The sequence below is a fragment of the Streptomyces sp. So13.3 genome (assembly GCF_005860785.2).
GTDB classification, from domain to species: Bacteria; Actinomycetota; Actinomycetes; order Streptomycetales; family Streptomycetaceae; genus Actinacidiphila; species Actinacidiphila fildesensis.
Map to the genome: position 1 here is coordinate 6,649,235 of NZ_CP048835.1, position 57,671 is coordinate 6,706,905.

Here is a 57,671-nt window from a genome sequence, read left to right on the forward strand (position 1 = left end):
CCGGAGGCCGATGTGGTGGTGCTCAGCACCCCGCTGACCGAGGCGACCAGAGGGCTGGTGGGAGCGGAGTTCCTGTCCCGGATGAAGGACGGCGCACTCCTGGTGAACGTCGCGCGCGGGCCCGTGGTCGACACCAAGGCGCTGCTCGCCGAACTGGAGTCCGGACGACTGCGTGCGGCACTCGATGTCACGGACCCCGAACCGCTGCCCGCCGGACACCCGCTGTGGCACGCTCCGGGCCTTCTCATCAGCCCGCACGTCGGCGGCAGCACCTCCGCGTTCCTCCCGAGGGCCAAGCGGCTGCTGCGCGCACAGTTGTTCCGTTTCGCCACAGGGGAGCCGCTGAGCAACCTGGTCACCACCACCTGACGTCGCAGGTGGAGGGCGTGCGGCACCCGGTGACTGCACTGCGTGGTGGTGATCTCCCTTGCGGTTACGCTGTGTAGAGGAACTATGTCCCTGAGTGACGAGTCTGGTGTATCGTCCCGACCGGGGGACGCGTCACGGATGCCCATGGGTTGACGGCGGCGCGCGAAAGGTCAGCAAGCGAGGGGGGCGACGGGTGATGCACGGCCAATGGCGAGACGACCTGACGCGGTGCAGCGGCGCACCGCGACAGCGATACGGGACCACACGGTGAGCTCGACCGGGGCGGTGATCGCTCAGCCACCCGCCCACACCGGCCGGGCGGCGCTCGTGCCGCAACTCCTGGTCGCCGTGCTCTGCGGAGGCTACGCGACCGGCGCCGCGGTGGGCTGGGGATCGGCCTGGATCGCCGACATCATGGGCGACTTCGGGCTCGCCGCCGCCGCGGCCGCGGCCAGTGTCTCCTCGTTCGTCTACGCCCGGACCCTCGCCGGCCGCCAGCGGCCCACCTGGTTCCTGTTCGCCGGCTCGTCCGCGATGGTGGCGCTCGGCAACGGCACCTGGGGCTGGTACGAGGTGGTGCTGGACGGCACGCTGCCGAAGACCTCGATCGCCGACTTCTTCTTCCTGCTCTTCGCCCCGCCGGCGATCATCGGTCTGCTGATGCTCGCCAAGCGCCCGGTCACCCGGGCCGGCTGGGTGTGCCTGGCGCTGGACGCCTGGCTCGTCGGCGGCTCGCTGCTCACCCTGGCCTGGAGCCTCGCGCTCGCCAACGACGCGAGCCTGAACGGGCTCAGCGCCGCCCAGGCCGCGCTGCGGCTCGCCTACCCGCTGCTCGACATCGCGCTCGCCAGCATGGTGCTGGCGCTGCACTTCCGGCGCTCCCCGGCCAACCGCGTCGCGGTCAACACCGCGATCGCCGCCCTCGCGCTGACCGTGCTGTGCGACGCGCTGTTCCGCTCCCCGCTCTGGCGCGAGCACTACCAGTCCGGCCACATCCTGGACGCCGGGTGGTTCGCCGGCAGCATGCTCCTCGCCTACGCCCCCTGGGCGGGCCGGCGGGACGCCGCCCGGCTGGAGCCGCGCTCCCGCGCGCACTCCAGCCGCAAGGTCGCCGGCTCGCTGGCCGCCCTCGTCCCGTACCTCGCGGCGGGCGTCTGCACCCTCGGCATCCTGTACAACGTGATCAGCGGCCGGAAGACCGACCATGTGGTGCTCTTCACCGGCTGCACCGTCGTCCTCGCGCTCGTCGTCCGCCAGGGCATCATGCTGCTCGACAACATCTCCCTCACCCAGGAACTGGCCCAGAAGGAGAACCACTTCCGGTCCCTGGTGCAGGGCTCCAGTGACGTCATCATGATCGCCGCGCCCACCGGCGTGCTGCGCTACGTGAGTCCGGCGGCCCGGGGCGTGTACGGGCGGGACGCCGAGGACATGGTGGGCACCGAGCTCGCCTCGCACATCCATCCCGAGGACCTGGGGCGGGTGGTGCACGAGGTCCGCAGGTTTCTCGCCGCCTCGCCCGCCGCGGAGCCCGCTACGCGCATCGAATGCCGGATCCGCGCCGGCCGCGGCCGGGACGGCGGCGGCTGGCTCAACGTCGAGTCCAGCGTCAACCGCTACCAGGGCGGGCTGATCTTCAACAGCCGCGATGTGACCGAACGGGTGCGATTGCAGGCCCAGCTCCAGCACAACGCCTCGCACGACCCGCTCACCGATCTGCCCAACCGGGCCCTGTTCACCGAGCGGGTGAGCCGGGCCCTCGGCGGCCGGCGCAGCGGCGACGGCGAGGCGGCGGTGCTCTTCGTCGACCTCGACGGTTTCAAGGCGGTCAACGATACGGTCGGCCACCAGGCCGGCGACGAGCTTCTCGTCCAGGCGGCCCGGCGGCTCCAGGAGTCGGTCCGGTCCGGGGACACGGCGGCACGATTGGGCGGCGATGAATTCGCCGCCCTCATCTGTGGCGGGAGCGCCGACCGGCAGCTCCGGGAGTACCAGATCCACGAGATCGCCGACCGGCTGCGCTCCGCGCTCTCCGAGCCGTACCGCGTGGAGTCCGGCGAGGTGCGGGTCGCGGCCAGCATCGGGGTCGCCTTCGCCGAGCCGGGGATCACGCCCAGCGAGCTCATGCGCAACGCGGACCTGGCGATGTACCGCGCGAAACAGGCGGGCAAGGGCCGGGTCGAGATGTACGCGCCCCAGATGCAGGCCGACGTGGTGCGCCGCGCCGAGCTGGCCACCCGGCTGCGCAACGCCCTGCACGACGGGGAGTTCACCCTGCTGCACCAGCCCGTCGTCGAGCTGCGGACCGGCCGGGTGGCGGCCGTCGAGGCGCAGGCCCGCTGGCGCTCCGCGCAGGGCATCCTCTTCACCCCCGCCGAGTTCCTGCGGGTGGCGGAGGACACCGACCGCACCGCGGAGCTGAGCCGCTGGCTGCTGCAGGAGGCGGTCGAGCAGGCCGCGCTGCGGCACGGCTCGGGCCATGCCGTGCCGGTGGCCGTCCGGATGTCCGTCCGCCGGCTGATGCACCGGGACCTGCCGCTCGGCAACATCGAGACGCTGCTGAGCCGCCATGAGCTGCCCGCCGGCGGACTGGTGCTGGAACTGACCGACAACGACCCGCGGATCTCCCTGGAGGAGCTGGAGCGCAGGCTCTCGGCGCTGCGCCGGCTCGGCGTGCAGATCGCGCTGGGCGGCTTCGGCACCGGATACGCCGCGATGACCGCGCTGCGCACCCTCCCGGTGGACCTGCTCAAGATCGACCGCAGCTTCGTGGAAGGAATCGTCGAGTCCGCCCGGCTGCACAAGATCACCGCGGGCATGCTGCGGATCGCCGAGGACCTGGGCATCCGCACCGTGGCGGACGGGGTGGACCGGCCCGAGCAGGTGATCGCGTTGCGCGCCATGGGCTGTACGCACGGCCAGGGCATGGCCTTCTCCGGTCCGCTCGACGAACACCGGCTGAGGGGCTCGCTGGCCCGTGGCGGCTACCCGGTACCTCATGGTTCCATCGCCCTGACCGGCGGCCCACTGCCCGTGCGGCACACCGGAAGCACCGGAACGGGTGATCCCCTTCGCTCAAATGCTGAGACGCCCGTCCCACCCGCTTGACACTCCGAGGGGTCCAGGGGGAGGGTCGTGTCCATGCGCACCCGAATTCTCGTACTTGGAAAGCGCGTCGGCTGACCGAGGCCCACCATCGCCTTGGAAAACGCACCGACGCGCTCCCCTCGCTTGCCTGACGGCACGAGGGGTTTTTTGTTGCCTGGCACCCAGAAGAAACTCATCTTCGAGAGAAGAGAACGCAGATGACCGAGCAGGCCACCGGGGCCCCCCATCCGCAGCAGCGGGCCCGCAGCGGGGGACAGCAGCCCACCACTCCCGAGCGCATGACGGGCGCGCAGTCCCTCATTCGTTCGCTCGAGGCGGTCGGCGCCGACACCGTATTCGGTATCCCTGGCGGTGCGATCCTGCCGGCCTACGACCCGCTGATGGACTCCGTCAAGGTCCGCCACATCCTGGTCCGCCACGAGCAGGGGGCCGGCCACGCCGCCACCGGCTACGCGCAGGCCACCGGCCGGGTCGGCGTGTGCATGGCCACCTCGGGTCCGGGCGCCACCAACCTCGTCACGCCGATCGCCGACGCCCACATGGACTCCGTCCCGCTGGTCGCGATCACCGGCCAGGTCGCCTCCAAGGCGATCGGCACCGACGCCTTCCAGGAGGCGGACATCTGCGGCATCACGATGCCGATCACCAAGCACAACTTCCTGGTGACCAAGGCCGAGGACATCCCGCGGACGATCGCCGAGGCGTTCCACATCGCCTCCACCGGCCGTCCGGGCCCGGTCCTCGTCGACATCGCCAAGGACGCGCTGCAGAACCAGACGACCTTCTCCTGGCCGCCGCAGATGGACCTGCCGGGCTACCGCCCGGTGACCAAGCCGCACGCCAAGCAGATCCGTGAGGCCGCCCGGCTGATCAACGAGGCCAAGCGTCCGGTGCTGTACGTCGGCGGCGGCGTCATGAAGGCCCGCGCCACCGCAGAGCTGCGGATCCTGGCCGAACTGACCGGCGCCCCGGTCGTCACCACGCTGATGGCGCTCGGCTCGTTCCCCGACAGCCACCCGCAGCACGTCGGCATGCCCGGCATGCACGGTGACGTCACCGCGGTCACCGCGCTGCAGAAGTCCGACCTGCTGATCGCGCTCGGCGCCCGCTTCGACGACCGGGTCACCGGCCGGCTCGACACCTTCGCCCCGTTCGCGAAGATCGTGCACGCCGACATCGACCCCGCCGAGATCGGCAAGAACCGCGCCGCGGACGTGCCGATCGTCGGCGACGCCCGCGAGGTCCTCGCCGACCTGATCGTCGCGGTCCAGGCGGACCACGAGGCCGGCCACAAGGGCGACTACGCCGACTGGTGGAAGGACCTCAACCGCTGGCGTGACACCTACCCGCTGGGCTACGACACCCCGGACGACGGCAGCCTCTCCCCGCAGCAGGTCATCGAGCGGATCGGCCAGCTGGCCCCCGAGGGCACCCTGTTCGCGGCTGGCGTCGGCCAGCACCAGATGTGGGCCGCGCAGTTCATCAAGTACGAGAAGCCCAACACGTGGTTCAACTCCGGCGGCGCCGGGACCATGGGGTACGCGGTGCCCGCGGCGATGGGCGCCAAGGCCGGCGTCCCCGGCGCGACCGTCTGGGCGGTCGACGGTGACGGCTGCTTCCAGATGACCAACCAGGAGCTGGTCACCTGCGCGCTCAACAACATCCCGATCAAGGTCGCCATCATCAACAACGGCGCCCTGGGCATGGTCCGCCAGTGGCAGAACCTCTTCTACGGCGAGCGGTTCTCCAACACCGTGCTGCACGCCGGTGAGACCAACTCCGACAGCGGCTCGACGGTCGGCGTCGGCTCGACGGTGAACCGCGGCACCCGCGTCCCGGACTTCGTCAAGCTGTCCGAGGCGATGGGCTGCGTGGGTCTGCGCTGCGAGAGCCCGGACGAGCTGGACGCGGTCATCGCCAAGGCCAACTCGATCAACGACCGCCCGGTGGTCGTGGACTTCATCGTCCACGAGGACGCCATGGTGTGGCCGATGGTCGCGGCCGGTACCTCCAACGACGAGATCCTGGCCGCCCGCGATGTCCGCCCGGACTTCAGCGACGGCCAGGAAGACTGAGGCGCAGGACCGAGAGAAGGAACGAAGCGACATGTCCAAGCACACGCTCTCCGTCCTGGTGGAGAACAAGCCCGGCGTCCTCGCCAGGATCACCGCGCTGTTCTCCCGCCGCGGCTTCAATATCGACTCCCTCGCGGTGGGCACCACGGAGCACCCCGAGATCTCCCGCATCACGATCGTCGTCAACGTGATCGACGAGCTGCCGCTGGAGCAGGTCACCAAGCAGCTCAACAAGCTGGTCAACGTTCTGAAGATCGTAGAACTGGAGCCCGCAGGAGCCGTTCAGCGTGAACTCGTTCTGGTGAAGGTGCGGGCCGACAACGAGTCCCGTTCCAAGATCGTCGAGATCGTCCAGCTGTTCCGCGCCAAGACCGTTGACGTCTCTCCCGAGGCCGTCACGATCGAGGCCACCGGCGGCGCCGACAAGCTCGAAGCGATGCTCAAGATGCTGGAACCCTTCGGCATCAAGGAGCTGGTGCAGTCCGGCACCATCGCCATAGGGCGTGGCGCCCGGTCCATCACCGACCGCTCGCTGCGGGCCCTCGACCGCTCCGCGTAGTGACAGCGCACCGCGTGGCCGCTCCGGCGGCGACGCGGTACCGCATAGCGAGACCGACAAGCTTTCTTCCGCCCACCGGACGTACTGTGTGGGCAATCCACCAGAACCAAGGAGATATCCCAAGTGGCTGCCGAGCTGTTCTACGACGACGACGCCGACCTCTCCATCATCCAGGGCCGCAAGGTCGCGGTCATCGGATACGGCAGCCAGGGCCACGCCCACGCGCTGTCGCTGCGTGACTCCGGCGTCGACGTGCGCGTCGGCCTGCACGAGGGTTCCAAGTCCAAGGTCAAGGCCGAGGAGCAGGGCCTGCGCGTCGTCTCCGTCGCCGAGGCGGCCGCCGAGGCCGACGTGATCATGATCCTGGTCCCGGACCCGCTCCAGGGCAAGGTCTACGAGGAGTCCATCAAGGACAACCTCAAGGACGGCGACGCGCTCTTCTTCGGTCACGGCCTCAACATCCGCTACGGCTTCATCAAGCCGCCGGCCAATGTCGACGTCGCCCTGGTCGCCCCGAAGGGCCCGGGCCACCTGGTCCGCCGCCAGTACGAAGAGGGCCGCGGTGTCCCGTGCATCGCGGGTGTCGAGCAGGACGCGACGGGGAAGGCGTTCGCGCTCGCCCTCTCGTACGCGAAGGGCATCGGCGGCACCCGCGCCGGCGTCATCAAGACCACCTTCACCGAGGAGACCGAGACCGACCTCTTCGGTGAGCAGGCGGTCCTCTGCGGCGGCGCCTCCGCGCTCGTCAAGGCGGGCTTCGAGACCCTCGTCGAGGCCGGCTACCAGCCCGAGATCGCGTACTTCGAGTGCCTCCACGAGCTCAAGCTGATCGTGGACCTCATGTACGAGGGCGGCCTGGAGAAGATGCGCTGGTCGGTCTCCGAGACCGCCGAGTGGGGCGACTACATCACCGGCCCCCGCATCATCAACGACCAGACCAAGGTCGAGATGAAGAAGGTCCTCGCCGAGATCCAGGACGGCACCTTCGCCAAGAACTGGATGGCCGAGTACGAGGCCGGTCTGCCGAAGTACAACGAGTACAAGAAGGCCGACCAGGACCACCTGCTGGAGACCACCGGCAAGAAGCTCCGCAAGCTCATGAGCTGGGTCGACGACGAGGCGTGAGCCTCATCGGGTGCGGGGCGGTCGCAGTGGCCGCCCCGTACCTTGTCCACGGCGTACAGCCACGTGCGGGTGATCCTTCCACCAAGGCACAAGTCGCGCTCGGCGGCGCCGATACACTGCAACTACAAAGCGCGTCAGGCTCACAGCGTCGTGCGTCTTCCACGCGGCATGCCATCCCCTCCCTCCCTGGAGCGTCCGCGGGACCGGCCGCCCACGAAGGACAAGTGAGGACCACGTGAGCCAGAAGCCTGTCGTACTCATCGCCGAAGAGCTGTCGCCTGCCACTGTCGACGCACTGGGGCCGGATTTCGACATCCGGCACTGCAACGGCGCCGACCGGGGTGAGTTGCTCTCCGCGATCAAGGATGCCGACGCCATCCTGGTCCGCAGCGCCACCAAGGTGGATGCGGAAGCCATCGCCGCCGCGCCCAAGCTGCGAGTCGTCGCCCGCGCGGGCGTCGGTCTGGACAATGTCGACGTGTCCGCCGCCACCAAGGCCGGCGTGATGGTCGTCAACGCCCCGACCTCGAACATCGTCACCGCCGCCGAGCTGGCCTGCGGCCTGCTCATCGCCACCGCCCGTAACATCGCGCCGGCCAACTCGGCGCTGAAGAACGGCGAGTGGAAGCGGAACAAGTACACCGGCGTGGAGCTGGCCGAGAAGACCCTCGGCGTCGTCGGCCTCGGCCGCATCGGCGCGCTGGTCGCCCAGCGCATGTCCGCGTTCGGCATGAAGATCGTGGCCTACGACCCCTACATCCAGCCCGCTCGCGCGGCCCAGATGGGTGTCAAGATCCTCAGCCTGGACGAGCTGCTGGAGGTCTCCGACTTCATCACCGTCCACCTGCCGAAGACCCCCGAGACCCTCGGCCTGATCGGTGACGAGGCCCTGCACAAGGTCAAGCCGTCGGTCCGGATCGTGAACGCCGCGCGTGGCGGGATCGTGGACGAGGAGGCGCTCGCCTCGGCCCTGAAGGAGGGCCGCGTCGCGGGTGCCGGCCTGGACGTCTACGCGAAGGAGCCGTGCACCGACTCCCCGCTCTTCCAGTTCGACAACGTGGTGGCCACCCCGCACCTGGGCGCCTCCACCGACGAGGCGCAGGAGAAGGCCGGCATCGCCGTCGCCAAGTCCGTCCGCCTCGCGCTCGCCGGTGAGCTCGTACCGGACGCGGTCAACGTCCAGGGCGGCGTCATCGCCGAGGACGTACGTCCGGGCCTGCCGCTCGCCGAGAAGCTCGGCCGGATCTTCACCGCGCTGGCCGGCGAGGTCGCCGCCCGCCTCGATGTCGAGGTCCGCGGTGAGATCACCCAGCACGACGTGAAGGTGCTCGAACTCTCCGCGCTCAAGGGCGTCTTCGAGGACGTCGTCGCCGAGACCGTCTCCTACGTCAACGCGCCGCTGTTCGCCCAGGAGCGCGGTGTCGAGGTCCGGCTGACCACGTCGAGCGAGTCGCCCGACCACCGCAACATGGTCACGGTGCGCGGCACTCTGACGGACGGCACGGAGGTGTCGGTCTCCGGCACGCTGGCCGGTCCGAAGAACATCCAGAAGATCGTCGCCGTCGGTGACGAGGACGTGGACCTGGTCCTCGCCGACCACATGGCCTTCCTCCGCTACACCGACCGCCCCGGCGTCGTCGGCACGGTCGGCCGCATCCTCGGTGAGGCCGGCGTCAACATCGCGGGCATGCAGGTCGCCCGCGCGGCCGTCGGCGGCGAGGCCCTCGTGGCCCTGACCGTCGACTCCTGCATCCCGCCGGCCGCCCTGGCCGAGATCGCCGAGGAGATCGGCGCCACGTCGGCCCGCGCGGTGGACCTCACGGACTGACCGCAGGTCACCGACCGACCGAGGTCACGACGTCAGCGACGAAGCCGCCCTTCACTCGTATGAGGGGCGGCTTCGTCATTCCCTCCCGCTACGCTGAACGCTGCGGACAGAATCCCGTCGATGGGAGGAATCATGACTGCCGAACCGCTTCCGGCCTGGGCTTTCCCGCCCCCGGGCGGGTTCACCGCGGACGACCTCGACCGTATCCCCGATCTCCCGCCGCACACAGAGCTGATCGACGGGAGCCTTGTCTTCGTGAGTCCGCAGAAGTATTTCCACATGCTGGCCGTGGATCTGTTGAGCACTTTCCTGCGACAGGCGGCCCCGGAGAAGTTCCGTGTACTGCGCGAGATGACCATTACCGTGAGCAGGAGCAATCGCCCTGAACCCGATATCTCGATCGTCCGGGCCGAGGCCGTGTCGGAATCGGCGAATGAAACCGGTTATCAGGCCTCGGACGTCGTTCTCGCCGTCGAAGTCGTCTCGCCCGAATCCGAGGACCGGGACCGCAAGCGCAAGCCCCAGCTCTACGCGGAAGCGGGTATCCCGCACTTCTGGCGGGTGGAGAAGGGTGAGGGCCGGCAGCCGGTCGTCTACGTCTACGAGCTCGACACGATGACCCATACCTATGTTCCGTCGGGCATCCACCACGAGCGGCTCAAGGTTCCCGTCCCCTTCACCATCGATATCGACCTCACCGAGATCGACCGTCTCTAGGCTTCCCGCAAGACGGCACATCCGGCCGATCACAGCCGCGCGGCCTTCAGCGCCATGTGGAGCAGCAGCCGGTCCTCGCCCTCGTCCAGGTCGAGGCCGGTGAGCTGCTCGATGCGGGAGAGGCGGTAGTAGAGGGTCTGCCGGTGGATGGCGAGGGCGGCGGCCGTGCGGCCCGCCTGGCCCGCGCAGTCCAGGTAGACCTCGGCGGTGCGGGCCAGCTCGCGGTGGGACGGCTCCAGCAGCGGGCGTACGGCGGGGTCGGCGGAGGAGCCGCCGGGGAGCGCCGAGAGCATGCGGTACGGGCCGAGGCCCGCCCAGTCGGCGACCGGCGCGAGCCGGGGCTGGGCCCGTGCCGCGCGGGCCGCACCGGTCGCCTGCCGCCATGCCTCGGACAGTCCGTCCAGCCCGCGGGCCGGCTCGCCGATACCCGCCACCGCGCCGGGCGAGCTCGAGGTCTCCAGCAGCCGGGCGGCGGCGGTGCGGGCGGGGGGGAGAGGTGCTGGACGGAGCGGAGCCGGACGAGCACGGCGAGCGGGTCGGCGGCCGGGACCGGGCCCGGGGTGGGCGGCCCGTGGGCCGGGACCCGGCAGAGGGCTGCGGCGCCCGGGATCGAGCGGATCCCCGGCAGTTCCGCCGAACCGTCGTCCGCGCCGTCGGCGGTATCCGGCCCGGCGCTGCTGTCCAGAGTGGGCGGGGCCGTCCAGCCAAGAACGCACACCAGCGCGTGCACCTCGTCCGCGTCCGGGCCGAGCGCCGCGCTCAGCGCGTCCCGCGCGGCCTCGCGCCGCTGGCCGGGGCCCGCCGTCAGTGCCGCACGCAGTTCACGGCCGACATCGGCGCCCGCCCGGGACTCGGCGGCCAGCCGGTCGCCGATCCGGTCGCAGACCTCCATCGCGGCGACGAGCCGCGGATCGGGATCCGGTCCGGCGTCCGAATCGTCGAGCAGCCACACATAGCCGTGCACGATGCCCCGATGGCGCACCGGCAGGCAGATCCGGCCCCGGACGACGCCTGCGTCAGGCGCGGCGGGGATGCGCACCGGGCCGGTGGCGCGGGCGATGCCGAAGCGTTCGAACCAGGACCGGACCTCGGCCGTCGAGCGCCGGGTCAGGATCGACCGGGTGCGGACGGGGTCCATCGCACCGTCGTCGCTGTCGTGCGCGCCGAAGGCGATCAGCCGGAAATCCCGGTCCTCCAGGGTCGCGGGCGCGCCGACGAGAGCGGACACCTCGTCGACCAGTTCCTCGTAGTCACCTCGCACCCCGCCATTGTCTCTTACATCTGTATGAGGGATGCCGCACGGATGCGTGACAGGTGTCGATGGTTCACGGGGTAGGTGAACCCTAGATTTCGCGGTGTCGCTGCCTGTTCATGCTCTGATCCTGAAGGAGCCCCCGTGCTCGGTCCCGTGTTGCTCGCCGCCTCGCGCAGCGACCGCATGCGTCGCATCGTCGCCGCCGCGCCGATCACCCGTCCCGTGGTGAACCGTTTCGTCGCCGGCGACGAACTGCATCCCGCCATGGACAACGTCCGCGAGCTCACCGCCTCCGGCCTGGAGGTCACCCTCGACCACCTGGGCGAGGACGTCACGGACGAGGCCACCGCGCACGCGACCCGCGACGCGTACCTGAGCCTGCTGCGGGCGCTGGAGACCGAGGGCCTCGGCACCCGCGCCGAGGTCTCCGTGAAGCTGTCCGCGTTCGGGCAGGCGCTGCCGGACGGCGGCCACGACATCGCGCTGGAGAACGTCCGCGAGGTCGCGGAGCTCGCCACCGCGATCGGCACCACGGTCACCCTCGACATGGAGGACCACACCACGGTCGACTCCACCCTGGGGATCCTCGCCGAGCTGCGCAAGGAACACCCCGACACCGGCGCCGTCATCCAGTCGTACCTGTTCCGCACCGAGGACGACGCCAGGAAGCTGGCCGTCGCCGGCTCGCGCGTGCGTCTGGTGAAGGGCGCCTACAAGGAGCCCGCGAGCGTCGCGTTCCAGTCCAAGGCCGAGGTCGACAAGGCGTATGTGCGAGTCCTGAAGATCCTCATGGCCGGTGACGGCTACCCGATGATCGGCTCGCACGACCCGCGCATGATCGCCATCGCCCAGGAGCTGGCCGCGCGCTACGACCGCAAGCCCGGCAGCTACGAGTTCCAGATGCTCTACGGCATCCGCACCGCCGAGCAGCGCCGCCTCGCGCACGACGGCGAGCGCATGCGCATCTACGTGCCTTACGGCGCAGACTGGTACGGATACTTCATGCGCCGCCTCGCGGAGCGTCCGGCCAACCTCGCCTTCTTCCTCCGTTCCTTCCTCCCCAGCCGCTGAGCCCACCCGTCACCCGCCGCCACCCTTCCAACGAGCGCTGCGCGCGCCCCCTTCACTCTCAACCTCGCTGAGTAACCCTCATCCCCGCTGCGAAACCCTCACCCCAAAGGAGCGCACCTCGATGGATGCTGTGACCCAGGTCCCCACGCCGGTGAACGAGCCGATCCACTCCTACGCCCCGGGATCCCCCGAGCGCGCCCGGCTCGAAGCGAAGCTGAAGGAGCTGGCCGGCAATCCGATCGACCTGCCGATGACCATCGGCGGCGAGCAGCGGATGGGCGGCGGCGAGCGCTTCGACGTCGTGCAGCCGCACAATCACAGCGCCCGCATCGGCACCTACGCCAACGCCACCGCCAAGGACGCGCAGGACGCCGTCGACGCCGCCCTCGCCGCCGCCCCGGCCTGGCGCGCGCTCTCCTTCGACGACCGCGCCGCGATCATCCTGCGCGCCGCCGACCTGCTGTCGGGCCCGTGGCGCGAGACGCTCGCCGCCTCGACGATGCTCGGCCAGTCGAAGACCGCCCAGCAGGCCGAGATCGACTGTCCGTGCGAGCTCGTCGACTTCTGGCGCTTCAATGTCTCCTTCGCCCGGCAGATCCTCGCCGAGCAGCCGATCAGCAGCGCCGGCGTGTGGAACCGCAGCGACCACCGGCCGCTGGAAGGCTTCGTCTACGCGATCACGCCGTTCAACTTCACGGCCATCGCGGGCAACCTGCCGACCGCCCCCGCCCTGATGGGCAACACCGTCGTGTGGAAGCCGTCCCCGACGCAGACGCACGCCGCCGTGCTGCTCATGCGCGTGCTGGAGGCAGCCGGCCTCCCCAAGGGCGTCATCAACCTGGTGACCGGTGACGGCATCGCCGTCTCCGAGGTGGCGCTCACCCACCCGGACCTGGCCGGCATCCACTTCACCGGCTCGACCAAGACCTTCCAGCACCTGTGGAAGACGGTCGGCACCAACATCGAGAACTACAAGACGTACCCGCGTCTCGTCGGCGAGACCGGCGGCAAGGACTTCGTCGTCGCCCACCCCTCCGCCGACCCGGCGATCCTGAAGACCGCGCTGACCCGTGGCTCCTTCGAGTACCAGGGCCAGAAGTGCTCGGCCTCCTCCCGCGCCTACATCCCGCGCTCCATCTGGGAGAACGGCTTCAAGGAGGAGTTCGCGGCCGAGGTCGACGGCATCACCATGGGTGACGTCACCGACCTGTCGAACTTCATCGGCGCCGTCATCGACGAGCGTTCCTTCGCCAAGAACAAGGCGGCCATCGACCGCGCGAAGTCCGACCCGACGATCGAGGTCGTCGCCGGCGGCACCTACGACGGCTCGGTCGGCTACTTCGTCCGCCCGACCGTCCTGGTCTCGACCGACCCGGCGAACGAGATCTTCCGCGACGAGTACTTCGGCCCGATCCTCGGCATCTACGTCTACGACGACGCCGACTTCGACACCATGCTCGCCCAGATGGAGTCGGTCTCGCCGTACGCCCTCACCGGCTCGATCATCGCCCAGGACCGCGCCGCGGCCGTCGACGCGATGGAGAAGCTGCGCTTCGCCGCCGGCAACTTCTACATCAACGACAAGTCGACCGGCGCCGTCGTCGGCCAGCAGCCCTTCGGCGGTGGCCGCGCCTCGGGTACGAACGACAAGGCCGGCGCCGCGTCCAACCTGATGCGCTGGACGTCCACCCGCTCCATCAAGGAGACGCTGGTCCCGCCGACCGACTACCGGTACCCGCACCAGGGCTGATCAGGCCCTTAGCGGCCCCACCGCGGGCCGACGCAGACCGCCGCCCCCGTATTCCGGTCCCCATCCGGATGCGGGGGTGGCCTGCGTTCGGGTGGTCTCCGTCTCAGATAGTAGGAAGTCCGAGTAACTGTGGAGACATAACGGCCGCGCTGACCTAGCTTTGTAGATGCCGAACGAATCGCTCCACCAGCGATCGGCGGATGCGAACCAGCGCCCTTCACGCAGGTCACCCCCTGCCGCGCACGTTCCCCGCCCCGTTCTATGGCGACAACCATCTCCTTGATCTTCCTTTGGAGCTGATCACCATGGACGAGACCGCACGCGAGAACGCGATGAAGGCACTGCAGCGCTCGCTCGACCGCCGGGACAACGGCGGCAGCACGGGCCACGAGGCTCGTTAGCTCGGCGCGCAGCCAACAACGAAGCGGTCCTCAAGCGCCGGACGGGCTTTTCAGCCCGTCCGGCGCTTGAGGATGTTGCTCAGCGAGCCTTGCGCGCCACCGTGAAGTGGTCGACGCGCTCACCGGTCTCCGCCAGCGCGGACACCGTCAGCGTCGACGTCCGGCCGGACGACGCCGGCTCGACCTCGACCGCGATGAACGAGTAGCCCGTGTAGCGGACCCGGGACCAGGCGACGGTCTCGGTGACCTTGCCGCCGCCCTTGGCCGAGTGCCAGGTGGTGACGGAGTCGACGTTGTGCTCGTGACCCTCGTACGAGTCGGGCGCCGGGAAGTCGTAGAGGCTGCGGCCCGCGCCGCCGGCCGTCACGTAGACGACGCCGTCCTTCTCGGGATGCACCGTGTCGCCGATGGCGACCGGCTTCGAGACCTTGCCGCCGCGGATCGCGTCGGTGCGCTCGTAGACGTGGTTGTGGCCGTTGACGACCAGGTCGACCTGGTGCTTCTCGAAGAGCGGCACCCACTTCTCCTGCACACCGCCGTCGGAGGCGTGCGAGTTGGTGGTCGAGAAGGCGCAGTGGTGGAAGAAGACCACGATGAAGTCGATGCCGCGCTGCCTGCGCAGCTCACCGAGGCGCTTGTCCAGCCACGCGGTCTGCTTGCCGGCGCTGATGTCGTAGTTGGCCGGGATCTCGTACGAGACGTCGTTCGCGTCGAGCGCCACCACAGCGGTGTTGCCGTAGACGAAGGAGTACGCGCCCGGCTGGTTCTTCGCGTCCGGGCCGTTGCCCGGCAGGCTCCAGCGCGCTTCCTGGCCGCCGTAACCGTTGGGGGAGTACCAGGCCTCCATGTCGTGGTTGCCGGTCGTCACCATCCACGGGACACGGGCCGCGACGGACTCGGTCTGGGCCAGGAACTGGTCCCAGGTCCGCGCGTCGTAGACGGAGGAGTCGGACTGCTGGCCGGAACCGGCCGGGTCGGCGTAGCAGATGTCGCCGGCGTGCAGGTGGAACGCCGGGTTCTGCGCCAGGATCAGGCTGTCGTTGGCGAGCGCGTGGTAGCTGACGCCCTGGTCGCCGAAGGCGGTGAAGGTGAACCGCTCACCGCTGCGCGCGGGCGCGGTGGTGAAGGTGCCGATGGTGCCGAACGCCTGGCCGGCGGCCGGGTCGAAGCCCTCGTGGCCCACACCGTAGTAATAGGTCGTGCCGGGGTGCAGCCCGTCCAGCGCCGCGTGCAGGTAGTACTGGTCCACCGGCGGCAGCTTGCTGTTGAGCAGCTGCGGGGTGTGCAGCGCGCGGACCTCGGCCTGGATCTTGTGGCTGAGGGCCCAGGGCTTGAGGCCCACCCGGATGAACGGCTTCTTGACGGCCAGCGGGACCTGCCAGGAGACCCGGAACTGGGTCTTGGGGTCCGCGCCGAAGGCGAGGTGGCGCCCGAAGGGGGCGACGAGGGAGCCGCTGACGTGATGCCCGGTCGCGGGCTTGCTCAGCAGCGTGGGGGAGGCGGCGGCCGCGGTGCCGCTCAGCAGTCCGGCCCCCGCCACCGCACCGGCGGCAGCGACGGTGCCGCGCATGACCCCGCGGCGGGTCAGCCGGGAGCGCAGGTATTCATGCTGTTCGGCCATGCTCATCCGGTCGGCGAGCTTGTCCGCAATACCCATACGTGGTGTGTCCATGCCGCGCAATCTCGCATTGCCGTTCGACACTTGGTCGTACTCCGGATGAACGGTGCATGGCGACCCTCCCATATGTCCGTCATGCGGACACCATGTGTCATTCAATGGGACGCCGAGTAGGGTTTCCGCCATGTCTCGCACCCTCAGCCTCGCAGTGATCCCCGGTGACGGAATCGGCCAGGAGGTCGTGGCCGAAGGCCTCAAGGTCCTTGCCGCCGCCCTCCCTTCGGACGTGAAGCTGGAGACGAAGTCCTTCGATTTCGGCGCCAAGCGCTATCACGCCACGGGTGAGACGCTCACCGAGGACGATCTGACGCAGCTCAAGGAGCACGACGCGATCCTGCTCGGCGCGATCGGCGACCCGTCCGTGCCGTCCGGAGTGCTGGAGCGCGGCTTCCTGCTGAAGCTCCGCTTCGCCTTCGACCACCACGTCAACCTCCGCCCCAGCAGGCTCTTCCCCGGCGTGGCCACCCCGCTGGCCGGCAGCCCGGACATCGACTTCGTCGTGGTCCGTGAAGGCACCGAGGGCCCGTACACCGGCAACGGCGGTTCCATCAGGACCGGCACCCCGCACGAGGTGGCCACCGAGGTCAGCCTGAACACCGCGTTCGGCATCGAGCGCGTGGTGCGTGACGCCTACGCCCGCGCCCAGGCCCGCCCGCGCAAGAAGCTCACGCTGGTCCACAAGAACAACGTGCTGGTCTACGCCGGCCACCTGTGGACGAACATCTTCAACAAGGTCGGCGAAGAGTTCCCCGACGTGACCACGGACTATCTGCACGTGGACGCGGCGACGATCTTCCTCGTCACCGACCCCGCGCGCTTCGACGTGATCGTCACCGACAACCTCTTCGGCGACATCATCACCGACCTCGCCGCCGCCGTCTCCGGCGGCATCGGGGTCGCCGCCAGCGGCAACATCAACCCCAGCGGCGATTTCCCGTCGATGTTCGAGCCGGTGCACGGCTCCGCCCCGGACATCGCCGGCCAGAGCAAGGCCGACCCGACCGCGACGATCCTGTCCGTGGCCCTGCTGCTCCAGCACCTGGGCTACGCCGACGAGGCCGCCCGCGTCGAGAAGGCCGTGCACGCGGACCTCGCCGAGCGCTCCGCCCCGCGCAGCACGGTGGAGGTCGGCGACGCGCTGGCCGCCCGAGTAGCCGGCTAGCGCCCGCCCGTCTCCCGCCACCGCCCTTCCAGGGAGCGCTTCGCGCGCACCTACCCCTCTGGCCCCCCTGGGCCAATCCCCCGGCCGGGTGCGACCATCGACCCCGGGCCGCACATTTATGCCGATGGCCCCATCGCTGCGATAATCAGCGGTGGGGCCGCTGTGCGAGGGGAAACTCGGACGTCCAAGCACTGGGACGGCGGGTGCGGTCCGCCATGACCTCACGGTGAAGGACACGCAGACATGACGACGACGCCCACGATCGAGCTCAAGCCTTCCTCGCACCCGCTGTCCGACGCGGAGCGCGAGGCGATCCTCGCCAACCCCGGGTTCGGCCGCCACTTCACCGACAACATGGTGACGATCCGGTGGACCGAGGGCCGTGGCTGGCACGACGCGCAGCTCGTGCCGTACGCCCCGCTCTCCATCGACCCGGCGAACATGACGCTGCACTACGCGCAGACGATCTTCGAGGGCCTGAAGGCGTACCGCCAGCCCGACGGCACGGTCGCCACCTTCCGTCCCGAGGCCAACGCCAAGCGCTTCCAGGACTCCGCGCGCCGGCTGGCCATGCCCGAGCTGCCCGTCGAGACGTTCATCGAGGCCGTGGACGCGATCGTCGGCCAGGACAAGGCGTGGGTGCCCAGCGCGGGCGAGCAGTCGCTCTACCTGCGGCCGTTCATGTTCGCCACCGAGGTCGGGCTGGGCGTCAAGCCGGCCAACGAGTACCTCTTCATGGTGATCGCCTCACCGGCCGGCGCGTACTTCGCCGGCGGCGTGAAGCCGGTCTCCGTCTGGCTCTCCGAGGAGTACGTGCGCGCCGCGCCCGGCGGCACCGGCGCCGCGAAGGCCGGCGGCAACTACGCCGCGTCCCTCATCGCCCAGGCCCAGGCCATCGAGCACGGCTGCGACCAGGTCGTCTGGCTGGACGCGATCGAGCGCAGCTGGATCGAGGAGATGGGGGGCATGAACCTGTACTTCGTGTCCGGCAACAAGATCCTCACCCCCGCCCTGACCGGCTCGCTGCTCCCCGGCATCACCCGCGACTCGCTGCTGAAGATCGCCGCGGACCTGGGCTACGACGTCAACGAGGGCCGGATCTCCGTCGAGGACTGGAAGCGCGGCTGCGCCGACGGCACCATCACCGAGGTCTTCGCCTGCGGCACCGCCGCCGTGATCACCCCGGTCGGCTCCGTCAAGTCCACCCGAGCCGACTGGACCGTCGCCGACGGCAACCCCGGCAAGGTGACGATGAAGCTCCGCGAAGCACTCCTGTCCATCCAGACCGGCACGGCCCCGGACCCCCACGGCTGGATGCACCAGCTCGGCTAGGACCCGCACATCTTCGGCCAGGTTGTGCCCACCCGTTCCGCAAGGCGGAACGGGTGGGCACAACCGACCACCGGCCCGCACGGGCTTGTCAGACCTGCTGCACGAGCGCCCGCTCCGTTTCCTTCGCCGGAAGCGGATGCGGGCGTTTGGCGTTCAGCGCGAGATACGCGCCGGCCGTGACAGCCGCCGACAGCAGGAAGCTGAAATCGATGCCGCCGGTCCACGAAACGAGCGGTCCGCTGTAAAGCGGCGTATCCACGGCCAGGAGGCCGATCACCGCGCCGGAGGCCCAGGCGGCGGTAGCCGCGACGTTCCAGCCGCCCCGGTACCAGTACAGCCCCCCACGCGTCCCCCGGTTGAAAACCTGCAGCGCATCGGTGTCGTAGCGGCCTCGAACCCGCACGAACCCCAGCAGCGTCACCACCGCCCAAGGCGTCCCCACCGCCGTCAGCAACAGCACGAACGACGTCATCGCGTCCTGCGCCGCCCACGCGAAGTGCCCCAGGAAGACCAGTGCGGTGGAGAAGGCCGCCACGACGTACGTGGCCTGCGTCCGGGACGCGCGGGGCAGGATCGCGTCCAGGTCGAGGCCCATGCTGTAGAGCATCAGGCCGGCGTTGCCGACCGAGCCCGCCGAGGCGTTGGCCAGCAGTAGCGCGAGGTACCAGGCGGGGGCGGCGGCCACCAGCGGGCCCGCGTAGTCGTCGGCGGCGCCGACGGCCAGGGCGGTGAACGTGCCGAACAGCTGCGGCACGAGGAGCCCGACGACCAGGCCCAGACAGGTGGACCAGAAGACCTTGCGCTGACTGAAGCGGCGCGGCGAGATGTAGCGCGTGTAGTCGCCGAGCAGCGTGATGAAGGCGATGGGCCCGCTCAGCCCGGCGGACACGGCCGCGAGCAGCCAGGTCGGCCAGAAGCCGCCGAGCAGGTACGTGGAACCTTCCACCGGTGAGGTGGTGAAGCTGCCGGCGTAGGCGATGAAGCCGATGAGCAGCAGCACGGTGAGGCCGACGGCCAGGGCGCGGCTGAGCCGCAGCAGCATCCGGTAGCCGAAGACGGCGGCGGTCGCGGTGCAGGCGGCGAGGGCCGCGTAGACGACGGCGTAGCTCGCCGCGCCGGTCGGCAGGCCGAAGAGCCGGTTGAGGCAGCCGACGACGGCGTCGCCGCCGACCCACAGGGTCAGGGCGGTGTAGCCGAGCGAGAGCAGCAGGCCGATGACCGATCCGAGCAGCCGGCCGCGTACCCCGAAGTGGGCGCCGCTGCTGGTGGAGAGGTTCGTGGCGCTGCGCAGCGATACGAGGGCGAGCGGCGCGGTCAGCAGCGTGCCGACCAGGGTGCCGGCCGCCAGGGCGCTCACCGAGGCCCACCAGCCGAGGCCGAAGGAGACCGGCAGCCAGCCGAAGACGATCACTCCCAGGGCGAGATTCGACCCGAGCAGGATGCTGACCAGATCGCGCGGGCCGCTGGTGCGCTCCTCGTCCGGAACGGTGTCGACTCCGCGTTGCTCGATCTGCATGGGCGGTCTCCCTACGGGGTTCCTGTCGTCTTTGAACGCCATTCAATGTCTCCCACCTATGGCCTACGGTCAATACTTCCCGTCGACGGGATGAATTGTTAGAGTGGTGTTCTAACCCTTCGAGAGGCGCGACATGCGACTGACCCCGACCGAGCGGGACCGCCTGCTGCTGTTCGGTGCCGCCGAGCTGGCGCGGGCCCGCCGGGCCCGCGGCCTGCTGCTGAACGTGCCGGAGGCGACCGCGCTCATCGCCGACACCGTCTGCGAGGCGGCCAGGGACGGCCGCCGGCTGGCCGAGGCCATCGCCGCGGGGAAGGCGGTCCTCGGGCCCGAGGACGTGCTGCCCGGGGTGGCCGACGTGGTCAGGGAGGTGCACGTCGAGGCCGTCTTCGACGACGGCTCCCGGCTCGCCGTGATCACCGCGCCGATCGGCGGGGGATCGCTCGGCGACGACGCGCCCGGCGCCGTACTGACCGGCCCCGCGGTCCCCGATCGGGCTCCGTCCGTGACGGTGAGCGTGCACAACACCGCGACCGTGCCGATCAGCGTGACCTCGCACTTCCACTTCTTCGAGGCCAATCCGCGGCTGGACTTCGACCGGTCCGCCGCCTACGGCATGCGGCTCGCCGTCCCGGCGGGCTCGTCGGTGCGCTTCGGCCCGGGGGAGTCCGCGCCGGTGGGCCTGGTGCCGATCGGCGGTGCCCGGGTCGCGATCGGCTTCGCGGGTCTGGTGGACGGCCCGCTGGACGCGCCCGGTGCCCGCGAGGAGGCCCTGCGCAGAGCCGCGGCCTGCGGCTACCTCGGCACCCAGCCCCCGACCCCCACCCAGCCCCCGACCCCCACCCAGCCCCCGAACCCGACCCGTTGGAGGACGGCTCATGACCGGAATCGACCCGCGCGAATACGTGGCGGTGCACGGTCCCCGCGCCGGGGACCGGGTGCGGCTGGGCGACTCCGGGCTCGTCATCCGCGTCGAGTCCGACGCGCAGTTGCCCGGTGACGAGTTCCTGGCCGGCTTCGGCAAGACCGCCCGCGACGGCATGCACCTCAAGGGCGCCGCGGTCCGCGACACCTGTGACGTCGTGATCAGCAACGTCGTGGTGATCGATGCCGTCCTCGGCATCCGCAAGGTGTCCATCGGCATCCGCGAAGGCCGGATCTCCTCGATCGGCCGGGCGGGCAACCCGGACACCCTCGACGGGGTCGATGTCGTCGTCGGGACCGGCACCAGCATCGTCTCCGGCGAGGGCCTGATCGCGACGGCCGGATCCGTGGACACCCACGTCCATCTGCTCTCGCCGCGGATCATGGAGGCCTCGCTGGCCTCCGGCGTCACGACGATCATCGGCCAGGAGTTCGGCCCGGTGTGGGGTGTCGGCGTCAACTCGCCCTGGGCGCTGCGGCACGCGTTCAACGCCTTCGACGCCTGGCCGGTCAACATCGGCTTCCTGGCCCGCGGCTCGTCCTCCGACCCGGCTCCGCTGGTGGAGGCGCTCGCCGAGGGCGGCGCCTCCGGCTTCAAGGTCCACGAGGACATGGGCGCGCACACCCGCGCGCTGGACACCGCGCTGCGCGTCGCCGAGGAGCACGACGTCCAGGTGGCGCTGCACAGCGACGGCCTGAACGAGTGCCTGTCGGTGGAGGACACCCTCTCCGTCCTGGACGGCCGCACCATCCACGCCTTCCACATCGAGGGCTGCGGCGGCGGGCATGTCCCCAACGTCCTGAAGATGGCGGGCGTACGGAACGTCATCGGCTCGTCCACCAACCCCACGCTGCCCTTCGGACGGGACGCGGTCGCCGAGCACTACGGCATGATCGTCTCGGTCCACGACCTCAAGCCCGACCTGCCGGGCGACGCGGCCATGGCCCGTGACCGGATCCGCGCCGGGACGATGGGCGCCGAGGACGTGCTGCACGACCTGGGCGCGATCGGCATCACCTCCTCCGACGCCCAGGGCATGGGCCGCGCCGGCGAGACCGTCCGCCGCACCTTCCAGATGGCCGGGAAGATGAAGGCCGAGCTGGGGCCGATGGAGGGCGACGGGCCCGCCGACGACAACGCGCGCGTGCTGCGCTACATCGCCAAGCTCACCATCAACCCCGCCATCGCCCACGGCCTGGCCCACGAGGTCGGCTCCCTCGAAGTCGGCAAACTCGCCGACATCGTCCTGTGGAAGCCGCAGTACTTCGGCGCCAAGCCGCAGATGGTCCTCAAGTCCGGCTTCCCCGCCTACGGCGTCACCGGCGACCCGAACGCGGCCACCGACGACTGCGAACCCCTCGTCATCGGCCCGCTGTTCGGAGCGCACGGCGCGACCGCGGCCGATCTGTCGGTCGCCTTCGTCGCCCGTGCCGCGGTCGAGTCCGCGAACGACCGGATGCCGACCCGGCGCCGCCGGGTGGCGGTGCGCGGCACCCGCGGTATCGGCCCCGCCGACCTGCTGTTCAACTCGCGCACCGGCCAGGTCGACGTGAACGGCAGCACCGGCCTGGTCACCCTCGACGGTGACCCGCTGCGCTCGGAACCCGCCGACCAGGTGTCCCTCAGCCGCCTGTACTTCTTGTGACAAGGATCCGCACCATGAACACGACCCCTGCAGCCGACGGCTTCCGGATGCCCCCCGAGTGGGCCCCGCACGCCCGCACCTGGATGGCGCTGCCGTCCGCCAGCACCACCTTCGCGGACGACGAGGACCTCGACGTATCCCGTCGCGCCTGGGCCGAGGTGGCCCGCACCATCAGCCGCTACGAGCCGGTCACCGTGCTCACCACCCCCGGTGACGGCGACAGGGCCCGCGCGCTGCTCGGCCCCGGTGTCGACGTCGTGGAGCAGCCGCTCAACGACGCGTGGATGCGCGACATGGGCCCGACGTTCCTGGTCCGCGACGGCGAACTGGCCTCCGCGAACTGGGTGTTCAACGGCTGGGGCGCCCAGGAGTGGGCGCAGTGGGACCTGGACTCCCAGGTCGGCGCGAAGGTCGCCGAGCTGGCCGGTGCGCGCGCCTACGCCTCGTCGCTGGTCAACGAGGGCGGCGGCATCCACGTCGACGGCGAGGGCACCGTCCTGCTCACCGAGACCGTCCAGCTCGACCCGGGCCGCAACCCGGGCTGGACCAAGGAGCGGGTCGAGGAGGAGCTGCACGCGTACCTCGGCACGACCAAGGCGATCTGGCTTCCGCGCGGGCTGACCGCCGACTACGGACTCTTCGGCACCCGCGGCCATGTCGACATCCTGGCCGCGTTCGTCCGGCCCGGCACGGTCGTCGTGCACAGTCAGCAGGACCCGTCGCACCCCGACCACGCGGTGTCGCAGGAAGCGATCAAGCTGCTCCGCGACGCCACCGACGCGCGCGGCCGCGCCCTGGAGGTCGTCGAGCTGCCCGCCCCCTCGGTCACCGAGGAGGACGGAGAACTGGTCGACTACTCTTACGTGAACCACTACCTGTGCAACGGCGCCGTCGTGCTGTGCTCCTTCGACGACCCGGCCGACCGGGTCAACGCGGAGATCTTCGGCCGGCTCTTCCCGGAGCGCGAAGTGGTCCCGGTCGACGCCCGCACGATCTTCGCGCACGGCGGCGGCATCCACTGCATCACGCAACAGCAGCCCCAGGTGTGACCCAGGGATACATCGTCGGAGGACAGGGTGACCGGACAGCCCCGCGCCAGGCGGCGGCTCAAGCAGCCCCGTGAACTGGTGATGGCGGCCGCGATGACGGCCATCGCGGAGCACGGTCTGGCCGAACTCACCCTCGCCGGTCTCGGCCGCGAGGTCGGTATGAGCAGCGGTCACGTCCTCTACTACTTCGGCAGCAAGGACGAGCTGCTCCTCCAGACCCTGGAGTGGAGCGAGGAGCAGCTCGGCGCCCAGCGCCGCGCCCTGCTGTCCAAGCCGCTGCCCGCCCGCGAGCGGCTCGACCTGATCATCGACCACTACCTCGCCGACGGCCACCGCGATCCGCACTGGGTGCTGTGGTCCGAGGTCTGGACCCGCTCCCAGTTGGGCGAGGAAGGCCTCCAGCGACAGCTCTCGCTCGAACTGGCCTGGCACCGGGACCTGGTGGCGCTGGTCGCCGAGGGCATCTCCCGCGGCGAGTTCCGCGCCACCGACCCCGAACGCTTCTCCGTCCGGCTCCGCGCGCTGCTCGACGGCTTCGGCACCCACCTGGTCGTCGGCCTCCCCGGCACCGACCGCGAGGCGGTGCTCGGGCACGTCCGGGAGTTCCTCCAGGAGGGCCTGTTCGCGCCCGCCGCGTAGGCTTTCGCGGCTACCGTGGAGAGCGTGACCGCCCTCGTCGTCGCCGTTGTCGGTGTCCTCGGCACACTCCTGACCGCCCTGCTGGCGCACCGCGTTGCCGCCAGGAATGGCAACCGTGCGGAGCGGAAGGCATCGAACGCGCAGCTGAACCAGTCGATCCGGCGGTATCACGACGCGCTGTCCGGCTGCCTGGCCGTGCGGAGCGACGCCCTCGAGGTCGCGCGCCGCCAGGTACTGGAGGAGGCGCGCGCTGCGAACCGCGAGACGTACGCGGAGGCCCAGATGGTCATCAGCGACGCGGTGCTGGTCTCCGCGGCGGAGCTCATCGGGCGGCTGAACCGGGTGTACTCGCTGCTCACGCCCGCCGGCGGCGAGCAGCCGTCGGGGGAGCGGCGGAGCGAGGCGGAGACCGAACTGGCCGGGTGCTCCGACGATCTGTATGCGCTGCGCCAGCAGATGCGCCGCGATCTGGGCATCACCGAACTGCCGCCGCAACGGCCGGCGCCCCCGCGGCCGGGGCCCACCCGGTACTCCGGGGGAGGCGGGGGCAGCAGCGCGGGTCCGTGAGCCGGCGCCGCCGGAGGCGGTCTTGCGGGGGAACGGTCGGTTCCGGCACGGTCGTTGACCATGGGCACCACGGAACGCGCCGACGGTCAGCAGCACTGGAAGAAGATCTGGGTCGGCTCGGCCGGCAACATGGTCGAGTGGTTCGACTGGTTCGTGTACTCGACGTTCGCGACGTACTTCGCGGCCTCGTTCTTCCCCAAGGGGGACGAGACCGCCCAGATGCTGAACACGATGGGCATCTTCGCGGTCGGCTTCTTCATGCGGCCGGTGGGCGGCTGGCTGCTCGGCCGGATCGGCGACCGCAAGGGCCGCAAGGCGGCTCTGACGCTCTCCGTCTCGCTGATGTCGGCGAGCGCGGTGCTGATCGCGGCGGCGCCGACGTACGCGGTCGCCGGGTACGGCGGCGCGGCCGTCCTGCTCGTGGCGCGGCTGCTGCAGGGTCTGTCGGTCGGCGGTGAGTACGCGGCGAGCGCCACGTATCTGACAGAGGCGTCGGCGCCCGGCCGCCGCGGGTTCGCCTCCAGCTTCCAGTACGTGTCGATGACCGTCGGGCAGATCATCGGCCTCGGACTGCAGCTGATCCTGCAGCACACGATGTCCGACGGAGCGCTGCACAGCTGGGGCTGGCGGATCCCGTTCATCGTCGGCGCCGCCGGCGCGGCCATCGTCTTCTACCTGCGGCGCAACATGCTGGAGACGGACGTCTACGAGGGGGCGTCCGCGGAAGCGGGCGAGGCCGGGGAGGACAGCGGCACCCTGGGGACGCTGTGGAAGCACCGGCGCGAGGCGTTCCTGGTCATGGCGCTCACCATGGGCGGCACCGTCGCGTACTACACGTACACCGTGTACCTCACGAAGTATCTGTCCAGCAGCGCGGGCCTGCCCAAGCAGACCGCGACCCTCGTCAGTTTCTGCGCGCTGACGGTCTTCGCCTGTCTGCAGCCGCTCGCGGGAGCGCTGTCGGACCGCATCGGCCGCCGCCCGCTGCTGATCACCTTCGCGGTCGGCTCGACCTTCCTCACCGTCCCGATCATGACGATGCTCCGGCACGTCAGCGGCTTCTGGTCGGCCCTGGGGCCGGCCCTGCTCGCGCTGGTGGTCGTCACCGGCTACACGTCGATCAACGCCTGTGTGAAGGCCGAGCTCTTCCCGACCCACATCCGCGCCCTGGGCGTCGCCCTGCCGTACGCCCTCGCCAACGCCCTCTTCGGCGGCACCGCGGAGTACGTTGCGCTGTGGTTCAAGAAGGGCGGCATCGAGTCCGGCTACTACTGGTACGTGGCGGGCTGCGCGGCCGTGTCGCTCGTCGTCTACCTGTCGATGCGCGAGACGAAGGAGATCGATCTGCACCGGGTGGGCCCCGACACGCGGGACCGTGAGAAGGCGCTCGCATCCTGAGACGGGCCGGAGCGCGGGGGCAGGTCTGTGCCAGACTGCCTTCGTGCTCTCCAACGTCATCATTATGGACAGCGCACGCCGGTCCGCAGTGAGCGCCCCGTAGAAAACGTACGGCAGCGACCACCGTGTCCCAGACCCGCGTGCAGACCTCTCGCATCCGCGAGAGGTTTTTTCGTTTCCCGGCCCACCCACGCCGGACGCGAAGCGCGAGGGATCATTGGGGGCAAGTGGAGACGGGTCTTCCGGTAGCCACTCATCCGACAGGAGTCTCACCACCATGACAGCCGCATTGGACGACAGCTTCCATGTCTTCGACACCACGCTGCGCGACGGCGCGCAGCGTGAGGGGATCAACCTCACCGTCGCGGACAAGCTGACGATCGCCCGGCACCTGGACGACTTCGGGGTGGGCTTCATCGAGGGCGGCTGGCCGGGCGCCAACCCCCGCGACACCGAGTTCTTCGCCCGTGCCGCCACCGAGCTGGAACTGCGGCACGCCACGCTGGTCGCCTTCGGTGCCACCCGCCGCCCCGGCGGCAAGGCCGCCGAGGACATGCAGGTCAAGGCGCTGCTGGACTCCCAGGCTCCGGTGATCACGCTGGTCGCCAAATCCCACGACCGTCATGTCGAGCTGGCGCTGCGCACCACGCTGGAAGAGAACCTGGAGATGGTCCGCGACACCGTCTCCTACCTGCGCGAGCAGGGAAGGCGGGTGTTCGTCGACTGCGAGCACTTCTTCGACGGCTACAAGGCCAACCCGGAGTACGCGAAGCAGGTCGTGAGGACCGCGCACGAGGCCGGCGCCGACGTCGTCGTCCTCTGCGACACCAACGGCGGCATGCTGCCCGCACAGGTACAGGCCGTGGTCGGCCTCGTCCTCGCCGACACCGACGCGCGGCTGGGCATCCACGCCCAGGACGACACCGGCTGCGCGGTCGCCAACACCCTCGCCGCCGTCGACGCGGGCGCCACCCACGTGCAGTGCACGGCCAACGGCTACGGCGAGCGGGTCGGCAACTCCAACCTCTTCCCGGTGGTCGCCGCCCTGGAGCTCAAGTACGGCAAGAAGGTGCTCCCCGAGGGCGCGCTGGCCGAGATGACCCGCATCTCGCACGCCATCGCCGAGGTCGTCAACCTCGCGCCGTCCACCCACCAGCCCTACGTCGGCGTCTCCGCCTTCGCGCACAAGGCCGGTCTGCACGCCTCCGCGATCAAGGTCGACCCGGATCTTTACCAGCACATCGACCCCGAGCAGGTCGGCAACACCATGCGGATGCTCGTCTCCGACATGGCGGGACGCGCCTCCATCGAGCTCAAGGGCAAGGAACTCGGCATCGACCTCGGCGACGACCGCGAGCTCGTCGGCCGGGTCGTCGCCCGCGTCAAGGAGCGCGAGCTCCAGGGCTACACCTACGAGGCGGCCGACGCCTCCTTCGAACTGCTGCTGCGCGACGAGATCAACGGCCGCCCCCGCCGCTACTTCCGCGTCGAGTCCTGGCGCGCGATCGTCGAGGACCGCCCCGACGGCACCCACGCCAACGAGGCCACGGTGAAGGTGTGGGCGAAGGGCGAGCGCATCGTCGCCACAGCGGAGGGCAACGGCCCCGTCAACGCCCTGGACCGCGCACTGCGCGTCGCCCTGGAACGGATCTACCCGCAGCTCGCCGAGCTCCAGCTCGTCGACTACAAGGTCCGCATCCTCGAAGGCCGCCAGGGCACCGACTCCACCACCCGCGTCCTGGTCACCACCAGCGACCGCAAGGGCGAGTGGAACACGGTCGGTGTGGCCGAGAACGTGATCGCCGCGTCCTGGCAGGCGCTGGACGACGCTTACGCGTACGGGCTGCTGCGGGCGGGCGTCGACCCGCAGGAGTAATGGGGCCCGGGGCCCCCGTCAGCTGGTGGCGGGGGCCTGTCCGGTGGACCCGGTTCCGGTCTTGTCCGGGTCCGGGATGCAGCGGATGCTGCGGACGAATGCGTCCAGGTCGGGGAGGACTTCCAGGAATCGCTGGTGGTCCCACGACATCAGGAAGACGTGCACGTCCGTGTCGAAGTCGTCGTCGCGGAAGATGTAGTTGACCTGGTCGTACTGACCGATTTCGGTGACACCGCTCCACTGGGCCTTGACGCCCCGACCGAGCGCTTCGGTCTCGAACCACTCCGCAACCGGTTGGACCGTCGCGCTCTTGGTGCCGAAGTAGCTGTAGTGCTGGAACGCCTCTTCCCTGGTTCCTTCACGCTTCCACAGTGCGATGGCGACCGCGACCGGCATCTTCGTGTAGTCGGGGCAGTGAAAGTACAGCTTGTGCGCAGCCACGCTGCCGACGATTTCGCTCTGCCCCCGGACCAGGGCTTGCGCGAAGGGCAGAACTTCCTTCTTCACGACCTTCTTGGTCAGCTCCCGGCCGCCACGAAGGAAGCGGTCACCGGCGTAGTCGAAAGCCCACTCGGCGGCATCCGCCCATTTGGTGCCCTTGAAGGCAAGAGGGATGGGAAACCAGACGTCCCGGTCGTAGTCGATCCGGGCCCAGTTCTCCGTCGACTTGCGGTGGTCGAAGCTCACGCGTCCTCCTGCTGGTACTTCCACCGGAACGTGCTCATGATCGCATCGAACAGCGCGCCGAGGAGTTTTGCGATGTCGTCGTCGGGGCTTCCCCCACCGAATGTGGAGAACGAGGAGAGCAGCCAGCTGTCGGCGGTTCCGGGCACGGGAAGTATGTACTCGATGCGCCGCGACGCGTAATCGACCTCGCGTTCCGGATCGGCGTCGTAGTTCCGTTCCGTCCGGATGCCGGAGCACCCGGCGATTTCCACCGGCTCCCCACCCCGAGTCGTCGACAGTACTTCGGCCAGCACCTGCTGGGGATCAGGTGCGTCGAGCCGCCCGAATTCGACGTAGGAGATCAGGAACGAGGCCGGAAGGTTCTGCTCGCGGTTTCCCATGGGCAGGAAGAGATCGACGCCCGCGTTTTGACGCGCCTGGTTGATCACCTTTTTCAGCCGCGCCTCCAACTCCCGCCGGTACTGGGCGACCTGATCGCGTCCATGCTTCGCGAAGGCGCGGTCGAGGAGGGCGGCGATGGCCTTGTCCGTGCCCCGCTGGACCGGGATCTTCTCCCACTCGTCCGGGACGACCAGCCGGTATCCGCTCACTGTCATGAGCCGACCTCCACGGTGGTCAGTTCCTTGAACTTGCCGAATATGGGCAAGGGCTTCGAGGTGTCGCCTTCCACCACCGGGTGCAGGAGATCGCCGTCGAACCCCTTGCCGTGCACCAGGTTCCCGATGAAGTTGAACGTGTCGCTGCCGCCCGCCCAGTGGCTGAACTCGTCGGCCGCATTGGCGGCGCCATTGATGATCCGCACCGTCTTCAGGAAGCCGCCCGCGCGAGTGAGCGCGTTGGGGAACAGCCGGGTGTTCGGGAACTCCTCAGCGAGTTGGCGGAGTTTCGTCATGTTCTCCAGGACTTCCTTCTCGCCGCCGGCGAGGAACTTCTGGCCGACCGCGGTGCCGTAGTCGGACAGCGAGGACCACAGTCGGGTGAAGCCTTCCTGGTCCGCGCCTTCTGCCATGTCCGCGCCTTCGGCCAATGCCCGGCTCGCGTTCGTCCCGCCCTCCTCGCCCTCCGCTCCGGCGCGCGTCGCGTTCGCCACTCCCTCGGCGAACTCCGTCGAGCCGTCCAGCAGGCCCTTCGCCCAGGCCGCGGTGCCCAGGGTGACGATGGCGAAGGCGTCCATCGCCACGTCCGTCCAGGAGCCGTCGCCGGTGAGGGCGACGGCGGTATGGCCGAGCAGGGCGGCCAGCATCAGTCCACCGAGCAGGGCGGTGGCGATGTCCAGGCCGGGGATGAAGAGCGAGACGATGATGAGGGCGGTGACGATCCAGGTACAGATGTCGGCGAGCAGCTTGATCAGCCCGGCATGCTCATGGATGAAGTCTTTGATCCCGTCCCACCGGCTGTCCTTCAAGCCGTCGTGTTCGGTGTCCTCGATCTTCTGCATCCAATGGTGGGCACGTTCGTCCCGATGGCTCTTCGTATGCGCCAACTGCGTTTTCGCCTGCGCCAGTTCGCCCTGGGCAGCCTGTTTCGCGTGGTCCAGGACGTCCTTGTGGTGTTGCTGCTCCGGGGTGAGTTTCGGCGCCGGCTGCCCGGGCGCCGGCTTCGCTTCGGGGGAGTTGGCGGTCGGCGCGACGGCCTGGGCCTTGGTCAGGGCCTTCAGCGACTCGGACTGGCAGTGGTCCAGGTCGTCGGCCCAACTGCCCAAATACCCGGACACCGTCTCGTACCGGGTGGCGACCTTTCCCAGGTCGCCCTTGAGTTCCGAAGCGGTATCGCGGAGCTTGTCGGCGAACTTGCCGACGTTCTCGTCGCCTGCGATATCCGTCAACAGGCCGATCTGATCGCGGATCGTCTCGGCCATTTTGCTGAGTCGCTTGGCTTCGGCTCGAACCTCGTGCGGTTCCCCGGGTATCGGGTCCTGGCTCTCGTCGAGCACGGCCCATTCGTAGTCCGGCGGCCTACTCATGCTGCTGGTTCTCCTCAGACGTGAACATGCTGGATCGACTACTGGCGGGGGGAGACGGGGGCTACTTCTTCTTGCCTGCTCCGTCGAGGCCGTCTTCGAGCTTCTTGTCCACGTCCTTGAAGGCTTCCATGGTCTTCTCGGCCATCTCGCCCATCGCCTTCACCTTGTCCAGCAGCTTGTGCCGGTGGTAGTCCCAGTTGCTGGCGAAGTCGTGCATCGCGTGAGCGATGTCACCGGAGCCGAGAAATTCCTTGATTTCCTTCTGGCGCCCGCCCGTGTCCCCCAGCTCCCGCTGGATCGTCTGCAGGCTCTTCGTCGATTCTTCGAGCCTGTCGTAGGACACTTTGGGGTCCGCCATCCCCGCAACCATTCCGCTCGCCCTGGTCATGATCTGAATGCCGGGGAGGATTTCGCGGCATGCGGGCGCGCCACATCAACTGCGGGAGTTCCCCTGTTCGGCAATCCATTGATCGTTTCAAGCCCACGGGGGCCGGACAACCTGGAGCTCGCAAAGAACGGTAAAGACCTGGCCTATTCCTGACTCACGGTGACCAGGCGCTGCGGACCGGGCGGCGTCGTACGCCTACGCGGTGAGGTCGGCCCCGGCGGCGAAGGCGACGAAGCGGGTCCAGGCGGCGGGCGAGACCGTCAGAGCCGGGCCGTCAGGGTCCTTGGAGTCACGGATGTGCACGGCCTGGGGGTGGGCGGCGACGGGTCCATGCTGTGCGATCGCCCCAGCGGCCCACCAACACAGCGCCAACGCCTCCGCGGGCACGGCCTGTTACCCGTCCGGCCACCCTCTGGCGGACGCGCGTAGAACTCGGGCACACTCGTCACGCACCAACAGCGGCACCTGCACAACCGCCCCACCGGTTGCACGTATCCCGCAGGAGGTTCCCGTATGAGTCCCAGCAGAGTGATGAAGCTCCGCAGGGTGCTGAGCGCGCTCGTTCTCGCGCTCGGTGTCCTGTTCGCCCCGGGGGTCGGCATCGCCGCCTCCCACGACGCCTACGCGGTCAGCAAGCTGACACACGCACAGGCCACGTCCATGTTCAGCTCGGCGGGGATCACCTGGTCCTCGTCCGGCGGCTGCTCCAACCGCAACGTCTCCACCTGTACGTCCTTCGACCAGCTCAACCTGGCCACCGCGCAGGGTGCCGTCACGCTCAAGCACGCGAGCGGCTGCGCCCTGAACATCACCGGCGGCACGGAGACCGGGCACGCGAGCGGCACGTACAGCCACTGGAACGGCTACAAGCTCGACTTCGGCAAGAACACCTGCATCACCAACTACATCCACCGGTTCACGTACATCGGGCTGCGGGGCGACGGTGCTCCGCAGTACAAGTCCGGGTCGGGGAACATCTACGCCGACGAGGGCAGCCACTGGGACGTCCTCTACTACAACTGCGGCGGCTGCTGAGAGTTCCGAACGAGCCGGTCACGGCCCGCACCGCCCGTGACCGGCTGCCTATGTGCGGAGCACCGTGCTCAGAGCCCGGTCTGCCACTGCCACTGCTGGTCGGGGTGGCCGTGGCAGTCCCAGATGACCAGGGCCGTGCCGTTCGCGGTGCTTCCGTTGTTGGCCAGCCCCACACACTTGTGCGCGCCGGCGAGACTGTGCCAGAGGTAGCTGTCGGCCTGTGCGTCGGCGTTGGCGGTCCCGGGGAGGACCAGTGCTGCGATTCCGGTCGCCGCCGCTAACAGCCCTAGCCGATATTTCAGACGAGATCTCATGAGCGATTTCTCCCTCGGATCAGTGGAAACTGCGTGACGGCCAGATTTCCGGCAAGCCCTTCGGCCTGTCCACAGACGTTCCGCTGAACGGAACCAGCGGCGCTTTTCTCAGCCAGGTGCCGTGACGTCCGGCGAGGACGCTCCCTGGAGCCGGCGCCGGCGCCCTAGCCCGCGGCCGGACCGGCCAGTACCCGCAGCAGTCGTGCCACCTCGTCCGTGACGGCGGAGCGCCCCGGGCCGAGGTACTTGCGGGGGTCGGTCAGTTGCGGCTGTGCCGTCAGCGTCTCGCGCACCGCCGCCGTGAAGCAGGCGTTGAGGTGGGTGGCGATGTTGACCTTCACCATGCCGTGCGTGACGGCCCGCGCCAGGTCCTCGTCCGAGACGCCCGACGAGCCGTGCAGGACGAGCGGCACCCTGACATCGGCTCGCAGCCGTCCGATCAGCTCGAAGTCCAGCGCAGCGGTCCGCGTGCTCATCGCGTGCGACGTGCCGACGGCGACGGCCAGGCCGTCCACGCCGGTCGCCGCGACGTACGCCGCCGCCTCGGCCGGATCGGTGCGCACGCCCGGCGCGTGCACCCCGTCCTTGCCGCCGACCTCGCCCAGCTCGGCCTCCAGCCAGACGCCCGCGCGGTGGCAGTGCTCGGCCACCGAGGCGGTGACGGCCACGTTCTCCTCGTAGGGCAGCGTCGAGGCGTCGAACATCACCGAGGTGAGGCCCAGCGCGACGGCCTGCTCCACGAGCATGCGGTCGGTCGCGTGGTCGAGGTGGACGGCGACCGGTACGGAGGCGGCGCGGGCGATGGCGAGGGTCGCGGCCGCGACCGGCTCCAGGGCGCCGTGGTAGAGCACCGCGTTCTCGCTGATCTGCAGGATCACCGGCAGACCCGCGCGCTCCGCGCCCGCCGTGATGGCGGTGGCGTGCTCCAGCTGGATGACGTTGAACGCGCCGACCCCCCGGCCGGCGGCCATCGCGGGGCCGGTGATCTCACCCGTGGTGACCAGTGGCATGGGATCCCCTTCAAGCAGTCGGATTCAGGTAGTCGGACGGAAGCAGGCGGAGCGCGTCAGGACAGAACGACGGAACGCGTCAGGTTGCGCGGGGTGTCGGGGTTGAGGCCGTTCGCCTCGGCGATGGCGACGGCCAGCCGCTGCACCCGGATCAGATCGGCCAGCGGGTCGGTGCCCGAGGCCTCCAGCGTGCCGCCGGTGCGCGCCACGTCCCCGTCCAGGCCCTCCGGGAGATCGCCGAAGACCCAGGCGATCCGGTTCGGGCCGGTGATCGAGATGGGGCCGTGCCGGTACTCCATCGCGGGGTACGACTCGGTCCAGGCGCCCGCCGCCTCCCGCATCTTGAGGCCGGCCTCCAGCGCGATGCCGTAGGACCAGCCGGTGCCCAGGAAGCTGAACTGTTCGGCGCCCAGCAGGTCCGGCGACAGCACCTCGGCGATCGCGCGGCGCGCGTCGGCGACGGCGGGCGCGATGTCCTCGCCCAGGTGGGTGCGGAGCAGCGCCAGCACGCTGGTCGCGAAGCGGGTCTGGACGACGGACTTCTCGTCGGCGAAGTCCAGCACGACCAGGTCGTCCACGAGGTCCACGATCGGGGTGTCCGGATCGCCGATGACCGCTGTGGTCCTGACCGTTCCGCGCGTCCCGCCCGTCCCGCGCACCTTGCGGAGCAGTTCCAGCACCTCGGTGGTGGTGCCGGAGCGGGTGATGGCCACGATCCGGTCGTAGTCGCGGCCGTAGGGGAACTCGGAGGCGGCGAAGGCGTCGGTCACGCCCAGCCCGGCGCGCTCGCGCAGCACGGCGTACGACTGGGCCATGAACCAGGAAGTACCGCAGCCCACGACCGCGACCTTCTCCCCGGTGGCGGGCAGCAGGCCCGCGACCTCGGGGATGAGTCCGGCGGCGCGCTCCCAGCACTCGGGCTGGGTGGCGATCTCTTCCGCGGTGATCGACATGGAGGTGCCGTCCCTTCGTCGTTCCGTCCGTCAGGTCGGACGGTACTGGATGCCCCGCCCGGATCCGGTGGCGAGGCGGAAAAATGGACTAGACCAGATGGATGGACCGCAGAACCGGTCGACGGAACCGGTCGACGGAACCGGCCAGTGGAGCCGGCCCGTGGAGCCGGCCTGTGGAACCGGCCGGTCAGCCGAGGTCGGGTTCGGTGCGGATCTCGACGAACGGTCCGGCGTGCCCGTCGAGTTCGAGGACGGCGATCTCGTTGCGGCCGGGACGCAGCAGAGGCCACGGCACGTAGAGGGTCCGCTGCGGGCCGCGGTCCCAGTAGCGGCCCAGGCAGAAGCCGTTGACCCAGACGTAGCCCTTGGTCCAGCCGGGCAGCGCGAGGTAGCCGTCCGCGGGCACGTCGACGTCCAGGAAGCCGCGGTGGAACGCGGCGGGGGCCGGGCTGCTTGAGGCAGCGGCGGCGCCCCACGGCAAGCTGTCCGGCGTCCCGTCGCCGAGCGGCACCGGCTCGGCGGTCCAGCCGTGCAGGTACTGCTGGGTGTGCAGCACGCCCGACAGGCCCTTGCGGTCGCCGATCGCGGCACCGTAGTTGACCCGGCCCATGGACTCGACGAGCAGCTCCAGCTGGGCGGCCGGCCCGTCCACCGCGATCTCCGGCCGCTCGTCGCCGTCGCGTTCCAGTACGGCGGCCGGTGCGCCGTCCACGAAGACGTGCGCCCGGTCGGCCAGGCCCTCCAGGGTGAGCGGATACGCCTTGCGGGGGCCGGGGATGCTGGTCCGGTAGAGCACCAGGCCGTGGGCCAGGCCGAGTTCCTCGAAGGACGGCGGCACCGGGGAGTGGACGGTGCCGGTCGAGAGCTGCCCGATGACGTCGAACAGCGGTACGGACTCGGTGAGTTCGATCCGGGCGGGCGCCAGCAGCGGCGGCATCGGCTCGGGGTCCGGCGCCGGCTGTTCGGCGTAGGCCGCGAGCACCTCGCGGAACGCCCAGAACTTGGGGGTGGGCGCGCCGCGCTCGTCGATCGGCGCGTCGTAGTCGTAGGACGTGATCGTCGGCTGGTAGCCCTCGCCGGTGCGCGGGTCGGCGGTGTTGGCGCCCGCCCAGGTACCGAAGTTGGTGCCGCCGTGCGCCATGTAGAGGTTGACGGAGGCGTCGTTCTCCAGGATCTCGCGCAGCGCGCTGGCGGCGTCCTCGGGGGAGCGGACGGTGTGCTTCTCACCCCAGTGGTCGAACCAGCCGTTCCAGAACTCCATGCACATCGCCGGGTCCTGCGGCCGGAAGCGGCGCAGCTCGCCGAACGCCTCGGTGGCGCGGCTGCCGAAGTTGACGGTGGCGAGATGGCCGGGGGCAGCCCCGCCAATGAGGAAGAAGTCCTCCGGACCGTCGGAGGTGAACAGCGGGACGTCGATCCCGCGCGACCTCAGGCCGTCGGCGAGGTACTGCAGGTAAGCGCTATCCGTACCGAATGACCCGTATTCATTTTCTATTTGGACCATCAGCACATTTCCGCCCCTGGTGGTCTGATGGGCCGCGATCATCGGGATCAGCCGGTCGTACCAGCGGTCCACATGGGCCAGGTACTGCGGGTCGGCGACCCGCAGCCGCAGGTTGCGGTCGGCCAGCAGCCACCAGGGCAGTCCGCCGTTCTCCCACTCCGCGCAGATGTACGGGCTGGGGCGCACGATCGCGTGCAGGCCGGCCTCGGCGGAGGCGCGCAGGAAGGCGTCCAGGTCGGCGATGCCGTCGAAGTCGTACTCGCCGGGGCGCGGCTCGTGGAGGTTCCACGGGACGTACGTCTCCACGGTGTTCAGGCCCATCGCGCGCAGCATGCGCAGCCGGTGCGGCCACTGTTCGGGGAGTGTGCGGAAGTAGTGCAGTGCGCCGGACAGCAGGCGCAGGGGGCGGCCGTCGAGGGAGAAGCCCTCGGGTGACATCTCGAGCATGAGGGTTCTCCGGTGCTGTGACGTGCTGCTGCGGTTGGCGTCAGCGTGATCGTAAGTGGGCGTTCCTGTCGCCACAATCCAAAGAATCAAACAGTGTTCAATCCGTTGTGGGGTGCGGAACGCCCGTGATAGAAACCGCTTACTAGAGAGAAGTGAAGCACACCGTCGTCTTCGCCCATGGAGGTTCCAACCGCCATGCCCTCCCCCTGGTCCCGCCGGACATTCCTCGCCGGAAGCGGCGCCGCGACCGTTGCCGCAGGCCTTCCCGCCGCCTCGCCCGCTGCCGCCGCACCTGCTGCCACCGTCCCCGCTGCGGCCGCCACCACGGAGGCCGCGGACGCCTTCGACACCCTGCGGCTGCGCTGGCGCGCCCTCACCCTGGGCACCGGATTCGACGCCGCTGCCGAGCCGTACGCGACGAAGCTCGCCACCCTCGGCACCGCCGCGCGCACCTCACTGGCGTCCATGGCCCCGGCCACCGGATCGCTCTGGCCCGACCAGCCGCTGAGCAGCACCGCCTCCATCACCGGCAGTTACGCCCGGCTCAACGAGATGGCGCAGGCCTGGGCCCAGCCCGCCACCGGCTCCACCGCCGACCCGGCGCTGATCGCGGCGGTCGTGCGGGGCCTGGACCACCTCTACGGGCAGGTCTACAACGAGAACACCACGCCGTTCCTCCCCAACTGGTGGGACTGGCAGATCGGCAGCCCCCGGCTCCTGCTCGACACGGTGACCGTGGCCTACGACGCGCTGAGCGCGGCTCAGACCGCCTCCTACCTGCGGGCCGTCGACCACTTCGTGCCGGACTCCGCCGTCGGCTCGTACTCCGGCACCAGCACCGGCGCGAACCGGGTCGACCTGTGCCGGGTCATCGCCACCCGGGGCGTGCTGGGCAAGTCGGCGGCGAAGCTGGTGCTGGCCCGCGACGCGCTGTCGCCGGTCTTCCCGTACGTGACGACCGGCGACGGGCTGTACGCCGACGGCTCGTTCGTCCAGCACACCTATGTCGCGTACACCGGCTCCTACGGCGAGGTGCAGATCGACGGCCTGGCGCGGCTGTTCGCCCTGCTCGCCGGCTCCACCTGGGCGGTCACCGACCCGAACCGGCAGATCATCCTGGACTCGGTCGAGAAGGCGTACGCACCCTTCCTCTACAACGGCCTGGTCATGGACGCCGTCTCCGGGCGCGCCATCAGCCGGGGCGTCGCCACCACCGATCCCACCCGTATCCAGGGCGACGACCACCGGCGCGGTCATCCGCTGCTCGCCCACATCGCGCTGCTCGCCGAGGGCGCGAGCGCCAACGAGCGGACCCGCTGGCAGGGCCTGGTGAAGGGCTGGATCCAGCGCGACTACTACAGCCCGGTGCTGGCGGACGCCAAGCTCGGCACAGCCGACCTCGCCCGGCTGCAGGCCATCGCCGACAGCGCCGTGACCGCGGTGGCGGAACCCGTCGCGCACCGGCTCTTCACCGGCATGGACCGGGCCGTCCACCGCCGCGCCGACTGGGCCGCCGCGATCAGCATGGCCTCGAAGCGCATCACGTACTACGAGAACGGCAACGGCGAGAACCTGCGGGGCTGGCACACCGGCTCGGGCATGCTCTCCTGGTGGGGCTCCACCTACGGCAACGGCCAGTACAGCGACGCCTTCTGGCCCACCGTCGACCCGTACCGGCTGCCCGGCACCACGGTGTCGAAGAAGGCACTCGCGGACGGGGAGGGCGGCGCGTGGGGCGCGGCGCGGCCGGACGTGACCTGGGTCGGCGGCGCCACGGACGGAGTGTTCGCGGCGGTCGGCCAGCACCTCAAGGGCCTGTCGAGCACGATGAGCGCCCGCAAGTCGTGGTTCTGTCTGGACGACACGGTCGTCTGTCTCGGCGCGGGCATCACCAGCACCGACGGCACGGCCGTCGAGACCGTCGTCGAGAACCGGAACCTCGGCGCGACCGGCACCCACGGCCTCGCCGTCAACGGCACCACGCAGTCCACGGCGCTCGGCTGGTCCGCGACCCTGGCCGGCACCACCTGGGCCCGGATCACCGGCTTCGGGGGCTATGTCTTCCCGGGCGGCGGGGGAGCGACGGTGAAGGCGGTGCGCGAGGCGCGCACCGGCACCTGGGCCGCCATCAACACCGGCGGCACGACCGATGCGCTGACCCGCCGCTATCTCACCCTCTGGCTCGACCACGGCGTGAACCCGACCAACGCCTCCTACGCCTATCTCGTCATGCCGGGCGCGACCGCCGCCGCCACCGCGGCCCGCGCCGCCGCCACCGGCTGGCCGGTGACCCTCGCCAACACCGCCGCGCAGCAGGGCGTCTCGGTGCCGTCGCTGGGGTTCACCGGGATCAACTTCTGGTCGGCGGGCACCGTCGGCGGCGTCACCGCCTCGCTCCCGGCCTCCGTCATGATCCGCGTCAGCGGCACCACGGCCACGGTCTGCGTCTCGGAGCCGCCCCGGTCCGGCGGCTCGCTCGACATCACCTGGAGCCGGCCGGTGTCCGCCGTCACCTCCAAGGACGCCACAGTCACCGTCACCGGCACCGGGGCCTCACTGCGGCTCACCATCGCGCCGGGCACCACCGGGGCGACCCACCGGGCCACGGTGACTCTGGCGTGACACGCGGTCTAAATGATTCGTTCACGCGGGCAGCTTGCTCGTAAGGTGCCCGCGTGACGGATGACAGGACGCAGGACAACACGCCCACCGGCCGGTACAACGGCAGGCTGGAGATCCGGCCCGCGGACATCGGGGACGCGGTTGTCATCGCCGAGATCCACCTGGCGTCACGCGCCGGCACCATGCCGTACCTCCCTCCGCAGCAGCGGAGCCTGGAGGAGGTCGCGTGGTGGGTGGAGAACATCGTGCTCACCGAGGGCCAGGCCTGGGTGGCGGTCGACTCCTACGGCGAGGTGCTCGGCTACGCCGCGCTGGAGGGCGACATGCTGGAGCAGCTGTACCTGCGGCCGGAGGCCCGCCGCCGGGGCGTCGGCTCGGCGCTCCTCGGCGAGGTGCGGCGCAACAGTCCCGACGGCCTGTCGCTGCACGTCTTCCAGGCCAACACCGGCGCCCGCGCGTTCTACGAGCGGCACGGCTTCACCGTCCTGGACACCAACGACGGCAGCCGCAACATGGAGAACCTGCCCGACATGACGATGCGCTGGATTCCCGGCACGGGCACGGGCACGGGTACGGGTACGGGTACGGGTACGGCTACGGAGTAGGGAGCAGGGAGCGTTGGCCAGGGCATACGGCCGGGCTGCTGACACGCGGTGACCAACGGCACACATACTGGCCGGTAACGTGCGGCAGTGGTGGCCGTAGGGTGATCGCCGTACGCTCCTCCCCACCCTCGACCGACATCCGGGAGACCGCATGCGTTCCGCGAAGGACTTCTTCCGCCCGCTGGCCGTAGGGGCTCCGGCCCCGGTACGGGAGGTGCCGTTCCGGCCCTCGCGGATGATCCACTTCTTCGATCCGGGCAACGAGAAGATGGCTGCCAAGGTCCCCTCCATCGCGCCCCAGGTGGACGTGCTGCTGGGCAACCTGGAGGACGCCATCCAGGCCGACCGCAAGGAGGCCGCCCGGAACGGGCTCGTGCAGATCGCCAAGGCGACGGAGTTCGGCGACACCCAGCTGTGGACGCGGATCAACAGCCTGGACTCGCCGTGGGCGCTGGACGACCTGCTCACCCTGGTCACCGAGATCGGCGACAAGCTCGACGTCATCATGGTGCCCAAGGTCGAGGGCGCCGAGGACATCCACTACGTCGACCGGCTGCTGGCGCAGCTGGAGGCGAAGGCCGGCATCACGCGGCCGATCCTGGTGCACGCCATCCTGGAGACCGCGACCGGCGTCGCGAACGTCGAGGAGATCGCCGGCGCCAGTCCCCGGATGCAGGGCATCTCGCTGGGCCCGGCCGACCTGGCCGCCAGCCGCCGGATGAAGACCACCCGGGTCGGCGGTGGCCACCCCGGCTACCTGGTCAGGGAGGACCCGAACCCGTCCGACGCCGACGCCCCGCGCGCCACGTTCCAGCAGGACCTGTGGCACTACACGATCGCCCGCATGGTCGACGCCTGCGCGGCGCACGGGATCCTGCCGTACTACGGGCCCTTCGGCGACATCCGCGACACCCTCGCCTGCGAGGACCAGTTCCGGAACGCCTTCCTGCTCGGCTGCGTCGGCGCCTGGAGCCTGCACCCGGTGCAGATCGCCATTGCCAAGAAGGTCTTCTCGCCCTCCCCGGCCGATGTCGCCTGGGCCCGCAAGGTGATCGACGCGATGGGCGACGGCACCGGCGCCGTCATGATCGACGGCAAGATGCAGGACGACGCGACGTACAAGCAGTGCCTGGTGGTCTCCGAACTGGCCGACACCCTCGCCGCCCGCGACCCCGAGCTCGCCGAGGCGTACGCCGCGGCAGAGAAGGAGTGACGACCATGACGGACAGCACCCTCCGCCCCCGCCGCTCCGTGCTCTACATGCCCGGGGCCAACGAACGCGCGCTGGAGAAGGCCAAGACGCTCCCCACCGACGCGCTCATCCTCGACCTCGAGGACTCCGTGGCGCCGGACGCCAAGGCCGACGCCCGCAAGCGCGTCGCGGCCGCCGCCGCGTCCGGGGAGTACGGCTACCGCGAGGTGACGATCCGGGTCAACGCCCCGGACACCGAATGGCACGCCGACGACCTGCGTGCCGCCGCCGAGGCCGGCCCGGACGCCGTCGTCGTCCCCAAGGTCGACTCCCCGGAGACCGTACGGGCCGTCGAGCGCGCCCTGGAGGCGGCCGGCGCCCCCGACCGCACCGCGATCTGGGCCATGATCGAGACGCCGCAGGCGATGTTCGACGCCCGCGCCATCGCCGCCGCGAGCGAGCGGCTGACCGTCCTGGTGATGGGCACCAACGATCTGGCCAAGGAACTGCACGCCGAGCACGTCCCCGGCCGGGCCCCGCTGCTGACCGGTCTCTCGCTGGCGCTGCTCGCCGCCCGCGCCACCGGCAAGACCATCTTGGACGGTGTCTACAACGACGTGCAGGACCTGGCGGGCTTCGAGGCCGAATGCCTCCAGGGGCGCCAGTTCGGATTCGACGGCAAGACCTTGATCCACCCGAAGCAGCTGGAGCCCTGCAACCGGCTCTTCGCACCCTCCGACGATGCGGTCGCACACTCCCGCCGGATCATCGAAGCCTTCGATCAGGCCACGTCAGAGGGGCGCGGCGTGGTCACGGTCGACGGCCGGATGATCGAGAACCTGCACGTCGAGGACGCCCGCCGGATCCTCGCGCTGGCCGGAGCGGTCGCCGGACGGTAGGGCGAAAGGTACAAAAAACCGGGTCCCGCGTGCCATGCGCGGGGCCCGGTCCTCTTTTGGTTCTGTCGATACCCGCCATGAAGTCGGAGCGGACACTGTACGAAGTGGACCCCCCGTTCGCGGGGGTCCCGCTCGTACTGTCGATACATGAGCTTTCTGGAAGAGGTGCCCGTCGAGGTGAACGACGCTCGCGGGCGCGTGGCCGAGCTTCGCGCGATCCGCGAGCAGGTCCTGCGCGGCCCCAGCGAGCGGGCGACCGAGGCGCAGCGCGCCAAGGGCAAGCTGACCGCACGCGAGAGGATCGCGCTGCTGCTGGACGAGGGCTCCTTCAACGAGGTCGAGCCGCTGCGCCGGCACCGCGCCACGGGCTTCGGCCTGGAGGCGAAGAAGCCGTACACCGACGGTGTCATCACCGGCTGGGGCACCGTCCACGGCCGGACCGTGTTCGTCTACGCCCATGACTTCCGGATCTTCGGCGGCGCGCTCGGCGAGGCGCACGCCACCAAGATCCACAAGATCATGGACATGGCCATCTCCTCGGGCGCCCCGCTGGTGTCGCTGAACGACGGCGCCGGCGCCCGTATCCAGGAGGGCGTCTCGGCGCTCGCCGGCTACGGCGGCATCTTCCAGCGCAACACCCGGGCCTCGGGTGTCATCCCGCAGATCTCCGTGATGCTCGGCCCGTGCGCGGGCGGCGCGGCCTACAGCCCGGCGCTGACCGACTTCGTCTTCATGGTCCGCGAGACCTCGCAGATGTTCATCACGGGACCGGACGTCGTCCAGGCCGTGACCGGCGAGAAGATCTCCCAGAACGGGCTCGGCGGCGCCGACGTCCACTCCGAGGTCTCCGGCGTCTCGCACTTCGCCTACGACGACGAGCAGCACTGCCTCGAAGAGGTCCGCTACCTGCTCTCGCTGCTCCCGCAGAACAACCGGGAGAACCCGCCCGCCACCGAGACCTCCGACCCGGCCGACCGCCGCGGCGACGTCCTGCTGGACCTCGTGCCGGCCGACGGCAACCGCGCGTACGACATGCGCAAGGTCATCGAGGAGATCGTCGACGAGGGCGAGTACCTGGAGATCCACGAGCGGTGGGCCACCAACATCATCGTCGCGCTCTCCCGGCTGGACGGCCAGGTGGTCGGCATCATCGCCAACCAGCCCAACAGCATGGCGGGCGTCCTGGACATCGCGGCGTCCGAAAAGGCCGCGCGTTTCGTCCAGATGTGCGACGCCTTCAACATCCCGCTCATCACTCTCCTGGACGTACCCGGCTTCCTGCCGGGCGTCGACCAGGAGCATGGTGGGATCATCCGGCACGGAGCGAAGCTGCTCTACGCGTACTGCAACGCCACCGTGCCGAGGATCTCGCTGATCCTGCGCAAGGCCTACGGCGGCGCCTACATCGTCATGGACTCCCAGTCCATCGGGGCCGACCTCACGTACGCCTGGCCCACCAACGAGATCGCGGTGATGGGCGCCGAAGGTGCCGCCAATGTCATCTTCCGCAAGCAGATCGCCGAGGCCGACGACCCCGAGGCCATGCGTGCCCGCATGGTCAAGGAGTACAAGGCCGAACTGATGCACCCCTACTACGCCGCGGAACGCGGTTTGGTGGACGACGTCATCGACCCGGCCGAGACCCGCGAGGTGCTCATCCGCTCGCTGGCGATGCTCCGGACCAAGCACGCAGACCTGCCGTCGCGCAAGCACGGCAACCCGCCGCAGTAATGGAGACCACCTTGAGTACTCCCGCCGACACCCTGGCCCCCGACGCTCTGGCCCCCGACACCGTGACCCCGGACACCCTGGTCCGCGTCGAGAAGGGCCACGCCAGCGCCGAGGAGCTCGCGGCTCTCACCGCGGTCCTGCTGGCCCGCGCCGCCGCCAACGGCCACGCCGCCACCAGCTACGAGCAGCCCCGCTCCACGGCCGGCTGGCGCCGCCTGGAGCGCACTCCGGGCTTCCGCAGCTCGCACAGCTGGCAGGGCTGATCCCGCCGGTACGTCCCTGACGTGCCTCAGCACGACAGAAACAGCGCAGAACGACAGAACGCCGGGCGGCCCCCGAAGGGGCCGGCCCGGCGTTTCTCGTTTGGGGGGATCCTCAGCGCAGGCGCGCCATCAGCGCGTGCTCCACCAGGGTGATCAGCGCGGACTTCGCCTCACCGCGGTTGCGGGCGTCCGTGGTGATGATCGGTGCCTCGGGCCCGATCTGCAGGGCCTCGCGCACCTCCTCGGGGCCGTACGGCTGGTGGCCGTCGAAGCCGTTGAGCGCGATCACGAACGGCAGGCCGCTGTTCTCGAAGTAGTCCACGGCCGGGAAACAGTCCGCGAGCCGCCGGGTGTCCACCAGGACGACGGCGCCGATCGCTCCGCGCACCAGGTCGTCCCACATGAACCAGAAGCGGTCCTGGCCCGGGGTACCGAACAGGTACAGGATCAGGTCCTCGTCCAGCGTGATGCGGCCGAAGTCCATCGCCACGGTGGTCGTGGTCTTGTCGGGCGCGTGCGTCAGGTCGTCGATACCGGCCGACGCGGAGGTCATCACAGCTTCGGTGCGCAGCGGGTTGATCTCCGAGACGGCACCGACGAACGTGGTCTTGCCCACGCCGAACCCGCCCGCCACCACGATCTTCGCGGAGGTCGTGGAGCGGGTCGCCCCGTTAGAGCTTGCGAAGTCCACTGAGCACCCTTTCAAGCAATGTCACTTCTGGCTGACCACCCGCGGACTCGTCGCCACCGGGCTGGTGGACGGCGACCAGCCCGGCCTCGGCCAGGTCGGCGACGAGAATACGGGCGACACCGAGAGGGATCGTCAGCAGTGCGGAGATCTCCGCCACCGACTTGATCTCCCGGCAGAGAATGCAGATCCGCTGGTGCTCCGGCAACTGCCCCCGCAACTGCACCGGGTCGGCCGTGGTGCTGACCAGTGCCTCGATGGCGAGCTGGTAGCGCGGCCGGGTCCGGCCCCCGGTCATGGCGTACGGCCGCACCAGCCCGGAAGGGGCCTGGGCGCGCTGCCGGCCGGGCCGTGCCGGTGCCTGCGGCGGATCGTACGGCTGGATCCGGGGCTGGCGGTAGCGCGGCTCGGGGTCAGGAGTCGGAGCCGAGGGGAAGTTGTAACGGTTCAGAGGCGGCTGCTGCTGCTGGCTGCCGTACGGATCTCCGCCTGGTGGCGTTGTCACGGTTCCTCCTCCTGATGAAGGTTGTGGGGGCTGCGTTCCCGCACCCTATGGGTACGGGGACGCGCCCGCACGCCTGTCCGTTAGTTGAGCAGGCACCTAGTTGAGAAGACTGCTAATTGAGCAAACTGCCTTGAAGTTCGGAGCGGAGGTCGGGGGTGAGGACGGTCCCGGTCCGGTCGACCAGCAGGGCCATCTCGTACCCGACGAGGCCGATGTCGCACTCGGGGTGAGCGAGTACGGCCAGCGAACTGCCGTCGGAGACGGACATGATGAAGAGGAATCCGCGTTCCATCTCCACGACCGTCTGGTTGACGCTGCCGCCTTCGAAGATGCGGGAGGCTCCGGCGGTGAGCGAGGTCAGGCCGGAGGCGACGGCGGCGAGCTGGTCGGCGCGGTCACGAGGAAAGCCCTCGGACATCGCGAGCAGCAGGCCGTCGGCGGAGACCACCACCGTGTGGGACACCCCAGGGGTGTTGTCCACGAAGTTGGTGATCAACCAGTTCAGATTCTGTGCCGCCTGGCTCATCGGACTCAACTAACGCTCCTGGTTCTGAGGGCCACCGTAGTGATGGTCGGGGGCCTGGCCGTTCGTGTCAGTTCCCGCAGTGCGTCCCTGCTGGACGCCACGGCGCAGATTGCTCAGCCGGCCGCGGACGTCCTCCGGCGCGCGGGAGACCTGTGGGCCGCCCTGCGGAGTCTGCTGTGCGGTACCCGCGACCAGGTTGGCCTTGGGTACTCGACGGGGCAGGCCGGAGGGGGTTACCCCACCCGCCTTGGGTTCGCGGACCTGTTCGGCCCGCTGCCAGTGCTGGTCGTTCTGGGAACGCCAGTCGGTCTCGGCCTCTTCCGGCGCTTGTTCCGGCTCCGGATCGGGCTGGGGGACCGGCTGGACCGCCGGCTCCGCCGCCACCTGGTCCGGTTGCGGCCACTGCCGGTCGCGGCGTGGCAGGCCGGCATCCGTCAGCGAGGGGGAGCCTACGCTCTCCGGCGCCCCGAAGGGGGCCCCGGGAACGGAATCCGGCGCCTGCTGATCCTGCTGGGCGACGGGCTGCGCCCAGTCGTCCAGCACGGGTGGGACGGGAGCTCCGGAAGGTGCGGGCTGGACCGGGAAGTCCTGCTGCCACTCCGGCTCGTAGGACGACGGCTGCTGGTACGCGGGCTGCGCACCGTACGGGTCGCCCTGACCGTTGTACTCCGGCTGGCCGGCGAAGTCCTGCCCGCCGAAGTCCTGCCCCTGGAAGTCCTGCGCCGGGTAGCCCTGGCCCTGGAAGTCCTGGCCCGGGGCGTAGCCGCCGTCGTACTGCGGCTCGTACCCCTGCTGGTCCTGCTGTCCCCGCTGCCGCGGGATGTCGTCGCCGAACATCGCGACGTCCTCCGGCCGTTCCGAGGCCGAGGCCTCCAGTTGGGCACGGCGCTCCTCGCGCTGCAGCGAGCGGCCGACGGGGTCGAGCTGCCCGGGGGCGCCGGAGGCCGTGAACGCGGACTCGTCCGACCGCTCGTACTGGGAGTCGTCGAAGCCCAGCTCGGCGGCGGTCGGCTGGTAGCCGAACTCGGCGGTCGAGTGCTCGGGGACGATGCGCGACACGGTGAAGTCCGAATCGTCGTCCTCGGGCAGCTGGTCCTCGCCGCCACCACCGTGGGTGATCGGCTCCGGGAGCATGACGAGCGAGGTGGTGCCGGCCTGCTCGCCCGAGGGGCGCAGCTGGACGCGGACACCGTGCCGGTCGGCGAGCCGGCCGACCACGAACAGGCCCATCCGCTGGGAGATCGCGACGTCCACGGTCGGCGGGTCGGCCAGCTTGTGGTTGATGTCGGCGAAGTCCTCGGCGGTCAGGCCGATGCCCTTGTCGTGGATCTCGACCATGACGCGGCCGTCCGGCAGCCGGGTCGCGGTGACCCGCACCTTGGTCTGCGGCGAGGAGAACGTGGTGGCGTTCTCCAGCAGCTCGGCCAGCAGGTGCACGAGGTCGGTCACGGCGGTGCCGTGGATTTCCGTCTCCGGTATCCCGACCAGCTCGATGCGCTCGTACGCCTCCACCTCGGAGGCCGCCGCGCGCAGCACGTCGACGAGCGGGACCGGCTGGTTCCAGCGGCGGCCCGGCTCCTCGCCGGCGAGGACCAGCAGGTTCTCGCCGTTGCGCCGCATACGGGTGGCGAGGTGGTCCATCTTGAACAGGTTCTCGAGCTGGTCCGGGTCCGCCTCGTTGTTCTCCAGCTCGGTGATCAGCGTGAGCTGTCGCTGGATGAGGCCCTGGTTCCGGCGCGAGAGGTTGGTGAAGATCGCGTTGACGTTGCCCCGCAGCAGAGCCTGCTCGGCGGCGAGCCGCACGGCCTCGCGGTGCACCTGGTCGAAGGCGCGGGCGACCTCGCCGATCTCGTCGTGGCTGGTGATCGGGATCGGCTGGACCGTGGTGTCCACCCGGCCCGGGTCGGTGCGCGACAGCTGGTCGACCAGCCCCGGCAGCCGCTGTTCGGCGACGTCGAAGGCGGCGTTGCGCAGCTTGCGCATGCTGCGGCTCATGTTGCGCGCCATCATGCCCGCGATGATGAAGGCGACGATCAGGGCGAGGACGACGATGGCCGCGTTGATGATCGCGTCGGTCTTGGCGCTGGAGGAGATGGTCTCGGCGTCGCCCACGGCCGTTTCTGCGAGGTTCTGCTCGACGGTCCGGTACGCGTCGAAGGCGAGCGTGTTGCTGGCGAACCAGCTCTCCGGGGTGATGCCCTCGGCGCGGAGCTCCTTGGCCGACTTGTCCGAGGCGATCTCGGCGACCATCTTCTCGATGCCCGGCGGGGGCACGAACGTCTGACCGGCCTGCTCGGCCTGCGCGGCGGCGGCCGTGAGCTGCTCCTTGCCCTTCTTCTCCGCGGCGGCCTGGGCGTCCTTCAGGTGCTGGGCGTCGGCGGGGGTACCGCCGCCGCTGTACTCCTGGAGCGCGATGCCCTGCAGGTAGAGGTACGAGGTGAGGGCGGTCTGCTGGAGCTTCTTCTCCCTGGCCGGCACCTGGCCCTCGACCAGGATGTGCATGCCGATGGAGCGGCTCAGCGACTCGGCGGCCTTGGCCAGCGAGATGGCGTAGAGGGTGCGGCCGTAGCTGGTGATGTTCCCGGTGCCGAGGTTCAGCTCGTTGGAGAGTTCCATCAGCGGGTGCTGCACGCTGACGTACGCCTCTTCGGTCTGCTTGTCGGGCAGCTGCCGGGTGTAGGCGGCCTTGCGGATGGTCTGCAGGCGGGGCTCCGCCTTGCGGAAGCCCTCCACGCGGCGCTCCAGGGAGGCGGAGGCGGGCATCTGGTCGACGGCTTCGTTGAAGACCTGGGCGGCGGCGTCGGTGGCCGCGTAGGCCCCTGTCACCACCGGGTCGTCCCGCCTGCCCTGCACCAGGGGAACGACCGTGACGTCACGTTCGTTGATCAAGGCGTGGCTGTAGCCGGCCGCCGCGCGCACCAGGATGGCGGTGCGCTTGGCGGCGTCCGCCTGCTGCCAGGTGTGCACGGAGTTCTGCACGGTGAAGCCGCCCATGACGAGGGCGACGAGTACCGGGATGAGGAGGATGGCGTTCAGCCTGGTGGCCACCCGCCAGTTGCGCACCGCGAAACGGCTGCCGGACCCGGCAGGCTCCGGGGTGGCGACAGCGGTCGCGTCGGGCACGCCCTCGTACCGCTGGGGCGGTGTGAAATTGCCCCGGGGGCCATCCGCGGAGCCCGGCTCTGCTCGCCTCGTGTCCCTCACTTGACCAACAACCTCTCGGCGACAACACAGCAAAGTGCCGTTACTACTCTCGGGTTCTGCGAATTTCAGCACGTCATGGGGGTAGTAGCCAAACGTCGTACAAAGTGCAACGAACACTCGAACACGTTGACATAAATAGGGCATAAGCTCTTTGGGGTGCCAAATCGCACGACTGGTATCACCGCAACGGAACCAGTCGAGCGCGGGGGGTGTTCGCCACCCGTCGATTCTCTGTCGAAACGTTATGAACGCAAGAACCGGCCGTGTCAAATGACACAGCCGGTCCTGGGGACAACTGGCAACCATGAAGGCTTACTTGAGTCGAGCCAGCAATGCGTGCTCCACGAGCGTGATCAACGCGCTCTTCGCCTCGCCGCGGTGGCGGGCGTCCGTGGTGATGATCGGAGCCTCGGGCCCGATCTGCAGCGCCTCGCGTACTTCCTCCGGCCGGTAGGGCTGGTGGCCCTCGAAACCGTTGAGGGCGACGACGAACGGCAGGCCGCTGTTCTCGAAGTAGTCCACGGCCGGGAAACAGTCCGCCAGCCTGCGGGTGTCGACCAGCACGACGGCGCCGATCGCGCCCCGCACCAGGTCGTCCCACATGAACCAGAAGCGGTCCTGGCCCGGCGTACCGAACAGGTACAGGATCAGGTCGTCATCGAGGGTGATTCGGCCGAAGTCCATCGCCACCGTGGTGGTCGTCTTGTCCTGGACGTGGCTGAGGTCGTCGATCCCGGCCGACGCGGAGGTCATGACGGCCTCCGTGCGCAGCGGGTTGATCTCCGAGACCGCGCCGACGAACGTGGTCTTGCCCACGCCGAAGCCGCCCGCCACCACGATCTTGGCCGAGGTGGTGGACCGGGCCACAGGCGGGCCGTAAGCCGCCTGCGGTTGCGGTCTAGAGCTTGCGAAGTCCACTGAGCACCCTTTCGAGCAGTGTCACATCAGGCTGTCCGCCGGCCTCGCCACTGCCCGGCTGGTGGATAGCGACCATGCCGGCCTCGGCGAGGTCGGCCACGAGAATGCGGGCCACGCCGAGCGGGAATCCCAGCAGCGCGGAGATCTCCGCGACCGACTTGATCTCCCGGCAGAGGTGGCAGATCCGCTGGTGTTCGGGGAGCAGCCCCTGGTACTGGCCCGCATCGGCCGTGGTGCTGACCAGCGCCTCGATGGCGAGCTGGTAGCGCGGCCGGGTACGGCCACCGGTCATGGCGTACGGCCGCACCAGCGGCTGGTCGCCTTCATCCCCGTACGGCGCGTGGTGGGACGCGCCGTACGGGCCCGGCGAGGCGGGTGGCGGGGTCATGAGGGTCCTCCGTGTCCGGGCAAAACGGTCTCGGTGCAGGAAGTACGCATCGTGCGGTGAAAACGTGATCAGAGCAGTCAGTGCATCAGGCTGCCCTGGAGTTCGGAGCGGAGGTCGGGGGTGAGGACGGTCCCGGTCCGGTCGACCAGCAGGGCCATCTCGTACCCGACGAGGCCGATGTCGCACTCGGGGTGAGCGAGTACGGCGATCGAGGAACCCTCGGAGACGGACATGAGGAAGAGGAATCCGCGTTCCATCTCCACGACCGTCTGGTTGACGGCGCCGCCTTCGAAGATGCGGGAGGCTCCGGCGGTGAGCGAGGTCAGGCCGGAGGCGACGGCGGCGAGCTGGTCGGCGCGGTCACGAGGGAAACCCTCGGACATCGCGAGCAGCAGGCCGTCGGCGGAGACCACCACCGTGTGGGACACCCCAGGGGTGTTGTCCACGAAGTTGGTGATCAACCAGTTCAGATTCTGTGCCGCCTGGCTCATCGCACTCAACTATCGCTCCTGGTTATTCGTGCCGAAGCCCCGGCCGTCGGTGTTGCCATTGCCTGCCTCGCGGCCCTGCTGGATGCCACGCCGGAGGTTCGTCAGCCGGCCGCGCACATCGTCGGGCGCCCGGGAGACCTGAGGACCGCCCTGCGGCGCCTGCTGGGGGGTTGCCCCGCCTGCGACCAGGTTGGCCTTGGGTACCCGGCGCGGCAGACCGGAGGGAGTGACCCCGCCCGCCGACGGCTCGCGGACCTGTTCGGCCCGCTGCCGGAGTTCGTCGTTGGGAGAGGTGCGCCAGTTCGGCGTCTCCCGGGGCGCCGGCTGGGTCGGCTGGGCCGGAGTGACCGGCCGCGCCTGGACCGGAGCCGGTGCGGGCTGTTCGGCCCGGGCCCGCTGGGGCTGCTGCTGCGGCTGGGCCGGCGGCGTCTGCCGGGGCTGCGGAGCGGGACGGGCCGGAGCCGCGGGCGCGGCGGCGGTGGGAGCGGCGGGCGCCGCCCGTTCCACGTGCACCTGCTGCATCCGCTCGGCCTGACCGGTACGGAACCAGTCGGACTCCATCGTTGCGAAGATCGGCGTGGGCTCGTCACCGCGCGGCGGGGCCGGCGGCAGTGCCATCGGCTCGTTGACCGGCGGCAGTTGCGGCTCGACGCCGCGGTTCGGCTGCCGGTTGGCCTGCTGTGGGTAACCCTGCTGCTGATTGCCCTGCTGGCCGTTCTGCGACGGCTGGCCCTGCTGCGGCGGCCGGTTCCCGTTGAACCCGCCCGCGGCCGGAGGCCCGCCGCGCTGCGGCAGACCCTGGGCCGGGACGTTCTGGCCCGGGTACGGCTCGGTCAGCGACCGGTCGCCCGCCGGGGGAGTGCCGACCACCGGGAACTGCCCGGTGTCGGTCCGGCCGTCGGGGTAGCCGGGGCCGGCCTGCTGCCGGCCGGCCGGCAGCGGGAACTCGCCGGTACCGCTGTTGTCGGGCTGCGCGGGGCGCTGGAACTCACCCGTGGACTCCGGCTGGTACCCGTCGGGGCGAGCCCCGCCGCGTACCGGGGCCGGGCCCGGTGCTCCGCCGAAGACGTCGGAACGGAAGCCGCCGGGGCCCGCGTCCTGCGCGGTGGGCGCGGGGTACGGGTTGTTCGTCGGGGAGAACGGGTCGCCGAGCGGCAGACCGGCGTCCTGCCGGGAGCCGGCACCCGGGTTCGGGCGCTGGTAGTCGCCCCGCGGCTGCGGCTGCTGCGGTGCCGGGCGTGAGCCGGGCGGCGGGCCGTCGAAGTCGGGGCGCTCGAACCTGGCGGTGGACTCCACGTCCTCGTGGCCGCGCGGAGCGTCCATCGCCGGGCCGCGGTCGGCCGGAGCGGGGAAGCCCTGCTGCGGGTTCCCGCTGCGCTGCGGCTGGCCCTGCGGGGGCTGGCCGCCCTGCGCCCAGCTCGGTCCGGACGGCTGCGGCTGGCCCTGCGGCTGGCCGTTGTGCTGGCCGCCGCGCCGGGTGCCGGTGCCGCCCTGGCCACCGAGGCCGGGGCCGCCGCCGGAGTTCAGCGCCGGGCGCTGCCCGCCGCCCGCGACCTGGCCGCGCTGCGGCGGTAGAAAGCCGACCTGTCCCGCGGGACCGGCGGGGGCACCGAAGGCGTTGGTGGCGGGGGCGCCGGGGCCGTTGGGCGTACCGGGCATGCCCGTCGCGATCGGGCCGCGCTTGCCTGCGGCCGCGTTCTTGGCGTTCTGGCCGCCCTGCGTGACGTCCACCGGCAGCATGACGAGCGCGGTGGTGCCGCCGGAGTCCGACGGGCGCAGCTGGATGCGGATGCCGTGTCGCAGGGACAGCCGGCCGACCACGAACAGGCCCATGCGGCGGGAGACCGAGACGTCCACGGTCGGCGGGTTCGCGAGCCGCTCGTTGATGTCCGACAGGTCCTCGGGCGAGAGCCCGATGCCGGTGTCGTGGATCTCGATGAGCACCCGGCCGTCCGGCAGCGCGTGGCCGGTGACCTTCACCTTGGTCTGCGGGGAGGAGAACGAGGTGGCGTTCTCCAGCAGCTCGGCGAGCAGGTGGACGAGGTCGTTGACGATACGGCCGGTGACCTCGGCGGCGGGCACCGAGGTGAGCTCGATGCGCTCGTACTGCTCCACCTCGGAGGCGGCGGCACGGAGCACGTCGACCAGCGGGACCGGGCGGGTCCAGCGGCGGCCCGGCTCCTCACCGGCGAGGACGAGGAGGTTCTCGCCGTTCCGGCGCATACGGGTCGCGAGGTGGTCGAGCTTGAAGAGGCTGGACAGCTGGTCCGGGTCCTGCTCGCGGCTCTCCAGCTCGGAGATGAGCGAGAGCTGGCGCTGGATGAGGCCCTGGCTGCGGCGCGAGAGGTTGGTGAACATCGCGTTGACGTTGCCTCGCAGGAGCGCCTGCTCGGCGGCGAGCCGGACGGCCTCGCTGTGGACCTCGTCGAACGCGCGGGCGACCTGGCCGATCTCGTCCCGGCTGTGGATACCGATCGAGACGACGGACGTGTCGACGTCCTGCGGGTCGGACTCCGACAGCTGCTTGACCAGCTCGGGCAGCCGCTTCTGGGCGACGTCCTGGGCGGTCTCCTGCAGCCGGCGCAGGGAGCGGATCATCGAGCGGGCCACGATGAAGGCGCCGACGACGGCGACACCGAGGACGATCAGGATGATCGCACCGTCGATGATCGCCTGGCGCTGGGCCTCGCCCCGCAGCTTGAGGGCCTGCTGCTGCATCTCGTTGAGCAGCGACCGCTCGATGTTGGTCATCGCCTGGATCTTGCTCCGGGCGGCGTCGTCCCAGTCGCGGTAGGTGGCTCCGGTGGCCTGGAAGGTGTTGATGCCGCCCTTGGAGTTCAGGATCCGGGTGGCGTTGGTGTCGTGGTTCTTGATCGTGTCGTTGCCGCCCTCGAGGGGGGCCATCAGCTCGACGGAGTCGGCGCCGCCGTAGATCTTCCCGAACCGGGTCAGCGCGGTCTTCTCGGACTGCGCGGCGGCCTTCGCGTACTGCCAGTCGTTCTCCGAGAGCGTGACGCCGCCCTGCGGGGCGAGCGCGGCGCTGATCACCGCGCGCTGGATGGATTCGAACTCCTTGGCGGAGGAGAACGCGGCCAGCGCGCGGGTGCTGCGGATCATTTCCTGGTTGCTGGTCGCCTGCGCCATGTCCTGGGACAGCGAGAGCAGCGACTGGATCAGCGAGTCGTACTTGTTGACCGTCAGCGCGATGTACTGCGGCTGCTGGTAGGCCTGGTCACGGATCTCGTTGATGCTGCCGAGCTGCTGCTCGATCGCGAGCAGGGTGGAGCGGACACCGACGAAGACCTGGTCGTTCGGGTCGACGTCGTCGGTGGTGCTCTGGAAGAGCTTGCGGTAACGGTCGGTCGTCTCCCGGGAGGCGCCGACGGCGTCGTCGCTCTTGCCGGTGCCGGAGGACATCGGTCCCGCGGAGCGGTCCCGTTCCTCCTGCAGCGCGCCGGCGAGGTCGGTCGCGTGCTCGGTGATCTCGGTGAGCTGCTTCATGTGCTCGAGCTGGGCGATGTTGTCCAGCGAGCTGGAGATACGCAGCGCACCGAGCGAGGTGGCCGCGACCACCGGCAGGGCGAGCAGAGAGATCAGACGGGTGCTGATCCTCCAGTTGCGCATGGCTATTCGGGGGCCTGGCTTACCGACACCGCCCGTGATCCGGCCGGCGTCGATGCCGCTGTGCGTGCTTGAGCGTCCGGCGGCCGCGGTGTTCACGGCGTCGTCGGATCGCTGCGGCGACGGACCGCTGTTGGCTCCGCCGGGCTGCTCCGGGTCGCCCGCAGCGCCGCTGTCCCTCTTGAAACGTCCCTGCACTAGCGTCGCAACCTCTGGACCAGGCGTCCCCCGCATGTGCGGCGGGACGGTGTCGAGTCATGGGGGCCCCGGTGATCCCGGAGTAGGGATGACCGACGATGCCCTTCACCGCCACTCGATGCTCGTACGCGCCCCCTGACGCGCTGGCTTCGATTGATGTGGCGGTCCGGGGAATTCCAGCACAGTGCAGGATCTCCAACAAGGGCCGCAGCCCAGTCAATGACATGAGTGACTGACTGCGCCGGTCCGGGCACAGAGCGTTCAGGTCCGTTTCGGCGAAAGCCCGCGATTCTGGAACTTTTGGGCACCGAAGGGCGCTCCGGGCAGGGCGAACGGCTCGTGTCCGGGTGGAGGGTAAGGTCCGTGAACTCCCGTAATGTCCGCTTGGTGGAGGGGCGCGGACCGCCCGATTCGGGCCTTATGCCGGGTAGTTCGTGAGCAAAATCACAACGAGATCGTTGCCTGGGTCGCGTAAATCGGGGAACTGTCGCCACTAGCCTGGATCTTTACGCACGGCAGCGTTCTGTAAACCAGTGCACCCAGGTGACCCCGCAGACCCGCGTCGCAACCGGCGCCCCGACCCCCTGAGGCCCAGACACCCCATGAAGACCACCATGCTGTTCCGCCCGATCGCCAACCCGCGCCGCACCACCCTCATGCACCTCAAGGATGCCGAGGAACTGCAGGCCCCGGTGATCGCGGCCGAGGACATCATCGGCGACGAGCTGCCGCAGCAGACGGCCAACCCGCGCCGCACGATCCTCATGGACGCGCCCACCGCCTGAACCACGGGCAGCGGCGGAAATCAGCAGGGTGCGCCCGGGGCCTCACGTTAACCTGGAGAGATCCAGTCTTCGGCCAGTGAGGGGCAGCAGCTTCCCGTGCGCATCGCCAGGTTCTCCATCGACGGCAATGTCGCCTTCGGCGCGGTCGAGGGCGACCCGACCGTCCCCGACGGTCTCGTCCTCGACATCATCAAGGGCATCCCGTTCGCCGAATTCGAGCTCTCCGGCACCAAGGTGCCGCTGAGCAAGGTCCGGCTCCTTCCGCCGGTGCTCCCGAACAAGGTCGTCGCCATCGGCCGCAACTACGCCGAACACGCCGCGGAACTGGGCAACGAGGTCCCCGCGGTCCCGGTCGCCTTCTTCAAGCCGTCCACTTCCGTGGTCGGATCCGGTGACCCGATCGTGTACCCCTCGTTCTCGAACGAGGTGCACCACGAGGCCGAGCTGGCCGTCGTGATCAGCCGGCTGTGCCGCGAGGTCCCGCGCGAACGCGTCAAGGACGTCATCCTCGGCTACACCTGCGCCAACGACGTCACCGCACGTGACGCGCAGCGCGCCGAGGGCCAGTGGGCCCGCGCCAAGGGCTTCGACTCCGCGTGCCCCCTCGGCCCCTGGATCGAGACCGATCTGGACCCCTCCGACCTGGCCATCACGGCCACGGTCAACGGCGAACTGCGCCAGGCGGGCCGGACCAGCCAGATGGTCCGCTCGATCGAGGACCTGATCGTGCACATCACCGAGGCGATGACGCTGCTCCCGGGCGACGTCATCCTCACCGGCACCCCGGCAGGCGTCGGACCGCTCAACGTCGGCGACGAGGTCGCCGTCTCCATCGAAGGCATCGGCACTCTCACCAACAAGGTGATCAAGCGTGGCTAGCGCATCCCCCGTACGCGTCCGTTTCTGTCCCTCGCCGACCGGCAACCCGCATGTGGGCCTGGTCCGCACCGCCCTGTTCAACTGGGCGTTCGCCCGGCACCACCAGGGCAAACTGATCTTCCGTATCGAGGACACCGACGCGGCCCGGGACTCCGAGGAGTCCTACCAGCAGCTGCTCGACGCGATGCGCTGGCTCGGCTTCGACTGGGACGAGGGTCCCGAGGTCGGCGGCCCGCACGCCCCGTACCGGCAGTCCGAGCGCATGGACATCTACGCGGACGTCGCGAAGAAGCTCCAGGACGCCGGGCACGCCTACGACTGCTACTGCACCACGCCCGAGCTGGACGCCCGCCGGGCCGCCGCCCGCGCCGCAGGCAAGCCGTCCGGCTACGACGGCCACTGCCGTGACCTCGGCGCCGAGCAGATCGCGGCCTACCAGGCCGAGGGCCGCACGTCGATCGTCCGCTTCCGGATGCCGGACGCGCCGATCACCTTCACCGACCTGGTGCGCGGCGAGCTGACCTTCACCCCGGAGAACGTGCCCGACTTCGGCATCGTCCGGGCCAACGGGGCGCCGCTCTACACGCTGGTCAACCCGGTGGACGACGCGCTGATGGAGATCACGCACGTGCTGCGCGGCGAGGACCTGCTGTCCTCCACCCCGCGGCAGATCGCGCTCTACGGCGCCCTCGCCGAGATCGGCGTCGGCAACGGCACCACCCCGGCGTTCGGCCACCTCCCGTACGTCATGGGTGAGGGCAACAAGAAGCTCTCCAAGCGCGACCCGGAGTCCTCGCTCAACCTGTACCGCGAGCGCGGCTTCCTGCCAGAGGGTCTGCTCAACTACCTGTCGCTGCTCGGCTGGTCCCTCTCGGCCGACCAGGACCTCTTCTCGATGGAGGAGATGGTCGCGGCCTTCGACATCGCGGACGTCAACGCCAACCCGGCGCGCTTCGACCTCAAGAAGTGCGAGCACATCAACGCCGAGCACCTGCGGATGCTGGACGTGAAGGCGTTCATGGCGGCCTGTGCCCCGTGGCTGAAGGCGCCGTTCGCACCCTGGGCCCCCGAGGCGTTCGACCAGGCGGCCTTCGAGGCCATCGCCCCGTACGCCCAGACCCGCCTCCAGGTCCTCTCGGACATCACGGCCAATGTCGACTTCCTCTTCCTGGACCAGCCGGCCGAGGACGAGGCGTCCTGGCAGAAGGCGATGAAGGAGGGCTCCGACGCCCTGCTGCGCACCGCCCGCGCCAAGCTCGCCGACGCGGATTGGTCCGACCCGGAGTCGCTGAAGGGCGCCGTGCTGGCGGCCGGCGAGGAGCACGGCCTGAAGCTCGGCAAGGCCCAGGCCCCGGTCCGCGTGGCGGTCACCGGCCGCACGGTCGGCCTGCCGCTCTTCGAGTCCCTGGAGGTGCTCGGCCGCGAGCGCACCCTGGCCCGCGTCGACGCCGCACTGGCGAAGCTCGCCGGCTAGGGCCTGTCCGGTCCTGGGGCTGACGGCTCCGGGGCCACCGTCCTAGGGTTGGCGGCATGCCGATCCGTGCGGTCCTCTGGGACGTAGACGACACCCTGTTCGACTTCACGACAGCCGACGAGCAGGGGTTTGTGCAGCATGTGGTGGCCGAGGGCCTGGCCGGCGGATCCTAATCCGCCGGCCAGGCCCTCGGTCGTTGGCAGTTGATCACCGCGCGCCACTGGCAGCGTTTCGCGGACGGAGCCGTCGACTACGAGGGCCAGCGCCGCGACCGGGTCCGCGAGTTCCTGGGTGAGCCGCTGAGCGACGCGGAGGCGTCCGCCTGGTTTCTCCCGT

Annotated in this window: 47 protein-coding genes and 2 pseudogenes (2 of these 49 running past the window's edge); 29 read left to right on the forward strand and 20 right to left on the reverse strand. The window is 70.0% G+C overall.

The features are described from left to right. From C8250_RS29795 to C8250_RS29825, 7 genes are all read left to right on the forward strand, one after another. Nucleotides 1-369, forward strand: the 3' portion of a protein-coding gene (locus C8250_RS29795; RefSeq protein WP_138358730.1) for a 2-hydroxyacid dehydrogenase. The gene continues 585 nt to the left of window position 1, outside the view; only the last 369 of its 954 coding nucleotides appear in the window; its start codon lies beyond the left edge, outside the window; it ends in the stop codon at nt 367-369. 267 nt (nt 370-636) lie between these two features. Next, nucleotides 637-3,477, forward strand: a complete 2,841-nt coding sequence (locus C8250_RS29800; protein ID WP_244809871.1) for an EAL domain-containing protein — start codon at nt 637-639, stop codon at nt 3,475-3,477. A gap of 197 nt (nt 3,478-3,674) precedes the next feature. Then, nucleotides 3,675-5,552, forward strand: a complete 1,878-nt coding sequence (locus tag C8250_RS29805; RefSeq protein WP_138358734.1) for an acetolactate synthase large subunit — start codon at nt 3,675-3,677, stop codon at nt 5,550-5,552. Nucleotides 5,553-5,583: 31 nt separating this feature from the next. Beyond that, a complete protein-coding gene (gene ilvN / locus C8250_RS29810; RefSeq protein ID WP_138358736.1) occupies nt 5,584-6,111 on the forward strand; it encodes an acetolactate synthase small subunit in 528 nt (175 codons plus the stop codon). Nucleotides 6,112-6,234: 123 nt separating this feature from the next. Then, the gene (gene ilvC, locus C8250_RS29815) at nt 6,235-7,236 is read left to right on the forward strand and encodes a ketol-acid reductoisomerase (RefSeq protein ID WP_138358738.1); all 1,002 of its coding nucleotides are present in this window, start codon (nt 6,235-6,237) and stop codon (nt 7,234-7,236) included. A gap of 235 nt (nt 7,237-7,471) precedes the next feature. After that, nucleotides 7,472-9,064: a phosphoglycerate dehydrogenase gene (gene serA, locus C8250_RS29820; RefSeq protein ID WP_138358740.1), complete on the forward strand. Its 1,593-nt coding sequence runs from the start codon at nt 7,472-7,474 to the stop codon at nt 9,062-9,064. A gap of 132 nt (nt 9,065-9,196) precedes the next feature. Then, on the forward strand, nt 9,197-9,781 hold the full coding sequence (locus tag C8250_RS29825; RefSeq protein ID WP_138358742.1) for a Uma2 family endonuclease: 585 nt from the start codon (nt 9,197-9,199) through the stop codon (nt 9,779-9,781). A 29-nt stretch (nt 9,782-9,810) separates the two neighbouring features. Here C8250_RS29825 and C8250_RS44515 read toward each other — a convergent pair. Further along, nucleotides 9,811-11,042 (reverse strand): annotated as a pseudogene (locus C8250_RS44515) (helix-turn-helix domain-containing protein). A 135-nt stretch (nt 11,043-11,177) separates the two neighbouring features. Here C8250_RS44515 and C8250_RS29840 point away from each other — a divergent pair. Then, nucleotides 11,178-12,107, forward strand: coding sequence for a proline dehydrogenase family protein (locus tag C8250_RS29840; protein ID WP_138358746.1), 930 nt, complete (start codon nt 11,178-11,180; stop codon nt 12,105-12,107). Nucleotides 12,108-12,228: 121 nt separating this feature from the next. Beyond that, nucleotides 12,229-13,857 (forward strand): L-glutamate gamma-semialdehyde dehydrogenase, encoded by a 1,629-nt coding sequence (gene pruA / locus C8250_RS29845; RefSeq protein WP_138358748.1) that lies wholly within the window; start codon nt 12,229-12,231, stop codon nt 13,855-13,857. 480 nt (nt 13,858-14,337) lie between these two features. Here the strand turns inward: pruA and C8250_RS29850 are convergent, their stop codons facing one another. Continuing rightward, entirely contained in the window at nt 14,338-15,930 is a 1,593-nt protein-coding gene (locus tag C8250_RS29850; RefSeq protein ID WP_138358750.1) for a metallophosphoesterase family protein, read from the reverse strand. Nucleotides 15,931-16,060: 130 nt separating this feature from the next. Here C8250_RS29850 and C8250_RS29855 point away from each other — a divergent pair, with 130 nt between their 5' ends. Then, nucleotides 16,061-17,098 (forward strand): 3-isopropylmalate dehydrogenase, encoded by a 1,038-nt coding sequence (locus tag C8250_RS29855; protein ID WP_138358752.1) that lies wholly within the window; start codon nt 16,061-16,063, stop codon nt 17,096-17,098. Between the two features lie 243 nt (nt 17,099-17,341). Then, a complete protein-coding gene (locus C8250_RS29860) occupies nt 17,342-18,430 on the forward strand; it encodes a branched-chain amino acid aminotransferase (RefSeq protein WP_138358754.1) in 1,089 nt (362 codons plus the stop codon). 88 nt (nt 18,431-18,518) lie between these two features. On the opposite strand, the gene C8250_RS29865 is transcribed toward C8250_RS29860, so the two are convergent. Next, nucleotides 18,519-19,946 (reverse strand): cytosine permease, encoded by a 1,428-nt coding sequence (locus tag C8250_RS29865; protein ID WP_138358756.1) that lies wholly within the window; start codon nt 19,944-19,946, stop codon nt 18,519-18,521. Between the two features lie 133 nt (nt 19,947-20,079). Between C8250_RS29865 and ureA the strand changes: the two genes are divergently transcribed. The 7 genes from ureA to cimA all read left to right on the forward strand — a co-directional run bounded on the left by ureA (nt 20,080) and on the right by cimA (nt 28,045). Beyond that, nucleotides 20,080-20,946, forward strand: a complete 867-nt coding sequence (ureA, locus tag C8250_RS29870; RefSeq protein ID WP_244809444.1) for an urease subunit gamma — start codon at nt 20,080-20,082, stop codon at nt 20,944-20,946. Continuing rightward, nucleotides 20,834-22,516: an urease subunit alpha gene (locus C8250_RS29875; RefSeq protein WP_244809873.1), complete on the forward strand. Its 1,683-nt coding sequence runs from the start codon at nt 20,834-20,836 to the stop codon at nt 22,514-22,516. The genes ureA and C8250_RS29875 overlap by 113 nt, the downstream gene beginning before the upstream one ends. A 14-nt stretch (nt 22,517-22,530) precedes the next feature. Continuing rightward, on the forward strand, nt 22,531-23,565 hold the full coding sequence (locus C8250_RS29880) for an agmatine deiminase family protein (RefSeq protein ID WP_138358226.1): 1,035 nt from the start codon (nt 22,531-22,533) through the stop codon (nt 23,563-23,565). Between the two features lie 27 nt (nt 23,566-23,592). Beyond that, complete coding sequence (locus C8250_RS29885; RefSeq protein WP_244809446.1) at nt 23,593-24,204, forward strand: TetR/AcrR family transcriptional regulator; 612 nt, start codon at nt 23,593-23,595, stop codon at nt 24,202-24,204. A 24-nt stretch (nt 24,205-24,228) separates the two neighbouring features. Further along, nucleotides 24,229-24,771, forward strand: a complete 543-nt coding sequence (locus C8250_RS29890; protein ID WP_138358224.1) for a hypothetical protein — start codon at nt 24,229-24,231, stop codon at nt 24,769-24,771. A gap of 60 nt (nt 24,772-24,831) precedes the next feature. Continuing rightward, entirely contained in the window at nt 24,832-26,169 is a 1,338-nt protein-coding gene (locus tag C8250_RS29895) for an MFS transporter (protein ID WP_138358223.1), read from the forward strand. A gap of 277 nt (nt 26,170-26,446) precedes the next feature. Further along, nucleotides 26,447-28,045, forward strand: a complete 1,599-nt coding sequence (gene cimA / locus C8250_RS29900) for a citramalate synthase (protein ID WP_138358222.1) — start codon at nt 26,447-26,449, stop codon at nt 28,043-28,045. Between the two features lie 18 nt (nt 28,046-28,063). On the opposite strand, the gene C8250_RS29905 is transcribed toward cimA, so the two are convergent. From C8250_RS29905 to C8250_RS29925, 5 genes are all read right to left on the reverse strand, one after another. Then, nucleotides 28,064-28,732: a hypothetical protein gene (locus C8250_RS29905; protein WP_138358220.1), complete on the reverse strand. Its 669-nt coding sequence runs from the start codon at nt 28,730-28,732 to the stop codon at nt 28,064-28,066. Then, the gene (locus C8250_RS29910; RefSeq protein ID WP_138358218.1) at nt 28,729-29,328 is read right to left on the reverse strand and encodes a hypothetical protein; all 600 of its coding nucleotides are present in this window, start codon (nt 29,326-29,328) and stop codon (nt 28,729-28,731) included. The genes C8250_RS29905 and C8250_RS29910 overlap by 4 nt, the downstream gene beginning before the upstream one ends. Then, nucleotides 29,325-30,695: a hypothetical protein gene (locus C8250_RS29915; RefSeq protein ID WP_138358216.1), complete on the reverse strand. Its 1,371-nt coding sequence runs from the start codon at nt 30,693-30,695 to the stop codon at nt 29,325-29,327. The genes C8250_RS29910 and C8250_RS29915 overlap by 4 nt, the downstream gene beginning before the upstream one ends. A gap of 61 nt (nt 30,696-30,756) precedes the next feature. Continuing rightward, nucleotides 30,757-31,053 carry a hypothetical protein gene (locus C8250_RS29920; RefSeq protein ID WP_138358214.1) on the reverse strand — a complete coding sequence of 99 codons (297 nt, stop codon included), beginning with the start codon at nt 31,051-31,053 and terminating at the stop codon, nt 30,757-30,759. Between the two features lie 225 nt (nt 31,054-31,278). Continuing rightward, nucleotides 31,279-31,455, reverse strand: coding sequence for a DUF397 domain-containing protein (locus tag C8250_RS29925; protein WP_232485258.1), 177 nt, complete (start codon nt 31,453-31,455; stop codon nt 31,279-31,281). Between the two features lie 159 nt (nt 31,456-31,614). On the opposite strand from C8250_RS29925, the gene C8250_RS29930 reads away from it, so the two are divergent. Beyond that, complete coding sequence (locus C8250_RS29930; RefSeq protein ID WP_138358232.1) at nt 31,615-32,118, forward strand: hypothetical protein; 504 nt, start codon at nt 31,615-31,617, stop codon at nt 32,116-32,118. Nucleotides 32,119-32,186: 68 nt separating this feature from the next. On the opposite strand, the gene C8250_RS29935 is transcribed toward C8250_RS29930, so the two are convergent. The 4 genes from C8250_RS29935 to C8250_RS29950 form a co-directional block, all read right to left on the reverse strand. After that, on the reverse strand, nt 32,187-32,432 hold the full coding sequence (locus C8250_RS29935) for an RICIN domain-containing protein (protein WP_138358210.1): 246 nt from the start codon (nt 32,430-32,432) through the stop codon (nt 32,187-32,189). A 164-nt stretch (nt 32,433-32,596) separates the two neighbouring features. After that, nucleotides 32,597-33,442: a class II fructose-bisphosphate aldolase gene (locus C8250_RS29940; RefSeq protein WP_138358208.1), complete on the reverse strand. Its 846-nt coding sequence runs from the start codon at nt 33,440-33,442 to the stop codon at nt 32,597-32,599. Between the two features lie 56 nt (nt 33,443-33,498). After that, on the reverse strand, nt 33,499-34,395 hold the full coding sequence (locus C8250_RS29945) for a sugar isomerase (RefSeq protein WP_138358206.1): 897 nt from the start codon (nt 34,393-34,395) through the stop codon (nt 33,499-33,501). Nucleotides 34,396-34,582: 187 nt separating this feature from the next. Further along, nucleotides 34,583-36,346 (reverse strand): beta-galactosidase family protein, encoded by a 1,764-nt coding sequence (locus C8250_RS29950; RefSeq protein ID WP_138358204.1) that lies wholly within the window; start codon nt 36,344-36,346, stop codon nt 34,583-34,585. 195 nt (nt 36,347-36,541) lie between these two features. On the opposite strand from C8250_RS29950, the gene C8250_RS29955 reads away from it, so the two are divergent. From C8250_RS29955 to C8250_RS29980, 6 genes are all read left to right on the forward strand, one after another. Then, nucleotides 36,542-38,968: a polysaccharide lyase 8 family protein gene (locus C8250_RS29955; protein ID WP_138358202.1), complete on the forward strand. Its 2,427-nt coding sequence runs from the start codon at nt 36,542-36,544 to the stop codon at nt 38,966-38,968. Between the two features lie 53 nt (nt 38,969-39,021). Then, a complete protein-coding gene (locus C8250_RS29960; RefSeq protein ID WP_244809448.1) occupies nt 39,022-39,573 on the forward strand; it encodes a GNAT family N-acetyltransferase in 552 nt (183 codons plus the stop codon). Between the two features lie 151 nt (nt 39,574-39,724). Further along, complete coding sequence (locus tag C8250_RS29965; RefSeq protein WP_138358200.1) at nt 39,725-40,786, forward strand: CoA ester lyase; 1,062 nt, start codon at nt 39,725-39,727, stop codon at nt 40,784-40,786. A 5-nt stretch (nt 40,787-40,791) separates the two neighbouring features. After that, nucleotides 40,792-41,664, forward strand: coding sequence for a CoA ester lyase (locus tag C8250_RS29970; protein WP_138358198.1), 873 nt, complete (start codon nt 40,792-40,794; stop codon nt 41,662-41,664). A 147-nt stretch (nt 41,665-41,811) separates the two neighbouring features. Then, complete coding sequence (locus C8250_RS29975; RefSeq protein WP_138358196.1) at nt 41,812-43,395, forward strand: acyl-CoA carboxylase subunit beta; 1,584 nt, start codon at nt 41,812-41,814, stop codon at nt 43,393-43,395. 47 nt (nt 43,396-43,442) lie between these two features. Then, nucleotides 43,443-43,658 (forward strand): acyl-CoA carboxylase epsilon subunit, encoded by a 216-nt coding sequence (locus C8250_RS29980; RefSeq protein WP_232485260.1) that lies wholly within the window; start codon nt 43,443-43,445, stop codon nt 43,656-43,658. A gap of 112 nt (nt 43,659-43,770) precedes the next feature. On the opposite strand, the gene C8250_RS29985 is transcribed toward C8250_RS29980, so the two are convergent. The 8 genes from C8250_RS29985 to C8250_RS30020 all read right to left on the reverse strand — a co-directional run bounded on the left by C8250_RS29985 (nt 43,771) and on the right by C8250_RS30020 (nt 54,197). Further along, a complete protein-coding gene (locus tag C8250_RS29985; protein ID WP_138358192.1) occupies nt 43,771-44,349 on the reverse strand; it encodes an ATP/GTP-binding protein in 579 nt (192 codons plus the stop codon). Then, nucleotides 44,330-44,851, reverse strand: a complete 522-nt coding sequence (locus C8250_RS29990; RefSeq protein WP_138358190.1) for a DUF742 domain-containing protein — start codon at nt 44,849-44,851, stop codon at nt 44,330-44,332. The genes C8250_RS29985 and C8250_RS29990 overlap by 20 nt, the downstream gene beginning before the upstream one ends. 112 nt (nt 44,852-44,963) lie before the next feature. Then, nucleotides 44,964-45,377 carry a roadblock/LC7 domain-containing protein gene (locus tag C8250_RS29995; RefSeq protein ID WP_138358230.1) on the reverse strand — a complete coding sequence of 138 codons (414 nt, stop codon included), beginning with the start codon at nt 45,375-45,377 and terminating at the stop codon, nt 44,964-44,966. 9 nt (nt 45,378-45,386) lie between these two features. Next, complete coding sequence (locus C8250_RS30000; protein WP_244809450.1) at nt 45,387-48,500, reverse strand: nitrate- and nitrite sensing domain-containing protein; 3,114 nt, start codon at nt 48,498-48,500, stop codon at nt 45,387-45,389. Between the two features lie 393 nt (nt 48,501-48,893). Then, nucleotides 48,894-49,448, reverse strand: a complete 555-nt coding sequence (locus tag C8250_RS30005) for an ATP/GTP-binding protein (protein WP_138358186.1) — start codon at nt 49,446-49,448, stop codon at nt 48,894-48,896. Nucleotides 49,449-49,479: 31 nt separating this feature from the next. Beyond that, complete coding sequence (locus tag C8250_RS30010; protein WP_138358185.1) at nt 49,480-49,887, reverse strand: DUF742 domain-containing protein; 408 nt, start codon at nt 49,885-49,887, stop codon at nt 49,480-49,482. 77 nt (nt 49,888-49,964) lie between these two features. Continuing rightward, nucleotides 49,965-50,378, reverse strand: coding sequence for a roadblock/LC7 domain-containing protein (locus tag C8250_RS30015; protein WP_138358229.1), 414 nt, complete (start codon nt 50,376-50,378; stop codon nt 49,965-49,967). 9 nt (nt 50,379-50,387) lie between these two features. After that, the gene (locus tag C8250_RS30020) at nt 50,388-54,197 is read right to left on the reverse strand and encodes a nitrate- and nitrite sensing domain-containing protein (protein WP_187145033.1); all 3,810 of its coding nucleotides are present in this window, start codon (nt 54,195-54,197) and stop codon (nt 50,388-50,390) included. A gap of 602 nt (nt 54,198-54,799) precedes the next feature. Between C8250_RS30020 and C8250_RS30025 the strand changes: the two genes are divergently transcribed. The 4 genes and pseudogenes from C8250_RS30025 to C8250_RS30040 form a co-directional block, all read left to right on the forward strand. Next, nucleotides 54,800-54,982: a hypothetical protein gene (locus C8250_RS30025; RefSeq protein ID WP_138356494.1), complete on the forward strand. Its 183-nt coding sequence runs from the start codon at nt 54,800-54,802 to the stop codon at nt 54,980-54,982. Between the two features lie 96 nt (nt 54,983-55,078). Further along, the gene (locus tag C8250_RS30030; protein WP_138356493.1) at nt 55,079-55,861 is read left to right on the forward strand and encodes a fumarylacetoacetate hydrolase family protein; all 783 of its coding nucleotides are present in this window, start codon (nt 55,079-55,081) and stop codon (nt 55,859-55,861) included. Further along, entirely contained in the window at nt 55,854-57,335 is a 1,482-nt protein-coding gene (gene gltX, locus C8250_RS30035) for a glutamate--tRNA ligase (RefSeq protein WP_138356492.1), read from the forward strand. The genes C8250_RS30030 and gltX overlap by 8 nt, the downstream gene beginning before the upstream one ends. 56 nt (nt 57,336-57,391) lie before the next feature. Then, nucleotides 57,392-57,671: pseudogene (locus C8250_RS30040) on the forward strand (HAD family hydrolase); it runs 453 nt beyond the window's last position.

Excerpts from the sequence above, each read along its gene's own strand:
- C8250_RS29805 (WP_138358734.1), top strand. The coding sequence starts at position 3,675 with ATGACCGAGCAGGCCACCGGGGCCCCCCATCCGCAGCAGCGGGCCCGC.
- ilvN (WP_138358736.1), top strand. The coding sequence starts at position 5,584 with ATGTCCAAGCACACGCTCTCCGTCCTGGTGGAGAACAAGCCCGGCGTC.
- C8250_RS29825 (WP_138358742.1), top strand. The coding sequence starts at position 9,197 with ATGACTGCCGAACCGCTTCCGGCCTGGGCTTTCCCGCCCCCGGGCGGG.
- pruA (WP_138358748.1), top strand. The coding sequence starts at position 12,229 with ATGGATGCTGTGACCCAGGTCCCCACGCCGGTGAACGAGCCGATCCAC.
- C8250_RS29850 (WP_138358750.1), bottom strand. The coding sequence starts at position 15,930 with ATGGACACACCACGTATGGGTATTGCGGACAAGCTCGCCGACCGGATG.
- C8250_RS29855 (WP_138358752.1), top strand. The coding sequence starts at position 16,061 with ATGTCTCGCACCCTCAGCCTCGCAGTGATCCCCGGTGACGGAATCGGC.
- C8250_RS29860 (WP_138358754.1), top strand. The coding sequence starts at position 17,342 with ATGACGACGACGCCCACGATCGAGCTCAAGCCTTCCTCGCACCCGCTG.
- C8250_RS29865 (WP_138358756.1), bottom strand. The coding sequence starts at position 19,946 with ATGCAGATCGAGCAACGCGGAGTCGACACCGTTCCGGACGAGGAGCGC.
- ureA (WP_244809444.1), top strand. The coding sequence starts at position 20,080 with ATGCGACTGACCCCGACCGAGCGGGACCGCCTGCTGCTGTTCGGTGCC.
- C8250_RS29880 (WP_138358226.1), top strand. The coding sequence starts at position 22,531 with ATGAACACGACCCCTGCAGCCGACGGCTTCCGGATGCCCCCCGAGTGG.
- C8250_RS29895 (WP_138358223.1), top strand. The coding sequence starts at position 24,832 with ATGGGCACCACGGAACGCGCCGACGGTCAGCAGCACTGGAAGAAGATC.
- cimA (WP_138358222.1), top strand. The coding sequence starts at position 26,447 with ATGACAGCCGCATTGGACGACAGCTTCCATGTCTTCGACACCACGCTG.
- C8250_RS29910 (WP_138358218.1), bottom strand. The coding sequence starts at position 29,328 with ATGACAGTGAGCGGATACCGGCTGGTCGTCCCGGACGAGTGGGAGAAG.
- C8250_RS29915 (WP_138358216.1), bottom strand. The coding sequence starts at position 30,695 with ATGAGTAGGCCGCCGGACTACGAATGGGCCGTGCTCGACGAGAGCCAG.
- C8250_RS29920 (WP_138358214.1), bottom strand. The coding sequence starts at position 31,053 with ATGGCGGACCCCAAAGTGTCCTACGACAGGCTCGAAGAATCGACGAAG.
- C8250_RS29930 (WP_138358232.1), top strand. The coding sequence starts at position 31,615 with ATGAAGCTCCGCAGGGTGCTGAGCGCGCTCGTTCTCGCGCTCGGTGTC.
- C8250_RS29935 (WP_138358210.1), bottom strand. The coding sequence starts at position 32,432 with ATGAGATCTCGTCTGAAATATCGGCTAGGGCTGTTAGCGGCGGCGACC.
- C8250_RS29940 (WP_138358208.1), bottom strand. The coding sequence starts at position 33,442 with ATGCCACTGGTCACCACGGGTGAGATCACCGGCCCCGCGATGGCCGCC.
- C8250_RS29945 (WP_138358206.1), bottom strand. The coding sequence starts at position 34,395 with ATGTCGATCACCGCGGAAGAGATCGCCACCCAGCCCGAGTGCTGGGAG.
- C8250_RS29950 (WP_138358204.1), bottom strand. The coding sequence starts at position 36,346 with ATGCTCGAGATGTCACCCGAGGGCTTCTCCCTCGACGGCCGCCCCCTG.
- C8250_RS29955 (WP_138358202.1), top strand. The coding sequence starts at position 36,542 with ATGCCCTCCCCCTGGTCCCGCCGGACATTCCTCGCCGGAAGCGGCGCC.
- C8250_RS29965 (WP_138358200.1), top strand. The coding sequence starts at position 39,725 with ATGCGTTCCGCGAAGGACTTCTTCCGCCCGCTGGCCGTAGGGGCTCCG.
- C8250_RS29970 (WP_138358198.1), top strand. The coding sequence starts at position 40,792 with ATGACGGACAGCACCCTCCGCCCCCGCCGCTCCGTGCTCTACATGCCC.
- C8250_RS29975 (WP_138358196.1), top strand. The coding sequence starts at position 41,812 with ATGAGCTTTCTGGAAGAGGTGCCCGTCGAGGTGAACGACGCTCGCGGG.
- C8250_RS29995 (WP_138358230.1), bottom strand. The coding sequence starts at position 45,377 with ATGAGCCAGGCGGCACAGAATCTGAACTGGTTGATCACCAACTTCGTG.
- C8250_RS30010 (WP_138358185.1), bottom strand. The coding sequence starts at position 49,887 with ATGACCCCGCCACCCGCCTCGCCGGGCCCGTACGGCGCGTCCCACCAC.
- C8250_RS30015 (WP_138358229.1), bottom strand. The coding sequence starts at position 50,378 with ATGAGCCAGGCGGCACAGAATCTGAACTGGTTGATCACCAACTTCGTG.
- C8250_RS30025 (WP_138356494.1), top strand. The coding sequence starts at position 54,800 with ATGAAGACCACCATGCTGTTCCGCCCGATCGCCAACCCGCGCCGCACC.